The organism is Microvirga terrae, from assembly GCF_013307435.2.
GTDB lineage: Bacteria > Pseudomonadota > Alphaproteobacteria > Rhizobiales > Beijerinckiaceae > Microvirga > Microvirga terrae.
In genome coordinates this window covers 2,277,137-2,334,807 of sequence record NZ_CP102845.1, presented here as the reverse complement: position 1 = coordinate 2,334,807, position 57,671 = coordinate 2,277,137, and the positions used below count along the sequence as shown (strand labels likewise).

At 63.0% G+C, this 57,671-nt stretch carries 48 protein-coding genes and 2 pseudogenes (2 of these 50 running past the window's edge); 24 read left to right on the top strand and 26 right to left on the bottom strand.

Going from position 1 to position 57,671, the window contains the following annotated elements; genetic code table 11:
- Nucleotides 1–93 carry the 3' end of a PAS domain-containing sensor histidine kinase gene (locus tag HPT29_RS11140; protein ID WP_173947330.1) on the top strand. 1,728 nt of this gene lie to the left of the window's left edge, so 93 of the gene's 1,821 nt are visible here — the last part of the coding sequence; its start codon lies beyond the left edge, outside the window; the stop codon is at nucleotides 91–93.
- A 371-nt stretch (nucleotides 94–464) separates the two neighbouring features.
- Here HPT29_RS11140 and HPT29_RS28830 read toward each other — a convergent pair.
- Nucleotides 465–704: pseudogene (locus HPT29_RS28830) on the bottom strand (MBL fold metallo-hydrolase); the annotation flags it as partial.
- A 341-nt stretch (nucleotides 705–1,045) separates the two neighbouring features.
- Here HPT29_RS28830 and HPT29_RS11130 point away from each other — a divergent pair.
- On the top strand, nucleotides 1,046–2,440 hold the full coding sequence (locus tag HPT29_RS11130) for a selenium-binding family protein (protein ID WP_173947329.1): 1,395 nt from the start codon (nucleotides 1,046–1,048) through the stop codon (nucleotides 2,438–2,440).
- Nucleotides 2,441–2,471: 31 nt separating this feature from the next.
- Entirely contained in the window at nucleotides 2,472–3,110 is a 639-nt protein-coding gene (locus tag HPT29_RS11125) for a hypothetical protein (RefSeq protein ID WP_173947328.1), read from the top strand.
- A 51-nt stretch (nucleotides 3,111–3,161) separates the two neighbouring features.
- Here HPT29_RS11125 and HPT29_RS11120 read toward each other — a convergent pair whose 3' ends face one another.
- The gene (locus HPT29_RS11120) at nucleotides 3,162–6,278 is read right to left on the bottom strand and encodes a PAS domain S-box protein (protein WP_259060551.1); all 3,117 of its coding nucleotides are present in this window, start codon (nucleotides 6,276–6,278) and stop codon (nucleotides 3,162–3,164) included.
- Between the two features lie 692 nt (nucleotides 6,279–6,970).
- Here HPT29_RS11120 and HPT29_RS11115 point away from each other — a divergent pair.
- The 14 genes from HPT29_RS11115 (at nucleotide 6,971) to HPT29_RS11050 (ending at nucleotide 22,191) form a co-directional block, all read left to right on the top strand.
- Complete coding sequence (locus HPT29_RS11115) at nucleotides 6,971–7,678, top strand: L,D-transpeptidase (protein WP_173947326.1); 708 nt, start codon at nucleotides 6,971–6,973, stop codon at nucleotides 7,676–7,678.
- Nucleotides 7,679–8,190: 512 nt separating this feature from the next.
- A complete protein-coding gene (locus HPT29_RS11110; RefSeq protein ID WP_259060550.1) occupies nucleotides 8,191–8,952 on the top strand; it encodes a DUF72 domain-containing protein in 762 nt (253 codons plus the stop codon).
- 476 nt (nucleotides 8,953–9,428) lie between these two features.
- A complete protein-coding gene (gene aqpZ, locus HPT29_RS11105; RefSeq protein WP_173947324.1) occupies nucleotides 9,429–10,181 on the top strand; it encodes an aquaporin Z in 753 nt (250 codons plus the stop codon).
- Nucleotides 10,182–10,203: 22 nt separating this feature from the next.
- Nucleotides 10,204–11,613, top strand: coding sequence for a DUF1254 domain-containing protein (locus HPT29_RS11100; protein WP_173947323.1), 1,410 nt, complete (start codon nucleotides 10,204–10,206; stop codon nucleotides 11,611–11,613).
- A gap of 17 nt (nucleotides 11,614–11,630) precedes the next feature.
- The gene (locus tag HPT29_RS11095; RefSeq protein ID WP_173947322.1) at nucleotides 11,631–12,674 is read left to right on the top strand and encodes a DUF1254 domain-containing protein; all 1,044 of its coding nucleotides are present in this window, start codon (nucleotides 11,631–11,633) and stop codon (nucleotides 12,672–12,674) included.
- 58 nt (nucleotides 12,675–12,732) lie between these two features.
- Complete coding sequence (locus tag HPT29_RS11090) at nucleotides 12,733–13,722, top strand: formylglycine-generating enzyme family protein (protein ID WP_432807288.1); 990 nt, start codon at nucleotides 12,733–12,735, stop codon at nucleotides 13,720–13,722.
- Nucleotides 13,722–14,210 carry a hypothetical protein gene (locus HPT29_RS11085; RefSeq protein WP_173947321.1) on the top strand — a complete coding sequence of 163 codons (489 nt, stop codon included), beginning with the start codon at nucleotides 13,722–13,724 and terminating at the stop codon, nucleotides 14,208–14,210. The genes HPT29_RS11090 and HPT29_RS11085 overlap by 1 nt, the downstream gene beginning before the upstream one ends.
- Nucleotides 14,211–14,288: 78 nt before the next feature.
- On the top strand, nucleotides 14,289–16,619 hold the full coding sequence (locus HPT29_RS11080; RefSeq protein ID WP_173947320.1) for an arylsulfatase: 2,331 nt from the start codon (nucleotides 14,289–14,291) through the stop codon (nucleotides 16,617–16,619).
- Nucleotides 16,620–16,800: 181 nt separating this feature from the next.
- Entirely contained in the window at nucleotides 16,801–17,148 is a 348-nt protein-coding gene (locus tag HPT29_RS11075; RefSeq protein WP_247654483.1) for a YidH family protein, read from the top strand.
- Between the two features lie 51 nt (nucleotides 17,149–17,199).
- Nucleotides 17,200–18,756, top strand: coding sequence for an arylsulfatase (locus HPT29_RS11070; protein ID WP_173947319.1), 1,557 nt, complete (start codon nucleotides 17,200–17,202; stop codon nucleotides 18,754–18,756).
- A gap of 58 nt (nucleotides 18,757–18,814) precedes the next feature.
- Nucleotides 18,815–19,750, top strand: coding sequence for an HAD family hydrolase (locus HPT29_RS11065; RefSeq protein WP_173947318.1), 936 nt, complete (start codon nucleotides 18,815–18,817; stop codon nucleotides 19,748–19,750).
- 18 nt (nucleotides 19,751–19,768) lie between these two features.
- The gene (locus tag HPT29_RS11060) at nucleotides 19,769–20,149 is read left to right on the top strand and encodes a DUF1622 domain-containing protein (protein ID WP_173947317.1); all 381 of its coding nucleotides are present in this window, start codon (nucleotides 19,769–19,771) and stop codon (nucleotides 20,147–20,149) included.
- Nucleotide 20,150: 1 nt separating this feature from the next.
- Nucleotides 20,151–20,378: a hypothetical protein gene (locus HPT29_RS11055; RefSeq protein WP_173947316.1), complete on the top strand. Its 228-nt coding sequence runs from the start codon at nucleotides 20,151–20,153 to the stop codon at nucleotides 20,376–20,378.
- A 421-nt stretch (nucleotides 20,379–20,799) separates the two neighbouring features.
- On the top strand, nucleotides 20,800–22,191 hold the full coding sequence (locus HPT29_RS11050) for an adenylate/guanylate cyclase domain-containing protein (protein WP_173947315.1): 1,392 nt from the start codon (nucleotides 20,800–20,802) through the stop codon (nucleotides 22,189–22,191).
- Nucleotides 22,192–22,345: 154 nt separating this feature from the next.
- On the opposite strand, the gene HPT29_RS11045 is transcribed toward HPT29_RS11050, so the two are convergent.
- Together HPT29_RS11045 and HPT29_RS11040 are read right to left on the bottom strand one after the other, a co-directional pair.
- Complete coding sequence (locus HPT29_RS11045; RefSeq protein WP_173947314.1) at nucleotides 22,346–23,059, bottom strand: calcium-binding protein; 714 nt, start codon at nucleotides 23,057–23,059, stop codon at nucleotides 22,346–22,348.
- A gap of 184 nt (nucleotides 23,060–23,243) precedes the next feature.
- Complete coding sequence (locus HPT29_RS11040) at nucleotides 23,244–23,723, bottom strand: fasciclin domain-containing protein (protein WP_173947313.1); 480 nt, start codon at nucleotides 23,721–23,723, stop codon at nucleotides 23,244–23,246.
- A 321-nt stretch (nucleotides 23,724–24,044) separates the two neighbouring features.
- On the opposite strand from HPT29_RS11040, the gene HPT29_RS11035 reads away from it, so the two are divergent.
- The 4 genes from HPT29_RS11035 to HPT29_RS11020 all read left to right on the top strand — a co-directional run bounded on the left by HPT29_RS11035 (nucleotide 24,045) and on the right by HPT29_RS11020 (nucleotide 28,218).
- Complete coding sequence (locus HPT29_RS11035; RefSeq protein WP_173947312.1) at nucleotides 24,045–25,169, top strand: sensor histidine kinase; 1,125 nt, start codon at nucleotides 24,045–24,047, stop codon at nucleotides 25,167–25,169.
- Between the two features lie 9 nt (nucleotides 25,170–25,178).
- The gene (locus tag HPT29_RS11030) at nucleotides 25,179–25,826 is read left to right on the top strand and encodes a response regulator (protein ID WP_173947311.1); all 648 of its coding nucleotides are present in this window, start codon (nucleotides 25,179–25,181) and stop codon (nucleotides 25,824–25,826) included.
- A 56-nt stretch (nucleotides 25,827–25,882) separates the two neighbouring features.
- Entirely contained in the window at nucleotides 25,883–26,614 is a 732-nt protein-coding gene (locus HPT29_RS11025; protein ID WP_247654482.1) for an SDR family NAD(P)-dependent oxidoreductase, read from the top strand.
- A gap of 398 nt (nucleotides 26,615–27,012) precedes the next feature.
- On the top strand, nucleotides 27,013–28,218 hold the full coding sequence (locus tag HPT29_RS11020; protein ID WP_173947309.1) for a GAF domain-containing sensor histidine kinase: 1,206 nt from the start codon (nucleotides 27,013–27,015) through the stop codon (nucleotides 28,216–28,218).
- A 235-nt stretch (nucleotides 28,219–28,453) separates the two neighbouring features.
- Here the strand turns inward: HPT29_RS11020 and HPT29_RS11015 are convergent, their stop codons facing one another.
- The 12 genes from HPT29_RS11015 to HPT29_RS10960 all read right to left on the bottom strand — a co-directional run bounded on the left by HPT29_RS11015 (nucleotide 28,454) and on the right by HPT29_RS10960 (nucleotide 42,320).
- Nucleotides 28,454–29,389, bottom strand: coding sequence for a GGDEF domain-containing protein (locus HPT29_RS11015; RefSeq protein WP_173947349.1), 936 nt, complete (start codon nucleotides 29,387–29,389; stop codon nucleotides 28,454–28,456).
- A gap of 37 nt (nucleotides 29,390–29,426) precedes the next feature.
- Nucleotides 29,427–32,087, bottom strand: coding sequence for a PAS domain S-box protein (locus HPT29_RS11010; protein WP_173947308.1), 2,661 nt, complete (start codon nucleotides 32,085–32,087; stop codon nucleotides 29,427–29,429).
- Nucleotides 32,077–32,277, bottom strand: coding sequence for a type II toxin-antitoxin system ParD family antitoxin (locus tag HPT29_RS11005; protein ID WP_173947307.1), 201 nt, complete (start codon nucleotides 32,275–32,277; stop codon nucleotides 32,077–32,079). Before HPT29_RS11005 ends, HPT29_RS11010 begins: the two co-directional genes overlap by 11 nt.
- A gap of 212 nt (nucleotides 32,278–32,489) precedes the next feature.
- The gene (locus HPT29_RS11000; protein WP_173947306.1) at nucleotides 32,490–32,720 is read right to left on the bottom strand and encodes a hypothetical protein; all 231 of its coding nucleotides are present in this window, start codon (nucleotides 32,718–32,720) and stop codon (nucleotides 32,490–32,492) included.
- Between the two features lie 26 nt (nucleotides 32,721–32,746).
- Nucleotides 32,747–33,898, bottom strand: coding sequence for a two pore domain potassium channel family protein (locus tag HPT29_RS10995; RefSeq protein WP_173947305.1), 1,152 nt, complete (start codon nucleotides 33,896–33,898; stop codon nucleotides 32,747–32,749).
- Nucleotides 33,899–33,928: 30 nt separating this feature from the next.
- Nucleotides 33,929–35,089, bottom strand: coding sequence for an L-dopachrome tautomerase-related protein (locus HPT29_RS10990; protein WP_173947304.1), 1,161 nt, complete (start codon nucleotides 35,087–35,089; stop codon nucleotides 33,929–33,931).
- Between the two features lie 92 nt (nucleotides 35,090–35,181).
- On the bottom strand, nucleotides 35,182–35,781 hold the full coding sequence (locus HPT29_RS10985) for a hypothetical protein (protein WP_173947303.1): 600 nt from the start codon (nucleotides 35,779–35,781) through the stop codon (nucleotides 35,182–35,184).
- 18 nt (nucleotides 35,782–35,799) lie between these two features.
- A complete protein-coding gene (locus tag HPT29_RS10980; RefSeq protein ID WP_173947302.1) occupies nucleotides 35,800–36,975 on the bottom strand; it encodes a zinc-dependent alcohol dehydrogenase in 1,176 nt (391 codons plus the stop codon).
- Nucleotides 36,976–37,442: 467 nt separating this feature from the next.
- Nucleotides 37,443–37,724, bottom strand: a complete 282-nt coding sequence (locus tag HPT29_RS10975) for a zinc ribbon domain-containing protein (protein ID WP_259060700.1) — start codon at nucleotides 37,722–37,724, stop codon at nucleotides 37,443–37,445.
- A gap of 124 nt (nucleotides 37,725–37,848) precedes the next feature.
- Nucleotides 37,849–39,003, bottom strand: coding sequence for a glutathione-independent formaldehyde dehydrogenase (locus tag HPT29_RS10970; protein WP_173944999.1), 1,155 nt, complete (start codon nucleotides 39,001–39,003; stop codon nucleotides 37,849–37,851).
- Between the two features lie 331 nt (nucleotides 39,004–39,334).
- Nucleotides 39,335–39,853, bottom strand: coding sequence for a response regulator (locus HPT29_RS10965; protein ID WP_259060549.1), 519 nt, complete (start codon nucleotides 39,851–39,853; stop codon nucleotides 39,335–39,337).
- A 199-nt stretch (nucleotides 39,854–40,052) separates the two neighbouring features.
- A complete protein-coding gene (locus HPT29_RS10960; protein WP_259060548.1) occupies nucleotides 40,053–42,320 on the bottom strand; it encodes a PAS domain S-box protein in 2,268 nt (755 codons plus the stop codon).
- Nucleotides 42,321–42,940: 620 nt separating this feature from the next.
- On the opposite strand from HPT29_RS10960, the gene HPT29_RS10955 reads away from it, so the two are divergent.
- Both HPT29_RS10955 and HPT29_RS10950 read left to right on the top strand, forming a co-directional pair.
- The gene (locus tag HPT29_RS10955) at nucleotides 42,941–43,543 is read left to right on the top strand and encodes an SRPBCC family protein (RefSeq protein WP_173946286.1); all 603 of its coding nucleotides are present in this window, start codon (nucleotides 42,941–42,943) and stop codon (nucleotides 43,541–43,543) included.
- Nucleotides 43,544–43,557: 14 nt separating this feature from the next.
- On the top strand, nucleotides 43,558–44,727 hold the full coding sequence (locus tag HPT29_RS10950; protein WP_173946287.1) for a zinc-dependent alcohol dehydrogenase: 1,170 nt from the start codon (nucleotides 43,558–43,560) through the stop codon (nucleotides 44,725–44,727).
- 248 nt (nucleotides 44,728–44,975) lie between these two features.
- Here HPT29_RS10950 and uvrA read toward each other — a convergent pair whose 3' ends face one another.
- The 5 genes from uvrA to HPT29_RS10925 all read right to left on the bottom strand — a co-directional run bounded on the left by uvrA (nucleotide 44,976) and on the right by HPT29_RS10925 (nucleotide 51,996).
- On the bottom strand, nucleotides 44,976–47,522 hold the full coding sequence (uvrA, locus tag HPT29_RS10945) for an excinuclease ABC subunit UvrA (RefSeq protein ID WP_173946288.1): 2,547 nt from the start codon (nucleotides 47,520–47,522) through the stop codon (nucleotides 44,976–44,978).
- Between the two features lie 398 nt (nucleotides 47,523–47,920).
- On the bottom strand, nucleotides 47,921–48,583 hold the full coding sequence (locus HPT29_RS10940) for an NADPH-dependent F420 reductase (protein WP_173946289.1): 663 nt from the start codon (nucleotides 48,581–48,583) through the stop codon (nucleotides 47,921–47,923).
- Between the two features lie 261 nt (nucleotides 48,584–48,844).
- Nucleotides 48,845–49,852: a zinc-dependent alcohol dehydrogenase family protein gene (locus tag HPT29_RS10935; RefSeq protein ID WP_173946290.1), complete on the bottom strand. Its 1,008-nt coding sequence runs from the start codon at nucleotides 49,850–49,852 to the stop codon at nucleotides 48,845–48,847.
- 102 nt (nucleotides 49,853–49,954) lie between these two features.
- The gene (locus HPT29_RS10930; protein ID WP_173946291.1) at nucleotides 49,955–51,052 is read right to left on the bottom strand and encodes an NADH:flavin oxidoreductase; all 1,098 of its coding nucleotides are present in this window, start codon (nucleotides 51,050–51,052) and stop codon (nucleotides 49,955–49,957) included.
- 113 nt (nucleotides 51,053–51,165) lie between these two features.
- A complete protein-coding gene (locus HPT29_RS10925) occupies nucleotides 51,166–51,996 on the bottom strand; it encodes an SDR family NAD(P)-dependent oxidoreductase (RefSeq protein ID WP_173946292.1) in 831 nt (276 codons plus the stop codon).
- Nucleotides 51,997–52,254: 258 nt separating this feature from the next.
- Here HPT29_RS10925 and HPT29_RS10920 point away from each other — a divergent pair, with 258 nt between their 5' ends.
- Nucleotides 52,255–52,998 carry a hypothetical protein gene (locus tag HPT29_RS10920; protein ID WP_173946293.1) on the top strand — a complete coding sequence of 248 codons (744 nt, stop codon included), beginning with the start codon at nucleotides 52,255–52,257 and terminating at the stop codon, nucleotides 52,996–52,998.
- 191 nt (nucleotides 52,999–53,189) lie between these two features.
- Here the strand turns inward: HPT29_RS10920 and HPT29_RS10915 are convergent.
- The 5 genes and pseudogenes from HPT29_RS10915 to HPT29_RS10895 form a co-directional block, all read right to left on the bottom strand.
- A pseudogene (locus HPT29_RS10915) lies at nucleotides 53,190–54,514 on the bottom strand (alkaline phosphatase).
- 257 nt (nucleotides 54,515–54,771) lie between these two features.
- The gene (locus HPT29_RS10910) at nucleotides 54,772–55,569 is read right to left on the bottom strand and encodes an inositol monophosphatase family protein (RefSeq protein WP_247654363.1); all 798 of its coding nucleotides are present in this window, start codon (nucleotides 55,567–55,569) and stop codon (nucleotides 54,772–54,774) included.
- A 166-nt stretch (nucleotides 55,570–55,735) separates the two neighbouring features.
- Nucleotides 55,736–56,455 carry an inositol monophosphatase family protein gene (locus tag HPT29_RS10905; RefSeq protein WP_259060547.1) on the bottom strand — a complete coding sequence of 240 codons (720 nt, stop codon included), beginning with the start codon at nucleotides 56,453–56,455 and terminating at the stop codon, nucleotides 55,736–55,738.
- Nucleotides 56,456–56,581: 126 nt separating this feature from the next.
- A complete protein-coding gene (locus tag HPT29_RS10900; protein WP_173946296.1) occupies nucleotides 56,582–57,205 on the bottom strand; it encodes a dual specificity protein phosphatase family protein in 624 nt (207 codons plus the stop codon).
- Between the two features lie 112 nt (nucleotides 57,206–57,317).
- Nucleotides 57,318–57,671 carry the 3' portion of an ABC transporter ATP-binding protein gene (locus tag HPT29_RS10895; protein WP_173946297.1) on the bottom strand. 774 nt of this gene lie beyond the right edge of the window, so the window shows 354 of its 1,128 coding nt (coding positions 775–1,128); its start codon lies off the right edge, out of view; the stop codon is at nucleotides 57,318–57,320.

The following is a 57,671-nucleotide window of genomic DNA, read 5'->3' as shown; positions in this document are numbered from 1 at the left end:
GAGCGGAGCCTGTCTCAAGATCTTGGAGGCACCACCCGGATCGAATTCCCTCAGACCGGCGTCATCTGCACCGTGGATGCTCCCCTCGCCTAGCAGCAGGCTCTCTGCGGGCCCACAGGTATTGAGTACGGCAACCCGCTCCTGTTTGCCGCCTCCCGAATGGGGTTCTCCCCCACGCGCCCGATGGCATGGCATTGGGAGCAATTCGTCTGGGCAAACGTGAGCCCGCGCTGCGCTCGGCCCGATTGTGCGACGGCCATCGTCGAGGTGCAGGCAAGGGCAAGGCAGGTGAGCGTGAGGCGCCTCATCATCGACCCTCCTTCGCCCGGCGGGATTCCCCCGGCGCAACCGATACCACCTAGCGTGCCCTGCGCCTGGAGGCCTACGAAGAGAACCGTGGCTTCGTCCCGTCAGAGCCAAGCCTTGAGATGATGTCAGATACCACCGGCGCGTTGCGTAGGCAGGCCACCGAAGCCGGCCTTCACGAGCTTCGGCACAAGGCCGCTGTGGTCGATATGCGCATGGGTGAGGCAGAGAGCACCGATCCCAGCGGCGCGGAATGGGAAGTGATTGGAGTTGAGATTACTCTCCTCCTTCGAAACCTTGGAACATGCCGCGGTCGACCAGAACGCGGCCCGTCTCCGTCTCCAGCAGGAGCCGGTTACGGTGCGGGCAGCGCCATGGAAATGAGGGCGAAGCGACAAGGGACCCTCCTGGATACGAGAAAGCGTCGTGCGGTGAGGATCGCACCTTGGTACACCTGCTCGGAGCGCTTAGGTTTGATCCATGCCAAATCGGCGGAACGGCAGCGATCATGACCCCACCCGCAGCGTCATCTACCGACACCGACCCGATCATGGGCAAGCCCCATCTCTAGCGAGAATTTATCCCCATTTGATCGGTTCTAAAGGGGGCCTGACAGTCAGGATCTGATGGGACCAGCCGGTGAGACGCGACATAAGCTGGACAATCGGATATGATGCGGATGTCAGCACAAGAATAGAGACACTTACCGTGGGCCTAGGGGGCGATCAGGGAGGGTGTCGTGACGCGTTGGCAGCCCGATTCCAGTTTCTATCCATCCCCGCGCCTGGCCCAAAAAGCCCCGCCCGAGACCCTGGCCTACGTGGCCATGTTCGACCCGGACCGGCAGCAGCCCGACGGCATCGCCGTCGTCGATCTCGACCCGGCTTCACCGTCCTACGCCCGGATCGTCGGGTCGGTGGCCATGCCCAATACGGGTGACGAACTGCACCATTTCGGTTGGAATGCCTGTTCGTCCTGCCTATGCCCCAACATGCCTCACCCTCATGTAGAGCGCCGCTACCTCGTGGTGCCTGGACTGCGCTCGTCGCGCATTCATATTCTCGATACGAAGCCTGACCCGCGCAATCCCACCATTGTGAAGGTGATCGAGCCTGAGGTGCTGGCCGAACGGACCGGCTACACCCGGCCGCACACGGTGCATTGCGGGCCGGATGGCATCTATGTCACGGCCCTTGGCAATGCGGAGGGAAAGGCACCCGGCGGCATCTTCATCATGGATCACGAGAGCTTCGAACCGCTCGGGCGCTGGGAAGTCGACCGAGGGCCGCAACAGCTTGCTTACGACGGCTGGTGGCATCTGGGATACGACACGCTGGTGACCAGTGAGTGGGGCACGCCCGACACCTTCGAGAACGGCCTTGTTCCCGAGATCCTGCTCGGTTCGCGCTACGGACGCCGCCTGCATTTCTGGGACCTGCTGAAACGCAAGCACCTCCAGGCAATCGACTTTGGTGAGGAGCATCAGCTCGTGTTCGAGCTCCGCCCGGCGCACAATCCGACGAAGGCCTATGGGTTCGTCAACTGCGTGATCAGCCTCAAGGATCTCTCATCATCGATCTGGACCTGGTATCGAGAGGGCGATCACTGGGCAGTCAAAAAGATCATCACCATCCCGGCCGAGCCCGCCAACCCGGACGACCTGCCCGACATGTTGAAGGGCTTCGGCGCCGTGCCGCCGCTCGTGACCGACATCGACCTCACCATGGACGACCGATTTCTCTACGTGTCCTGCTGGGGTACGGGCGATCTCCAGCAGTATGACGTATCCGACCCGTTGAACCCCCGGCTCACCGGCAAGGTGCGGATCGGCGGGATCGTCTCGCGCGCGACTCATCCCAAGGCGGCAAACGGGCATCTGACGGGCGGACCTCAGATGGTCGAGATCAGCCGTGACGGGCGGCGGGTATATTTCACCAACTCGCTCTACGGCCCGATCGATCAGCAGTTCTATCACCGCGGCTTCGAGGGCTGGATGGTGAAGTTGAACGCGGATCTGGAGGGCGGCATCTCGTTCGACGAAGACTTCTTCATCGAATGGCCCAAGGGGCACCGGCCGCATCAGGTCCGTCTCGAAGGAGGCGATTGCTCGTCGGATTCCTACTGTTATCCATAAGAGGTGCAACGCCCCTGGCACGCGACCGGAAATGAATACGCTGTCGTCCACCCTTTGGCCCTGGCTGGCCCTTGCCGGGCTCGGCGCCTTTCACGGCCTGAACCCTGCCATGGGCTGGCTGTTTGCCGTGGCGCTTGGACTTCATCGGCAAAGCCGGTCGCTTGTGGTTCTGGCCCTTGCGCCCATCGCTCTCGGCCATGCTGCAGCGGTGGGGATCGTCCTGTTGGCGACGATCCTCTTCGGAACGGTTCTGGACGCGACACTCCTCGGCCGCTGCGCCGGGATCCTTCTGTTGGTTTGGGCGGCCACGCATATCATCGCCAGCCATCGCACCCCTGTCCGCATCGGGATGCAGACAGGATTGGCCGGCCTGACTGTGTGGTCCTTCATGATGGCCAGCGCTCACGGGGCGGGCTTCATGCTGATCCCGGCGCTCCTGTCGCTGTGCATGTCCTCCGGCGTGGACAGCGAGCTCACGACCTCTACCTCCCTCCCGATCTCCGTTGCAGCGCTCGCCGTACATACTGGAGCCATGCTGGCGGTGATCGGAGCCGTCAGCCTGATCGTCTATGACCAAGGGCTCGCCTTCCTCAGACGGGGCTGGATCAACCTGGATGTCGTCTGGAGTGCTGTCCTTGCAGGTGGCGGCATTTTTCTCCTGGCCACATGATGCCATGCCTCGAAGGGTCCCATCGACAAGCACCGACGCGGACACGGACGCTCATGACTCCTTCCGCTTCAAACAGATCTGGATGCCGACATGCGGTCTACCTCGCGGCTGAGCCAAAACCGCCGCGACAAGGTCAAGTGCGAGCACATGCAAAAGGATAGCCGGTCTGCGGCGGGTCACCCGGTGCAGCATCCGCGAGACCTCGTCGACCGCATAGGGCTTCTGCAGCAACTCGAAGCCGCGACGCCCTTCCTCGGCCAGAACATGGCTGTAGCCGGAAGTCAGCACCACTGGAAGACCAGGATAGCGCCGTCGGATTTCCCGCCCCAGCTCGATCCCGCTCATGCCGGGCATCACCACGTCCGAAAAGACCACATCGAAACGGGAAATATCCTCATCCAGCAGCTTGAGGGCCTCGCCCGCATGAGCCGCCCAGGTGGTCTCGTAGCCGAGATCCAGGAGAAGCTGCGTTGAGAACCGACCAACCTCGAGATTGTCCTCGACCAGCAGAACCCGGCAGCCCCGGCCTTCCTCCTCGTAGCGGCTCCCCCGCCGGTCACCCTCTGCGTCGGGCGCGATGCCCCTTGCGGTTCGCGGCAGATACAACGTAAACGAAGTGCCCTGCCCGACCATGCTCTCGACGGCCACATCGCCTCCGGACTGTTTGGCAAACCCATAGACTTGGCTGAGGCCCAGTCCGGTCCCCCGACCGACCTCTTTGGTGGTGAAGAAGAGCTCGAAGATATGGCCGAGCCTATTAGGAATACCCACGCCGGTATCGCCGATCGACACGGCCACGAACCGGCCGGGTCCACCCGCGTGCCTCCGGATTGCGGGCATGCTGGAGACGGAGTCAACACGCACCCTCAAGGTACCCTCGCCGTCCATGGCGTCCCGAGCATTCACTGCCATGTTCACGAGCGCGGTCTCGAACTGCGTGACGTCGGCTTCCACGAAGCAATGTTCGCAGGCGATGTCGATCACGATCCGAATGCGCGAACCCACGATGGTACGCAGCATGTCGATGACAGCGCGGATGCGCTCCGACACGTCGAACACTTCCGGCTTGAGCGCCTGCCGCCGTGCGAAGGCCAGCAGCTGCCCGGTGAGCTTGGAGGCACGGTCGACCGTGTCGGCGATCGCGTCGATGTAGCGGATCCGCCGCTCCTCCGGGAGGTTCGGCCGCCGCAGGAACTCGATGGAGGAGCGCACGATGGTGAGCAGGTTGTTGAGGTCGTGCGCCACGCCTCCAGTGAGCTGCCCCACCGCCTCCATCTTCTGCGCCTGCCGCAGCGCGTCCTCGGCCCGACGGTATTCCGTAACGTCACGGCCGATGCCGTAGAACACCCCGTCCCCCGGAACCCCCGTCCACGAGATCACCCGATAGCTACCGTCCGCGTGCCTGAGGCGGTCCTCGAAATCAACGAGGCGCTCGCCCCGAACCAGCCCCTCAAGGGCTACCGCACCCAGCACCCGCTGCCACGAGGGATTAACGGCGCGCCGCCGACCATCGAACCCGAACACGCCCATGAGTTCGTTCGAGTTTTGCCAGATACGATCGCGCTCGGCCGTGCGCTCGGCGATTTCATGCTCCAGCTCCTCACGCGAACGGGTGAGAACCTCGCGGGCCTCGACAATCTCCTGGATGTCGGTATAGGTGCCGAACCAACGCGCAATCCGGACGCTCTCCTCTCGGACCGGCTGCGCGCGGCCGAGCACCCACCGGAAGTGCCCGGAGCGGTGGCGCAGCCGGTATTCGCCCCGGTACGGTTCGCCCGTCGCCAGAGAATGGCGCCACAGAGCTCTCATAGGCTCCTGATCGTCCGGATGGAAGAGGTCCGACAATACGTCGCCGTCGGTCGAACCCTCGGGTATGCCGGTAAAGTCGTACCAGCGCTGATTGAAGAAGTCGTAGCACCCATCGGCCCGAGTGGACCAGATCATCTGGTCGATCGAATTGGCAATCGCTTGAAACCGGGCCTCGCTCTCTCGAAGGGCCGCTTCCGCGTGCCGCCGTGCCGTGAGATCAATCGTGACCACGAGCAGGCTGCCGGGCCGCTCGTCGGAGACGTTCAGGCGCGTGATGTTGCTGTTGGCCCACATGACGGCGCCGTCGGGACGAACGTAGCGCTTGTCGAACGAGGCGGGCTCCCCCGTCTCCACCGCACGCGCAACCGCAGCGAGACTCGGTGGAATGTCGTCCGGATGTGTGACATCGGCAACGCTGCGGCCGAGCACGTCCTCACGGGAGCGTCCCAAAATGCGACAGAGCTCGTCGTTAACCTGGACAAAACGCCCATCAGCGCCGACCTCCGACAGGCCGACAGGGGCCTGCGCAAAGATGGCCCAGAGCTGTGCCTCATTGGCACGCAGCCGCTCTTCCGTCTGTTTCGCCTCGGTTACATCGCTGCCTTCGGCGAAGATCCCGAAGACGTGTCCATGGCTGTCCCGGACCGGCTGATACACGAAGTTGACGAAACGCTTTTCGGGCTTCGCTTTGGGGGCCCGCTCGAGCATGATCGGGATGCCGTTCCCGACGAACGTCTCGCCGGTACGGTAGACGGTATCGAGGATCCCCTTGAACCCTTGGTCCATGACCTCCGGCAGAGCTTCCAGCGCAGGCTTGCCCACAATGTCGCGGTGGCCCACGAGCTGGTAGTAGGAGGTGTTGACCATCTCAAACGTGTGATCGGGGCCCGTGAGCATCGCCATGAAGCCGGGCGCCTGATGGAACAGCTCGCGCAACCGTTCGCGTTCACTGGCGACCCGTCGCTCGGCCCGCACCTTGTCGGTGGTTTCCGTACAGGCGCAGAACATGCCGGCAATGGTGTCGGTATCCTCCCATACAGGATTGTAGGAGAAGCTGAACCAGGCATCCTCGCGGTAGCCGTTCCGCTCCATGGGGATCAGGAGATCCTCCTGCCCGACCGCCCGGCCAGCCAGGGTGCTGTCGACCAGAGCCCGGATCTGCTCCCAGATATCGGACCAGACTTCGTTGAACGGCCGACCCAAGGCATGAGGGTGCTTGGCGCCGAAGATCGGCGCGTAATCGTCATTGTAGAGAAAGGCGAGGTCCGGTCCCCAGGCGATGAACATCGCCTGCTTGGCGTTGAGCATCAGGCGCACCAGGGCGCGCAGGGAATACGGCCAGGTGCGAGGCTCACCCAACGGCGAGGTTGACCAATCATGCGCGCGCATCCGCGCCCATTTCACCACCGCGAGAGAGAAAGTCGGGGGCTGCAGGCGCCTCGCTGGGCAACCTATCAAAGATCTCCTGGGAGAATTGCAAGCATCCCTGTTTGCGCCTGTCCAGTTCATCGAGGCGCGGCAACGCAGCCCAGGTGGGGTGACCAGCACGGCGATACCGGCCGGGGACAACCTTGCTGCCGACAGGAGGCCTGTGCGAAACGTTTCGGGCTTTGGGGATTTTCATGATCTGGACAAACCAGAAGGTAGGTGACGCTTTGTGACCCCGGCCAGCCCTCAGCTCCACCAAAGCAGCAGGCTGTTGAGGGTCTCTTCAATGCGGCAGGGCTGCGCTATCACCGCCACTCCTTCGAGAACTCGACCACCGGAAAAGGCCCTGCGGCAGGAGGTCGCCAGCTAGGCCTGAGCAAAGGCGGGCGGGAATGTAAACTGCACCCTGGGATCTCTTCGCCGAAGCACACGGGTTTCTCACTTGCATAGGTGAACCTTGGCCGTATCTTCCCTAGACAGGAGAAACCGCTCCCTTTCTCCGGCGCCGGTCGGGCTTGCCAATCTGGACGTGTGGCGGCAATGTCAGCTCAGCTTAGGCCTTCAGCGGGTGTCTGTCGGGATATTGTCCTGTCAGGCTTTAGGACATGGGGAGCGACCAAATCATGATCACGGACGGTGGGAATGCCAATGCCGGAGGGGTCGACGACGTCGCTTTACGCGGGCGGGTGACGCTTCTGAACCGCAGGTCGTTTCTGATCGGCTCGGCGGTCAGCGTGGGCGCGGTGGGGCTGGCCGGCTGCGTGACCTCCGACGGCATGAGCTTCGCCGAGGCTTCGAAGGTCTACGGACCGGTGCCCGACGAGAAATTCCCGATCCCGGCGGTCGACGTCAGCAAAGTCGATCCGAAATATTATCGCAAAACCGTACGCTACGACACCAAAGAGGCGCCCGGTACCATCATCGTCGACCCCGCTAATTACTACGTCTACCGTATCGAGGACGACGGATATGCCACCCGCTATGGCGCCAATGTCGGCCGCGACGGGTTCCGATGGAGCGGTGACGCCTATGTCGGGCGCAAGGGCGAATGGGCGACCTGGACTCCCCCAAAAGAGATGATTCGGCGCCAACCGGAGGCGGCCAAGTACGCCGGCGGCATGCCCGGCGGCCTCGACAATCCGCTCGGGGCCCGCACGCTCTATCTCTATCAGAACGGCGCATATACGCTCTATACGATCTATGCCAGCAGCGATGCCGAATCGATCGGAACAGGCATTACGAGCGGGTGCGTCGGCCTGCTCAGTCAGGACATGATCCACCTCTATTCAAGGACGCCGGTCAAGACGAAGGTGGTCGTCCTGCCGGCGTAGCAACGGCACCCGGCACGAGTCGAGAGCGGCCAGCTGCCGTTATCCTGGCCCAACGGCACTCTACAAGCGAACCGTTCCTTCAAACGGAAAAAGCCCAGGCTCCGGGGCGAACGGACAGGATGCCTTCGCATCTCCGCCTCGCGCACTACGGGCCTGGGCTGATCGGGTCCAGACGGGCGCCGGCATCGTCAGGCAAGCACAGGAACAGCTCGTGCCGGATTACATCCGTCCTGACACGGGCTCATCGACGCTGGCGGTGACGCCCGCCCCCGTCGAAGTCCACAACAATGTCCGCTGGGTCAGCCTGATATGGGGATCCAGGCGATACGACGCAAGAGCCACTGCCGCAGTCTGCACAGCTGGGTGGAACGCCCTACCGGCATCCTGCGTTGGCACAGCAACGCTTCCTGAGGACAGGGCCTCGCAGCGGGTCCCATACTGGGCGAGGCTCCAGTTCGCTTTGCACATGAAGTGGCATGCAGGATCTTTCCGGCTCAGACCGCATAACGACCGTGACCCGCCGTTCCTGCAGCGACCACAGCGCCGGCACAGTGAGGATCGGCACCGCGTCCTGGAGCATTCCGAAGGTGCATGCAGTTCTTTTCCCGGCGAAGGGATCCCACCTGGAGCGCTATGGCGCCGTCTTCAATGCGGTAGAGATCAACTCCTCGTTCTATCGCCCGCATCGGCGAGCCACCTATGAGCGCTGGGCAGCGTCGGTGCCGGAGGACTTCCGCTTCGCCGTGAAGGTCCCGAAGGCCATCACCCACGAGCGCCGCCTGAGGGGCGTGGGCGACCTGCTGGATCGGTTTCTGTCAGAGGCTGACGGCCTTGGACCCAAGCTTGGTCCGCTGCTGGTTCAGATGCCCCCGAGCCTGAGGTTCCAGCCAGATATCACAGACCATTTTTTGCGGGACTTGAGGAGCCGGACCGAGGGTGGCGTCGTCTGCGAGCCGCGACATGGCTCCTGGTTCACACGGGAGGTCGAGTCTCTGCTTGTCGAGCTTCGGATCGCCCGCGTGGCGGCCGACCCAGCACCGGTTGTCGGCGCCGACGAGCCCGGCGGATGGCGTGGGCTGTCGTACTATCGCCTCCATGGCTCGCCGCGCATCTACTACTCGGCCTACAACGCGGAGTATCGTGAAGCCCTTGCGAAGGTGCTGACGAGTGATGCCGCCGCGGGCGCTCAAACCTGGTGCATCTTCGACAACACAGCGGCCGGCGCGGCGACCGATGATGCCGTAAAGACGAGGAGGCTGGTGCAAGCCGGCTAACCGTCTCACGGATCGAAGCCTTTGGTCGACAGCCCCTATGATCCCCTTGAGTTCCGCAGCATCCGTATAATGACCGAACGAAGATCGCACCCGGGCACTTGCGGCGGAGGTCCGCCATCCTCCGCGAGAGGTCGTTGAGCGAGAAACGGACCTTTCCTCCGTCGGAGATCCGCCAGCCGCGCCCCTCGCCTGGCCGCTCGATTGTAGCGCTTCTCCCGTCTCCGCACATGACCAACATCGGCCGTCGTCTCATCCTTTTCCCGATGGAATCTCAGGTGTTCACCTGATTTCGGTTTCCCGCCGCGGAGCTAAGCTCTCCTCGAAGCAGCCAGCTCGAATTACGGGGCCGGCACAAGTCAAAGTTCGCGCCTGAGGGAGAACCTGCCATCCACTGCTCCTGGCTGGTTCTGGTACGACACGAGCCTGCGATGCGCCCCGGAACATCCGGGGCTTCGGCCCCCAATGAGGAGGATCCGATGGATCTACACAACACTCAGAACATCCACCGCTGCGTCGCCGAGGGCATCGGCACCTTCTGGCTCACCTTCGCGGGCTGCGGCAGTGCCGTCATTGCGGCCGGCTTCCCCGACGTGGGCATCGGACTGCTCGGCGTCTCCTTGGCCTTTGGTCTGTCGGTGCTGACCATGGCTTACGCCATCGGCCATATCTCCGGCTGCCACCTCAACCCGGCGGTGACCATCGGCCTGGCGGCAGGCGGGCGCTTCCCGAGGCAGGACATCCTGCCCTACGTCGTCTCGCAGGTGATCGGCGCGGTAGTCGCCGCGGCAACGCTCTACGCCATCGCCACCGGTTCCCCCACCTTCGACCTCGCCAAGGGCTTTGCCGCCAACGGCTACGGTGCCCATTCGCCCGGCCAATACAGCCTGCTCTCCGGCCTCATCGCCGAGGTGGTGCTGACGATGATGTTCCTGTTCATCATCATGGGCGCCACCCATGGCAAGGCACCCGTCGGCTTCGCGCCCATCGCCATCGGCCTGGGCCTCACCCTGATCCACCTCGTAGGCATCCCGATCACCAACACCTCAGTCAACCCGGCCCGCAGCACCGGCCCGGCTCTGTTCGTCGGCGGCTGGGCCCTGGCGCAGCTCTGGATGTTCTGGGTTGCGCCGCTGATCGGCGGAGCGCTCGGCGGGATCCTCTACCGCTGGCTCAGCGAGGAGCCGTCCGCCCAGGTCACCGGCATCACTCCCGCCGAACCGGCGGAGTAGCAGAGGCAAGATGAAAATCGCGATGAAAAGAGCACTTCTTGCGACACTTACATTCCTGGCTCTTGCGGCGCCCGCATCTGCCCAGGGTTTCTCCCCGCAGGAGCTCGAGCAGCGCGCGGTCGAACGCCGCGCTGTCGAGGCGGCAATCTGGGGAATGCCGGCGGTCAACTACGACCTGATGCTACAGGAGATGCTTACCAAAACGCCGGGCAAGGTGAACCAAGTGGTGTATTGGGGCCGTCCGCCCGATTGGCGCAACCAGACGCTCACGCCCAATCCCGACACCCTCTACTTCATGGCATTTTTCGATACGCGCGAAGGGCCCATTGTCATCGACGTGCCGCCGGCAAACGGCGGGTCGCTCAACGGGAACATCGTCACGGCCTGGCAGATGCCGCTCGAAGATGCGGGGCTGCTGGGGGTCGACAAGGGTGCAGGCGCCAAGTTCGCGGTCCTGCCGCCGGGCTATTCGGGCCCCACACCTGAAGGGTTCGTGGCGCTGCGCTCGGACACGTATTCAGGCTACGGGCTGCTGCGGGTGAATCTTCCAAGCCAGAGCATTGCCGATGTGGCCAACTCCATCGAGTACGGCAGGAGGATCAAGGTGTATCCGCTTTCGCAAGCGGCCAATCCGCCGCCTACCGTCTTCACCGACGCAAAGGATATCCTGTTCGACTCCACGATTCGCTTCGACTCCACCTTCTTCGATCACCTCAACCGTGTGGTGCAGAGCGAGCCGTGGATCGCCCGTGACAAGGCAATGATCGATCAGCTCCGCGCGCTCGGCATCGAGAAGGGCAAGCCCTTCAAGCCCAGCCCGGAGATGCGCATCATGCTCGACGCCGCCGCCGTGGAGGCGAAGGCTTATCTTGAGGCGAAGTATGAGGCGGGATGGCCATCGTTCTATGAGCAGACCTATTGGCGTCCTGCCGCCATTCCGGAGCTCGCCAGGGCCCTGTCGGCGAACTTTGCCGAGTCGGACGCCTATCCGACCGATGCGCGAGGCATGATCTACACGTTGGGCTATGTCGGCATCAAACGCCTTGGCACCGGCCAGTTCTACCTTCTCACGATCAAGGACAAGAATGGGGAGCCCTTCGACGGCGCGCAGACATACAAGCTGACCGTGCCTCCGAACGCACCAGTCGACCAGTACTGGTCCGTGACCGTCTACGACAGGCAGACCCACGGGCTGGTGAGGAACATGGACCGCGGCAGTCGGGCATCGAACGCCGCCGAGGTACGGAAGAATACCGACGGCTCTGTCGACGTGTATTTCGGGCCGAGGGCGCCGGCCGGCAAAGAGACGAACTGGGTGCCGACAGATCCGAACCGCGACTTCGAGCTGATGTTCCGCGCCTACGCGCCGAAGAAGGAGTTCTTCGACAAGGCCTGGAAGCTGCCGGACGTCGAGAAGGTCGCGATCCAATGAGCGGCAGGAGCAATGCCATGTCCAGATGCGACCACGCTTTCGGTATCCTCGGCTTCGCTCTCGCGATCGGAACGTCGCCCGCGCTCGCAGAGGCACCGGCCAACGGGACGATCCCCGTCACGGTCGACAATTTCACCCGTGCGGAGACCGACCTCTACTTCGCCACCCCGGTCAAGCAGGCCGGCGGCACAGGCAAGTTCTACCATTATCGCGAGCCGATGCGGATCGATCAACAGACGGTCGTGCGGGCAAACCGCGACACGCTCTACTCCGCGGCGCTGATCGATCTCGACGCCGGGCCCGTGACGATCACGCTGCCGGATGCAGGCCGACGCTTCATGTCTATGCAGGTCTTCAACCAGGATCACTACGTGGTCGGCGACGTCGTGTATCGCCCCGGCAGCTACAGCTTCGACAGGGAACGGGCCGGCACGCGGTATCTGATGATCGCCTTGCGCACGCTCGTGGCTCCTGAAGATCCAAAGGACATCGAGCAGGTCCATGCGCTGCAGGATGCAGCGAGGCTCAGTCAGGCAGGTTCCGGCCGTTTCGAGGTGCCGGCTTGGGATCCGGCAAGTCAGAAGAAGGTGCGCGACGCTCTGCTGGTGCTCGCCTCAACCCTTCCCGACTTCAAGCGGGCGTTCGGCAGCAAGGATCAGGTGGACCCGGTCCGGCACCTGATCGGCACGGCGGCAGCGTGGGGCGGAAATCCCGACAAGGACGCGACCTATCTCAACGTCACGCCCGCCAGGAACGACGGCACGACAGTCTACAAGCTGAACGTGAAGGATGTTCCAGTCGACGCCTTCTGGTCGATCAGCGTCTACAACGCGGACGGGTACTTCCAGCTCAATCCGCAGAAGGCCTACTCGATCAACGACCTGACCGCAAAGAAGGATGGCGATGGCGCAATCGCCGTCCAGTTCGGGGGTTGCGACGGCCAGATCCCGAACTGTCTGCCGATCGTGAAGGGCTGGAACTACACGGTCCGCCTCTACCGCCCGCGCCCCGCGGTGCTTGACGGCTCATGGACGTTTCCGGAAGCCCTGCCGCTCCCTTGAGGCATCCCGAATAGGGATATCGAAGGACAACGAAGCATTTGGGAGAGGAGTTCGAACAATGACTTCTACGGCTTTCGATCCTGCTCCTGCGGTCCGGTCTCTGCAGGATCCCGCCAATCAGGACATGACCTGGATCGCCGGCGGCACGTTCCGGATGGGATCGGACCGGCACTATCCCGAGGAGGCTCCGGCTCACCGGGTCACCGTCGACGGCTTCTGGATCGACCGGACGCCGGTCACCAACCGGCAGTTCCGGGAATTCATCCGCGCCACCGGCCATGTGACCATGGCCGAGCGCAAGCCCGATCCGCAGGACTATCCAGGCGCCCTCCCCCACATGCTCAAGGCCGGGTCGCTGGTGTTCAAGTCACCAAAGGGGCCTGTCGACCTGCGGGACTGGAGCCAGTGGTGGAAGTTCCGCTTCGGGGCCAACTGGCGCCATCCGGCTGGTCCTGGGTCATCCATCGCCGGTCTCGACGACCACCCCGTCGTGCATGTGGCCTATGAGGACGCTACGGCCTATGCGCGCTGGGCCGGCAAGGACCTGCCGACGGAGGCCGAATGGGAATTCGCCGCGCGCGGTGGTCTCGACGGAGCCGAGTTCGCTTGGGGCGACGAGTTCACACCGGCCGGCCGGCATATGGCCAATACATGGCAGGGCGCCTTCCCGGCGCAGAACCTGGCAAGCGACGGCTACGAGCGGACTTCGCCCGTCACGGCCTTCCCGCCGAACGGCTATGGACTCTACGACATGGTCGGAAATGTCTGGGAGTGGACGAGAGACTGGTACACGCCCAAGCACCCCAATGATGCACCGAAGGCCTGCTGCATCCCCGAAAACCCGCGCGGCGGCCGTGAGGACGAAAGCTACGACCCCTGCCAGCCCGAGATCCGCATTCCGCGCAAGGTGCTGAAAGGCGGATCCCACCTCTGCGCGCCCAATTACTGCCGCCGCTACCGCCCGGCAGCACGGCATGCGCAGCCCGTCGACACCTCGTCCAGCCATATCGGTTTCCGGTGCGTGGCGCGAGACAAGGGGGCGACGTGATGGCCGAGACCGTCACACGAAGGCAGCTGATGCTGGCGCGGCTCGTTGTCATCCTGGCTTCCATCCTGGTGGTGCTGGGCCTTTTCCAGTACGGCCTCTCGGCAGATGTCAGCGATCGCGTCTGGCGCGACATCGCCTCCCGCCCCGGCGGACCCATGACCTTCCGCTTCATCCTCCAGCCTTGCATGGCGGCGATCGCGGCGTTCCACGATGGGGCGAAGGACGCACGGCTCGGCCGCTCGCCCTATCTTTGGTCGCTGCTGACGAGTCCGACCGAAAGCTCGGGCCGCCTTGGCGAAGGATTGATCGCCACTGCGCGGATCATCCTGCTCGGGCTGGCGATGGACGCCGTCTATCAAGCGACCGTACTGAAAACATTCTATCCGGGCGAGATGGTTCTCATCGCGATCCTGCTCGCCTTTCTTCCCTATGTGCTGCTGCGCGGGCCATTCGCCCGCCTCGTGCGGTGGTGGTCCCGTTCGATGTGACCTGGGCTTCCCTCAGAGCTGCTGCCCGGACGGAGGCGTAGATGCGTATGACAACCGGATGCAATCAGGGAGACGATCATGACCAAGAAGCCGTTTAAAGGCGTTATGAAGCTCGATGTCCGCGACTCCACGCCGGACTGGGAGCCGTTTACGCCAAACAAGGCACCGGCGGGATCACCGAACGTACTCGTCGTCTTGTACGACGACACCGGCCTTGCGGCATGGTCGCCGTTCGGCGGCGGCATCAACATGCCGACATTGCAGAGACTCGCCGACCGAGGACTGATGTACTCGCAGTGGCATACGACGGCGCTGTGCTCGCCAACCCGCTCGACCTTCCTGACCGGCCGCAATCACCATCTCAATGGCTGCTCCTGCATCACCGAAGCAGCGCAGGGCTTCCCCGGTTGGAGCGGCCGCATCCCTGACGAATGCGCCACCATCGGGCAGGTGCTTCAGGACGCCGGCTGGAGCACCTTCTGGCTCGGCAAGAACCACAACGTTCCCGAGCAGGACGTCGCCTCGGGAGCCAGCCGCTCGCAATGGCCGCTGAGCAAGGGTTTCGACCGCTACTACGGCTTCCTCGGCGGCGAGACCAACCAATGGTTCCCCGATCTCGCCGAGGACAACAGGTTCATCGACCAGCCCTATATGCCTGAAGAAGGCTACCACCTGTCGAAGGACCTGGCCGATCAGGCCCTCCAGATGATCCGCGACCAGAAGGCCAGCAGCCCCTCGAAGCCCTGGTACATGTGGTTCTGCCCGGGCGCGAACCATGCCCCGCATCATGCGCCCAAGGAATACATCGAGAAGTATAAGGGCAAGTTCGATTCAGGATACGAAGCGTACCGCGAATGGGTGCTGCCCCGCATGATCGAAAAGGGCCTGCTGCCGAAGGACACCAAGCTCACCCCGATCAACCCGCTGCCGGAGGGCGTGGCTGACCCGGCCGATGGAGTCCGTCCCTGGGACACGCTGAACGCGGACGAGAAGCGGCTGTTCTCCCGCATGGCCGAGGTTTTCGCCGGCTTCTCCGAGTACACCGACGCTCAGGTCGGCCGCATCATCGACTACCTTGAACAGAGCGGCCAACTCGACAATACGCTGGTGCTCTACTGCGCTGACAACGGCACCTCGGGAGAGGGCAGCCCGAACGGCTCGGTGAACGAGAACAAGTTCTTCAACAACTATCCGGACGAGCTCGCTGAGAACATGAAGTATCTCGACGTCCTCGGCAGCCCGGAAACCTACGGTCACTTCCCGACCGGCTGGGCGGTGGCATTCTCGACTCCGTTCCAAATGTTCAAGCGCTATTCGGAATATTCCGGCGGCACCTGCTGCCCGCTGGTGATCTCCTGGCCGAAGGGAATCAAGGCCCGGGGCGAGGTACGCAACCAGTATCACCACTCGACCGACATCGTACCGACAATCCTCGACGTCTGCGGGCTGGAGATGCCCAAGGTCTACCGGGGCGTCGAGCAGTACCCCCTGTCCGGCGTCTCAATGCGATATACGTTCGACGCCGAACCGGACGGCAAGACGAGGAAGGAGCGGCAATACTACGCCATGTTCGGCACGCGAGGCATCTGGGAGGATGGCTGGAAGGCATCTTCGCTGCATGCTCCGTTCGCCGGCAAGGGGCGGTACGAGCAGGATCAGTGGCAGCTCTACCACGTCGACGTTGACCGCTCCGAGTCGACGGACCTTGCCCAGCAGCATCCGGACAGGCTCCAGGCGCTGATTAAGGTCTGGCACAACGAAGCCGACAAGAACTTCGTCCTGCCGCTGGAAGACAGGAGTCCGGCGGAGATCCTGGGCGTGGAGCGACCTGCCGAGGAGGCGCCGCGCGAGCGGTACATCTACTATCCCGGCACGTCACCTGTGCCCGAGGGCGTCGCGGTCAACGTGCGCGGGCGCTCTTACAAGATCCTGGCCGATGTCGAGATCACCGACCCCGACTGCTCAGGCGTGATCTTCGCCCACGGGTCACGGTTCGGCGGCCATGCGCTCTTCATCAAGGACCGCAAGCTGCACTACGTCTACAACTTCCTCGGCATCAAGCCGGAGCAAAAGCTCGTCTCGGGCGAGCTCAAGCCCGGGAAGTACACGCTGGGCATGGAGTTCATCCGGGAGAAAGCCGGCCCGCACGGTGAGTCGCTCGGCAAGGCGACCCTTTACGTGAACGAGAACATCGTCGCACAGGGCGGGATGCGCACGCAGCTCGGCAAGTTCACGCTGAGCGGCGACGGCCTGTGCATCGGGCGCGACAGCGGCGACGCCGTCAGCGAAGCGTACACGGCGCCGGGAGCCTTCACGGGCGGGACGATCCTCTTCGTCGCCGTCACGGTCGAGGCGGCACAATACCTCGATCTTGAGAAGCTGGCCGCCGCGGCCCTTGCCGTCGACTGAATGCACTCGACTCAACTGCCGGGCGGTGCCTCAGCCAGCACCGCCCGGTGCCATCGGGAGACCAGACGAGATGAAGTCCGTCACAGCAAAGTCCGACCCCGACAAGATCTCCGTCGAGCTGTCCTCGCGACGGACCGGCATGTCATTTCAACGCACGCGCATGAGCGCCGATCGAACCCTCATGTCCGTGATCCGCACCTCGCTGTCGCTGATCAGCTTCGGCTTCACGATCTATCAGGTCTTCGAGAAACTTCGAGAGGCGGGAACGATTGCGCATGCCGCCGCTCCTCGCAACTTCGGGGTTGCACTCGTGCTTCTCGGCATTGCGATGCTCGTCACTGGCATCGTCTATCATGTGCAGTTCATGGTCGGTCTCCGCCAAGAACGCAAGGTGATGACCGAGTATGGCCTTATTCACGGCGAGAGCCACTTTCCTGTTTCTCTGACGCTAATCACCGCCATCGTTCTGCTCATCATAGGCGTGGCCGCCGTCATCAGCATGCTTTTCCAGGTCGGGCCATTCGGTTGAGGAGGTGCCAGCCCGACTGATCCAATCACCTTCACATTCAGGGAGCCAGACATGGCGCAGCAACCGAAGAAGCAGAACGGCAAGCCGAACATCCTCGTCATATGGGGGGACGACATCGGCATCTCGAACCTGAGTTGCTACTCGCATGGGCTGATGGGATACAGGACGCCCAATATCGACCGTCTTGCCAAGGAAGGGATGATGTTCACCGACTCTTACGGGGAACAGTCATGCACGGCCGGCCGGTCAGCTTTCATCACCGGACAGAGCGTCTACCGTACCGGCCTGTCAAAGGTCGGTATCCCGGCCGCGCCCATCGGCATGAACGAGAAGATCGTTACCATTGCGGCCCTGCTCAAGGAACAGGGCTACGCCACGGGCCAGTTCGGCAAGAACCACCTCGGCGACCTCAACCACATGCTGCCGACCAACCACGGCTTCGACGAATTCTTCGGCAATCTCTACCACCTCAATGCCGAGGAGGAGCCGGAGATGGAGGACTACCCATCGGAGAATGACTTTCCGAACTTCCGCAAGAACTTCGGCCCGCGCGGCGTCATCCATTCCTGGGCAACGAACGAGGACGATGCAACCGAGATGCCACGCTGGGGCAAGGTCGGCAAGCAGAGGATCGAGGACACCGGTCCCCTGACGAAGAAGCGCATGGAGACCTGCGACGATGAGTTCGTGGCCGCAGCCAAGGACTTCATGAAACGCCAGAGCGATGCAGGAAAGCCTTGGTTCGTCTGGCTCAACACCACGCACATGCACCTGTTCACCCATCCCAAGCCAGAGAGCAAGGGCCAGGCCGGGCGCTGGCAGTCGGACTATCACGACACAATGGTCGACCATGACAAGCTCGTGGGTGAGGTCCTTGACTACCTCGACGAGCTCGGGATCGCCGACGACACCTTCGTGCAGTACTCGACAGACAACGGCCCGCACCGGAACACATGGCCGGACGGCGGCACGACGCCGTTTCGCAGCGAAAAGAACACCAACTGGGAAGGTGCATTCCGCGTGCCGATGCTCGTGCGCTGGCCGGGACGTGTCGAGCCGGGTTCGATCAGCAACGGCATCGTGCAGCATCACGACTGGTTGCCGACGTTCCTGGCCATGGCCGGTGCATCCGACGTGGTCGACAAGCTTAAGGCCGGATACGAGGCCATAGGGCGGACCTACAGGAACCATATCGACGGCTTCAATCTGCTGCCGTTCCTCACGGGAGAGGCAAAGGAGAGCCCGCGCAACTTCTACTTCTACTTCAGCGATGACGGCGACATGCTCGCTCTGCGCTATGACAACTGGAAGCTCGTTTTCATGGAACAGCGCATGCAGGGAACATTGGGTGTGTGGGCAGAGCCGTTTGTCCGGCTGCGGCTGCCCAAGATCTTCAATCTCCGCACCGATCCCTACGAGTTCGCTCCGGTCACCTCGAACACCTACTACGACTGGATGCTGCACAACGCCTACTTCGTTTATGCAGCCCAGGCGGCTGCGGCGAAGTTCGCCGAGACCTTCAAGGAGTTTCCGGCGGTTCAGAAGCCGAACACTTTCACCATCGATGATGCCTTGGCGAAGATGTCGGAGTCTGCGAGCGGCGACTGAATGAACCTGGCCGAGCGGCAGGACCGCCGCCCGGCCACAGCATCAGCGAGGTCTGAGCATGGCGGATCAACCGCTTCCATCCTGGAACGAGGGCCCAGCGAGGTCCGCCATTCTCGACTTTGTCGCACGCGTGACAGTGGAGGGTGGACCGGATTATGTGCCGCCCTCTGAACGTATAGCGACCTTCGACAATGACGGAACTCTCTGGTGCGAGCAGCCGCTTCAGAGCCAGTTCTTTTTCGCCTTCGACCGGCTGGAAGAGCTTGCGAGGAAGGATCCAACCCTGCGCGAGCGGCAGCCCTACAAGGCCTTCCTTGAGCGGGACATTGCCGCCATTCATTCCCTTGGCAAGCAGGCTGCGTTCGAGGTGGCCTTCGCGACTCATTCCGGGATGACGGCCGACGAGTTCGCGACCATCGCTCGAAACTGGTTGATGACGGCCCGGCATCCGAAACTCGGGGTTCCTTTCACCCAATGCGTCTACCGACCTCAGATCGAGCTCCTGTCCTATCTGCGGGCAAACGGCTTCAAGATTTTCATCGTCTCGGGCGGTGGCATCGAGTTAATCCGGGCCTTCGCCGAGGATAATTATGGTGTCCCGCCCGAGCAGGTCATCGGGTCGAGCGTTCGGCTCCGCTTCGAAGGCAGCGGAGGGCGCGCCGACCTGGTGCGACTGTCGGAACTCAACAGTTTCGACGACCGCGAGGTGAAGCCGGCCAACATCGCCCTGCACATCGGCCGGCGCCCGATCCTGGCCTTCGGCAATTCCGATGGGGATCTCGCGATGCTGCGCTACACGCTCGCCGGCAATGGACAGCGTCTCGCCCTGCTGCTGCACCATGACGATGAAGAGCGGGAGTTCGCCTACGACCGCGAGTTCAGGCTGAGCCCTCTGGTCGAAGCGCTGGATAAGGCCGCGGAGTACGGGATTACCGTGGTTGGGATGAAGCGATCCTGGAAGACCGTCTTTCCGGATGGGCCACCCCCTTCTTAATCACAGACGGAGGTGACGATGAGGGAATGGCTGATCGCCATCACGGAATACGCAGTCGCGGTGATCGATGCGATGGCCCTCGCTATCGTCTTGTTCGGCACCATCGAAGCCTTTGTCTCCGGTCTGCGCATGATGTTTGCGGGAAGCGCCACGAACATCCAGAGGCGGGAGATCTGGCTGCGCTACGCCCGCGTGCTGGTCGCCGGGCTGACCTTTCAGCTCGGGGCGGACATCATCGAGACATCGATCACAAACGACTGGGAAGCGGTTGGCCGTCTCGGCGCCATCGCGGTGATCCGCACCTTTCTCAACTACTTCCTGGAACGTGACCTGACCGAGATCCGTGAACTCCAACACGAACGGACCGCAGAGCGGGCGAAGGAATCGGGAGGAGCCTAGGATGAATCGTCGGCAAGTTCTCTCCCTGTTCGCAATGGGCCTGATTGCCTTCTGGCTGCCGCTGACGAAGCCCCAGTCGCAAGTTCCCGTGCCCGACCCGCTTCCATCCTGGAACGGCGGGGCCGCCAAACAGGCCATCATCGACTTCGTAGAGCGGGCGACCCAGGGGCGCGGGTCCGACTTCGTGCCGGTCGAAGCATCATCGCCGGGGACCTACGGGCTCTCCTGACCGCGGGCGAGAAAGATCTGCTGGAGATCATGACCGTGACCCACTCGGGAATCATCACGGTCGAATTCGACAAGGCTGTCAGGGACTGGCTTGCGAAGGCACGCCACTCGACGAAGGATCGCCTCTCTACCGACCTCGCCTAGCTGCCTCAGATCGCGCTTCTCAGACACCTGCGGTCGAATGGCTTCAAGACCTTCATCGTGTCAGGCGGCGGCATCGGTGCCAGGCAAGTTTCCGTTGCGAATCGAGCGCATTCCATAAGAACTGAGCTCCCCGCGTCTTTAGAATATCCGGTTCGATGAGGATTCCAGATTCTGGCCTCGAGCCTTCCCATTGCCGTTTCCGCTCGCACCGTGCAAAGCCCTTGTCGGAATGCTACAAGGTTTAGATCCAGAGCTTCCTGGATCCTCAGAGCGAGCATATGTCTGATTTGGCAGCCCGGAGTATCGGCTTTGCGTCCAGGACCTTGGAGGGGCTTCAATCGCTTTGGTCCCTCAGGAACTCACAAGTTCGTCTTCAGGCGAGCATCCGTCAGGCAGAGCTCGAAGGCCTCCAGTTCGCCTTCTACGCTCGCCTGACCGCGATCATCGTTGTTTCGGTCTGGCTGATCTGGCTCGTACCGTGGCCACGCGATCTCTACTACGGAGCCTACGCCTTCGGGTTCTTCTTCCTGGGCTACGTTCCGTACCGCCTGCGGCACCATCGTCATGGCGAGGCACTCAAGCTCGGCTTTATCATCCTCGATGTGGCCTTGGTGACCGCCGCGATCGTTGTCCCGCCGCCGGCCAGTCTCGGCGGCGAGTGGCCGATCCAGACCCGCCTCCGTGGGCAGGAATTCCTCTACGTTCTCCTTCTCCTCGGCGAGGCTGCTCTCACCTACTCCCCGAGAAGGGTGCTCTGGACGGGTGTATCGATCCTCGTCATCTGGTCGATTGGCGTCTTCATGATCTACTCCCTGCCGGACACTCTACGGTTCAACGATGCGGCTACGGAGGGCGCGCTCACGTCAGTCGCGGTCCTGGATCTCTCCTTCAGGCCGACCTTTGTCGGTCTGACGGCCTGGTACACCCAGCTTGTTGCGACCTCCCTGTTCACCCTGCTCATCACCCTTGCCGTCTGGCGCAGCCGAAGGACACTGTTGAACCAGGTCGAGGCCGAGGTCGTGCGCGCGGATCTCGCTCGCTACGTCTCTCCGGACGTGGCCGAAGCTCTCGCCAGCCGTGGCGGGACCGCGTTCGGAGAGCCGGCGACACGGACGGTGGCCGTCCTGTTTGCAGACATCGTCGGCTTCACCAGGCTTACTGAGACCCTCTCGCCCGAGCGTACGTTTGCCCTGCTGCGCAGTTTCCAGGAGCGGAGTAGCGCCATCGTGTTCAAGCATGGCGGGACGCTCGACAAGTACCTCGGCGATGGCTTCATGGCGACCTTCGGCTCCATCGGCCTGCAACCGGACGCGCCAGCCCGCGCGCTCGCGTGCGCCTTCGAACTCCAGCAGGAGATCGAGCGCTGGAGCCGAAAAAGGTCCGGGCGCGGCGCGGATCCGCTGCGTGTCTCGGTCGGAGTCCATTGCGGTCCGGTGACGGTAGGCAATCTCGGCGGCAGGGAACGCATCGAGTTTACCGTCGTGGGAGACGTCGTGAACGTAGCCAGCAGGCTCGAGGAGGTGACGCGCGACATTGGCGGCTCGATCATCGCGTCGGAGGATTGCATACGCGCCGCAGCAGATCTGGGATGGCTGAAGAGATTCCAATCCTCCCGCCAAGTTCACTTGCGCGGCAGGCAGCAAGGCATCCTCGTTCACATCGCCACGTGACAGATAAGGCTTACATCCTGGCGAGTTTGATACACCCACCGTGCTGAAATCGGTTGAGCAATCGGTCGATGCCGATCACCCGTCGGGTCAGCCGCGGGGCAGGTGACACATCGCGCCGCTGCCGAGCCGCCCCATTCTGGGCTTAAAGTCAGAGTTAGTAGTCTGCAAACAAAACGAACGGGTCGAGCGCCGTAAGTCCCTGCTCGTTCGGCGGAAACTGCTCGAGGAACCGCGCGACCTCGCGGAACGCAAGATCGCCCAGGAAAGTCTGGGATAGACGCTGCCCGACCTCGGGAACACCGAGCCCTTCTGCCTCGAAGGCGGCGAGCACAGGCACAAGGTCGACCTTGCCCTCCTCGACCCGTGCAACATTGGCGAGGATTTCCGGTGCAATGTCTAGCCTGTCGCGACCATTCCCGAAGTCGAGCGCGATCACGGTATCCCGCGCACCATTTCCGACGATCTCCTGGCCAATGAAGAAGGTGTCGTTCCCGGCGCCACCGAAGTGGATGCCGAGACTCTCCCCGGTATCGGTCAGGTCATTGCCCTGATTGCCGAGCGCGTAGTCCGCACCCTTGCCGGTGCGGATCACATCCTCGCGGAAGTTCCCCCACAGGGAGTCGGCCCCATCTCCGCCCAAAAGGCGGTCACGGCCGAAGCGGCCATTCACGACAATGTCGTCGCCATAGGTCCGGACGACGTCTCTGCCGAAGCCGAGATCGACCGTGACCTCGTCGGCGCGCACCCGAACGGTGTCACGACCAAAGCCTGTGAATACGACGCTGCCGTCCTCGTCGATGGTTACTCTGTCATTCCCGAAGGACCCGAAAGCCCAAGGGTCCAGCCCAAGGTCGTAATGGTAAAACATCGCTGAAATCCTCGAGCAAAGGGATGCAGTTGCCAAAGGCAAGCGACCCTAGAGTGTCGCTGTACTGCGCGTTCTACCGCACGAGTGGCGCACGCGGTCGTTGCGCCACTCGATCACGACTAGGTGATCCTGTGCCGCGAGAAGGCGGATGGTGGTGCTCCACCATCCGAGCGTTCGGCAGGTCTTACGACCTCGGCATGATTACGCTGTCAATCACATGAATGACGCCGTTCGACGCGTTCACGTCAGCCTGAGTCACAACCGCCTCATTGACCTTGACGGCATTGCCGCTGGCATCGATCCGCACGGCTGTACCCTCCACGGTCTGGGCACTGGTCGTCTTGCCCTTGAGATCACCGGATTTCACGTTCCCAGCCACGACGTGATAGGTCAGTACCTTCTGCAGCTGAGCCTTGTTCTCGGGCTTCAGGAGGTTCTCAACCGTTCCGGCTGGGAGCTTCTTGAAGGCCTCGTCCGTGGGGGCAAACACGGTGTACGGCCCCTGCCCCTTGAGCGTATCGACGAGGCCAGCGGCTTGCAGCGCGGCCGTGAGGGTCTTGAAGTTGCCGTTGGTCACCGCAGTTTCGACGATATCCGCCGCAGCAGCCGGAGACGCCGTCGCAAGCATGGCAATTACGGCATAGGCTCGATATGTTGCAGTCATTGCTTTCTCCCTGTCCTAGTGGCTGTGCCCTTGGCGTTCACCAGCACCAGCTAGGATTGGTATGAGGGGGAGCGTGCCCATTGTTCATCGGGAGTTTCCTGAGGAGACCCGGAAAATCTCCGTAGGCGGAGCGCTTTCCCTTGTACTGCCGGGAAAAGACCGCAAGCATTGAAGATCGTTCCTCTTCGTCGACCTGCAGCCAAGGTTGAGGCCAATATGGATAATCCCAAACCAAGCCCGATCCCATCGACAGTTCCCCAATCTCCCCGCGCGGCGCGGCGGACCAAGCCTCGGACGAGGCGCGCTCGCCGACTGCCGACCTTGATCGCGCCCGGTGTGGAGGCAGAGACCCTGCTGCGCTCGACGCTGGATGCCCTGTCGGCCCATATCGCCGTGCTGGATGAGGTGGGCACCATCATTGCGGTCAATCAGGCTTGGCGAACTTTTGCCCACGCCTCCGGCTATGCCGACGAGAACCATGGGGTTGGAATGAACTACCTCGCCGTCTGTGAGACGGCCGCACCCCTGTCAAAGGAGGCTGCGAGGACTGCGCAGGCCCTACGGGAGATCATGGCAGGCGTCCGCGCCGAGTTCCGTATGGAGTATCCTTGCCGCAGTCCCGAGGGACCACGTTGGTTCCAGGTCCGCGTGACGCGACCGGATCAGGCGCCAACACGCCGGATCGTGATCGCGCATGAGGACATCACCGAGGTCAAACGCACGCAGCAGGAACTGGCCCGGTTGAGCGGTCGCCTCATGCATCTGCAGGACGAGGAACGGCGAGCCATCGCGCGTGAACTGCACGATACAACGGCCCAGAACCTTCTTGCCATCACATTGAATACCTCCCGCCTGCGTGGACAACTCGACCACGTGGAGGAGCCCGTCCATCGCATTCTTGAGGAGACGTTCGACCTGGCGGAACAGAGTCTTCAGGAGGTTCGCACGTTGTCCTACCTGCTCCACCCTCCGCTCCTCGATGACGTCGGGCTCGTGGCTGCCTTGAGCTGGCTCGCGAGAGGGTTCTCCGAGCGGAGCGGCGTCCAAGTCGATATCAGCATCGATGATGGAGCCGCCCCTTCCTCACAGCCTGTCGCCACCGCCCTGTTTCGGGTCGCCCAGGAAGCACTCTCCAACGTCCACCGGCACTCCGGCAGTAAGAGGGCGCGGCTCGCGCTCTACCAAACAGACGACAACGTTCGGCTCGACATTGTTGATGCCGGCATCGGGCTCAAAGCTCCCGCGCATGCGAATGGAGAGGAGACCCGGTTGATCGGCATCGGAATCTCGGGAATGCGCTTGCGTCTGGAGCAACTCGGCGGTCAGTTGGAGATCAAGTCAGGCCCCTCGGGGACCCGGGTGAGCGCCAGCCTGCCCATTCAATCAATCAGTCCGGATGATTGCCCACCAAACGAACGACCCAGACTGCATACTAATGGGCTCTGAGGACGTGCCATGCTGCGCATTCTTCTTGCTGACGACCATGACATCGTCCGGCGCGGGCTCAAGGATCTCCTGGAGCAGCACATGACATGGCAGGTCTGCGCCGAGGCGTCCAATGGGCGAGAGGCGGTCGACCTCGCCTTTCAGCATCGACCCCATGTCGCGGTGATCGATCTGTCCATGCCAGAGCTCAATGGCCTGGAAGCGACCCGCCGTATTCGCCAGAGCCTGCCGAACACCGAGGTTTTGATCTTCACGATGCACGAGAGTGAGGAGTTGATCCGCGAGGTGCTAGAGGCTGGGGCCCGAGGTTACCTGCTCAAATCCGATGCGGTCCGGCAGTTGATCCCGGCTGTGGAAAGCCTGTCGCAAAAAAAACCTTTCTTTATCGGGCGTGTGTCGGAGGTTGTTCTGGACGGCTTTCTCAAAGGCGGACCGGCGATACCGGCTCATCCCACGACCGAGCGGCTGACCTCACGCGAACGCGAGATCGTCCAGCTTCTAGCTGAAGGCAAGAGCAACAAGCAGATTGCGCGTCTTCTGGATCTCAGCGTCAAGACGGTGGAGACCCACCGGACAGCTGCGATGCGGAAGCTGGAACTCAATTCGCTGCCTGACCTGGTCCGGTACGCGATCAGGATGCAGATCATCCAAGCCTAAATCGCGGGCGCAGTAAATTGGTGACTCTCATGCGTCCACCTTCAGGATCCTTGCATTTGCCCAGTCTCGAGCGGCCGGCTCGAGCGCTCGTGATCGGCGCGTCCGGCGGCATCGGATCGGCCGTCACAGATCTTCTTGCGTCAGACGGGTTCGAAACCGTTCATGCGCTGTCCCGATCGGGCGCTGGCCGAAGCCTGGCTGGAGTGCGGGCGGGACGGATCGACATCGACAATGAGGCGAGCATTGCCGCCGCAGCCGAGCGACTCGTCGAAGGCGCTCCGCTGCGCTTCATCCTGGTGGCAACAGGCCTGCTTCACGATGCCACCCTCCAGCCCGAGAAAACCTATCGGGCCCTCGATCCAGAGCAGCTCCTCCGCAGCTTCCGAATCAATGCGATCGGCCCTGCCCTCATCGGAAAGCATATGCTCCCGCTCCTGCCGAAAGTCGGCAAGAGCGTCTTTGCTGTCCTCTCGGCGCGTGTCGGCAGCATCGAAGACAACCGGCTTGGCGGCTGGTACGGCTACCGGGCGTCGAAGGCGGCCCTGAACCAGCTGGTGCGAACCTTTGCGATTGAACTCGGCCGCCAGACGCGGGACGCCGTCTGTGTCGCTCTCCACCCTGGAACGGTCGATACAGCTCTGAGCCATCCCTTCCAAGCCGGGCTCGCGGTCGACCAGGTGTTCTCCCCGCTGTATTCGGCCAAGCGCCTGCTTGCTGTCACAGATGCCCTGACGGCCGCGCACACTGGTCAGTTCTTTGCCTGGGATGGACAACCGATACGCTTTTAAGAAGGGAGCGTGTGTTGCACGATCGTTCCCGATGGCGCGTGCCCAACTTCTCAATCGTGTCCCGATCCCCGTTCCTTGGCCCTTTCGGAGAGATATCCGTCCCGCCCGAACGCATACAGGCGATCTCATCCGCGCGAGCCAACGAAGGAACCTCCGCACGGAGCTGAAGAGTACGGGACGGCAGATGTAACAAAGGTTCGCTCCGTGCCTCACGTTCGGACCAAAACCATTCTTCCGGGGAGTGCTAGAAGGCGTTGTTCCTTGCAATTCACTCTACGACCGGGACCAAAAGCGAAGGCATGAGGTCGGACAATGCAACTGAGTTCCGCGGCATGCATCCGTAACATGACACACCAGCCAATTCTGGTAAGGTGCCCATCCACAGGGGGCCTTGAGAAGTGACGACCAACTTTGAGGCGGATCTTGCCGCCATCGACCGGATCCAGGCTGTCCCAACCATTCTGGAAGTCATTTGCCGCACCACCGGTATGGGCTTCGCGGCGGTGGCTCGGGTGAGCGAGGACCGCTGGATTGCCTGTGCCGTGCGCGACAACATCCAGTTCGGCCTCCGGCCCGGCGGCGAGCTGAAGCTCGAGACCACGATCTGCCATGAGATCCGTCAGGCTGGGACAGAGGTGGTCATCGACCATGTGGCCGAGGATCCGACCTACTGTCGCCATCACACCCCTGCCATGTACGGCTTCCAAAGCTACATCTCGATGCCGGTTGTCCTTGCGGATGGCACCTTCTTCGGCACTCTGTGCGCCATTGATCCCCGTCCGGCACGGCTGAACAACCCTGAGACCATCGGCATGTTCAAGCTGTTCGCCGAGCTGATCGGCTTTCATCTGAGTGCCGGCGAGCGCCTGACCGCCAGTGAGGCTGACTTGGCCACGAGCGAGGCGGACCTTCTGGATGAGCGCAGGACCTCCGAGCTACGGGAGCAGTTCATCGCAGTGCTGGGCCACGACCTGCGCAATCCGCTCGCCTCGATCGATGCCGGAGCAAAGATGCTTCGACGAGAGTCTCTGAGCCCGGAGGGGAGCACCATCGTCGGCCTGATCCAGAACAGCGTCGGACGCATGGCCGAGTTGATCGACAATGTGCTCGACTTTGCCCATGGCCGCCTGGGAAGTGGCCTTACCCTGGACCGGGACGCCCACGTACCGCTGGGAGAAGTGCTGGAGCAGGTCGTCGATGAGCTGCGGGCAGCCTGGCCCGAGCGGCGGATCGACACGCATTTGAATGTGACCAAGACTGTGAGCTGCGACCGTGCTCGCATGGCGCAGTTGCTGTCGAACCTGGTGGCGAACGCCCTGACCCACGGTGCGAGTGAAAAACCCATCGTGGTTCGTGCCGCAACCCTGGATGGTAGCTTCGAGCTCTCGGTCGCCAACCAGGGCGAGCCGATTCCCCCCGCTACCTTGAAGCGCCTGTTCCAACCCTTCTTCCGCGTGGCGGCGCGCCCGAGCCAGCAGGGACTAGGGCTGGGCCTCTACATTGCCTGCGAGATTGCCCGCGCTCATGGTGGATCACTCGATGTGACCTCCGATCAGGAAGAGACACGTTTTACTTTCAAGATGCCGCTCGTCCAGGGGTTCTGAGGAACTCGTCCGGCTCGTGGGTGTGCGACAAGGGAATGTCCGCACAGGGTCACCCTCTGCCAATCCCCTGACTTCAGGAACGTCCGGTGTTCCTCGCGAGAGCAGACTTTGGGTCTACTTCCGAGAGGTGCCACGAACAGACCTTCATGCCATAGCCGATTGAACGAAGTCGGCATCTCGCACCTTCCATCGAGAGTGCCAGATCGCCGACAGAATTTGCGGTGAAGCCAGTTCCTCAGCCTTCTTCGGCAGAGCCGATCTTCGTGCGGTTCCGTCCTTCGGCCTTGGCGGTGTACAGGGCCCGATCCGCTCGGCGGAGGATCGAACTGCGGTCATCGTCCGGCAGGGCCTCTGCCACACCTGCACTGAAGGTAGAAGGCAGTTCGAGCCCATTGTGCTTCAGCGTCGCCGCAGGAAAGCCGTCCCGAATGCGCTCGATAATTCGCACGGCATGGTCAAGCCGAACCTCGGGCAGCAGCAGGAACTCCTCCCCGCCCGTCCGACCCAGGTGATCCTGCGCCCGCACCCTCGCTTGGCAGGACCGTGCAAAATGCTCGAGGACCGCATCACCCGCCTCGTGCCCATGCGTATCGTTGATGACTTTGAAGTGATCAATGTCGAGCACGGCGATGCATAACCCAGCTTCGGTTGCCTCGCTGGTGGCGAGGACTGCATCAAGCAGCCCCAGGGTATGGCGGCGGTTTGGCAATCCTGTGAGCTGATCGGTCTGGGATGCTTTGAGCGCCGCCTCATGGGCTTGGCGCAAGGACTTCTCATTGTTCTTCAAGGCCGTGATGTCAGCCCCCACGGACAGGATCCAGCCGTTCGGGAGGATCGTATGATCAATCCAAAACCAGCGGCCGTCGACCAGATCGGTCTCGAAGGACTTACGGGGCACACACCGTCGCCGGGCCAGGGTCCTGGCCAGGAAGGCCTCGACATCCCCGTCATCGATCCGCACACCAAGTCCGTTTCTGTGCGCGTGGCGGGTGATGTCGGCGAAGGTGAAAGGACCCTCATAGTTGCCCAAGAACATGCCCCAATACGTCTTGTTGGCGTAGCGCAGGTTGTCCTCGGCATCGAAGATGGACACGGCCTGCCCGCTTTCAGTGAGAGCTTCCACAAGGCAGCGAAGGGCTTCGTCGTCGCGATCGATAGAGAAGGAGGTCATTGAATCCTGCGGTTGGAACGACAGGTGCAATCGCCACTCATGACGGATCCGTTCCTGCCTTGCCGTCGGCGGCATTCAGCGGCACATTCATGGTGCACACGATGCCTGCGGGTTCATACGACAGACGAACACTGCCACCGAGATCCTGCGCCAGACCCCGTTCGATCAGGCGCGTGCCGAAGCCGCGGCGGGTCGGAGGCGCCACGGGTGGCCCATTGCTTTCCTGCCACCGGAGGGCGACGCGAGGCATGCTATCCAGGGTCACCGCCCAGACGATGGTGACAGACCCCGCCGGTATCGAGAGAGCCCCGTACTTCGCGGCATTCGTGGCAAGCTCGTGAACCGCCATGGCAATCGTCAGCGCCTGTGGTGGGCTCAGGCGCAACCGGGGTCCCTCGATCCCGAACCGCCCCGGGTTCCCGCGCGCGTAGGGCTCGACCACCTCGTCGATGATCTGCCGGATTTCCGCGCCTTCCCAGTTCTCGCGGGTCAGCACGTCGTGAGCCCGTGCCAGAGCGAACAGGCGATCCTCGAAGGATTGAAGCTTCGGCCGGCTTTCCTCCCCGAGTTGCCGCAGGCTCTGGGCTGCCATGGCTTGCACCGTGGCCAGCGTGTTCTTCACCCGGTGGTTCAGCTCGTTGATCAGCAGCCGCTGGTGTTCCTCCCAGCGCTTGCGCTCGGTGATGTCGAACGCGATCCCTGTTGCCTTGATCTGCGGGGCACCGTCAGCCGCAGCCTTGACCTCCAGCTCGGCGCGGACGAGCAACCAATGATGCGAGCCGTCGGGCCAGATGACCTCGAGTTCGCCCTCGGCATTGCGGTCCCCACGCGCGAGCGCCGCAGCCGCAGCCGCCCGGAGGCCTTCCCGCGCTCCTGGGGCGTAGCGCGACCTGATGTCCTCAGTGCTCGGGGCTGCATCCGCCGGGAAGCCCAGCAGAAGGTTCAGTTCAGGCGAGATGGTGATGGTGTTGGTGCGGGTGTCGCTCTGCCAGACAGCCATTCGCCCCGCATCCAGAGCCAATCTTAGGCGGGCCTCGCTCGCGCGCAGCGCCACTTCAGCCTCATGGCGTGCGGTAAGGTCGACCGTGACCGCGAGCAGAGTCTCGGACTGTCCCTCCGCCCGGCTCAGGCGCGTGATGCTGCTGTTGGCCCAGACAAGGGTGCCATCCGGCCGCAGGTAACGCTTGTCCAGCGACACGGGCCCTCCCGTCTCCAAGGCCTCTGCGACGGCCCTTCGGCTCGGCGGAATGTCAGCGGCAGCGGTCACGTCCAGGATCCCGAGCCCAAGCAATTCCTCGCGGGAGCGGCCAAGAAGACGGCACAACTCATCGTTCACGCGCAGGAAGTGCCCATCGAGGCTGACCTCGGACAAGCCAGCGGCGGCTTGATCAAAGATGGAGGCCAGGCGGGCCTCGCTCTCTTGCCGCGCCGCGTCGATCCGCTTCTTTCTAGTCAAGTCGATGCACACCGCAACCATGGTGCGCGGCCTGCCGGCATCGTCGTAGACCGGTGACACTGCATTCCTGACCCAGACCGTTTGGCCATCTGGACGCAGGTAGCGCTTCTCGATCTCGAACGCCTCTCCTGTTTCGGGCACCCGCTGGAATTCACGAAGATTGGCGGGCAGATCCTCGGGATGAGTGAGGTCCTGCATCCGCAGGCCACCCAGAAGTTCCTCACGCGTGTGCCCGACGATCGTGCAGAACCGGTCGTTGACCCGCAGGAAGCGGCCCGAGAGGTCGCATTCCACGAGGCCCGCCGCGGCCTGGGCGAAGACCGCCGTGAGATGAGCCTCGCTCTCGCGCAGGGCAAGCTGGGAGCGGACGTGCTCGGTGACGTCATGCCCCTGGACGAAGATGCCCATAACCCGGCCTCGGGCATCCCTGATCGGCTGAAAGACGAAGTCGACGTAGCGGGTTTCCCGGGGAGCGCCGGCCTGCCTCTGGAGGCTGACCGCCCTCTGGTGCCCGACGTAAGGCGTTCCCGTGGCGTAGACCTCATCCAGGAGTTCGACAATGCCTTGTCCCGCAAGTTCCGGCAGCGCCTCGCGTACGGTCTTCCCGATCAGGTCGCGGTGCCCGATGTGGTCGAGATGGGCGGCATTCGCCATCTCGTAAACGTGATCGGGCCCCCTGAACATCGCCATGATGCCGGGAGCCTGCTCGAACATCTCGCGCAGGCGCTCGCCTTCCTGGGCCGTCCGTTGCTCGGCCAGCACCCGCTCGGTGGTCTCGACCACGATGGCGAGCACACCTCCGGGCCGCCCGCTCTCGTCGAGCACCGGGCTGTAGTCCAGGTTCATCCAGACCTGTTCGGGAACGCTGTTGCGGTGGAGCGTCAGTTCCTGGTCGCGGTAGGACAGCGTGCCGCCGGACAAGCCCACGCGCATGACGTTGGCATTGAATTCAGCGACCTCCGGCCAGCCTTCCAGCACCCCGGCGCCGAGCACGCGCGGGTGCCGCCCGGCGGCGAAGACCGTATAGGCATCGTTGTAGATCATGACCCCGTGCGGCCCCCAGAGCAGGACCATGGGAACCGGGGAGCGAAGCATGAGGCTGACCGTGGTCCGCAGGCTCTGCGGCCAGTCGGAGATCGGTCCAAGCCGAGTCCCGATCCAATCATGGACGCGGATGAGCGCACCCATCTCGCCCCCGCCCTCAAGGAAGTCCGAGCCTAGGGTGGAACCGCTATCGAGCATGGATGTCGCGCTTTTCTTTGCCGGACCGGCTACGCTTTGTCTCGATCTCGCTCTCACGCTCATCAAGCAAACGCAGGGCCGCACGCACGACCTCGCTGGCGCTGCGGTAGCGGCCGCTCCTCACCTTGGCGGCGATGAAGGCAGTCAGTTCAGGGGTGAGCGACGCGGTGATCGTGGATTTGGAGGGCATGGCAGGGAGGTGGGGTGAGAAAGGTTCTTACCCTGTAGCAGCGAACGTTAGGCTTCGCCATTAACCTATGTTGTTGGTCCACGCGCTGCGTCGTTCCTCCCCGATCCCTGTCAGAGGGGCCGAACAGGGTTCCGAGTGCTTCAGGAGCGTCCGGTATTCGCCGTCAGAGCTGACCCTCGGTGCACTTCTGGGAAGTGCCAAAAAGAAGACGTTCATGCGATGCTACGATGGATTGCGTCGAAGCCAAGGTCCGTCAATTCGACTGTCCCGGCATCCGGCACGGTCACGTATCCAAGCTGCTTCAACTCGGAAACGGCCACGGCAACAACAGGATCTGTTCCGAAGTGTGCATCCAGCGTTGCCATTGTCATGCGTGCGCCGGGCTTTCGGTGGGTCTCACGAAAGAACCCGAAGATCTCGCAGGCCGTCTCGCTGAGCGGCATTGTCGCCTCCATCGGATCGGCTCCCGCTATTCGGCCACATGCAGGCGGACCCTCGGATCGTGCGGGCGGTCCTTCGATCCTAAACGGCTCATTGCCGTATCGATCTCCTCCATGCTGTAAGCCATCGAGGGAGCCAGGTTCGTGATGTGATGGTCCCATTGCATTCGGCAGGCGATGTAAGCCTCGGCACCGGCCTGCACATCAACCGTGATTTCGATCCCCGCCCGCTGAAGCCGAAGCAGGGCATCACGGTAACGTGCTCGCCATCGGTCTCGGGTCTGCTGATCCGGGTCGGCCTCCCGGTCCGGTGCCCCATGGGGGAGAAAGGTGTCCTCCAAGGTGGTGACCAGCATCATCGACGCTTCCCACAGCTGCGCGACGGCTCCTGCCTCCTTCAGCCAGCCATCCTTTTGATCATTCAGGGCGCTCTTGATCAGGCTCACCGTGTCCAATGCGACCAGCGTGGAACGGGACACCGAGTGGTATGGGTCGCTGAAGCGGAAATAGAACAGCACCGGGTAGAAGTGATGTGCCTCCTTGGCTTGGGTCATCTCAACGGCGAGCTCCGACAGGTTCGTGTAGCCACCACTGAACTGCCCCTGAGGTCCGAGACGTGCCAGCAGTTCGGCGGCATCGCCTGTGCACCCTGAGAGGAAATGGATGTTCATGGCCAGCACGTTCCGCCGCTGGAGCGCTGTATAGACCTGCATCAGATAGGTCAGCGTCAGCGACATCACCGACATGCCGATCAGCGAGTTGAACAGGAAGAGCAGCCGTGTCGGGCTCGTGTGTGGGGTGAAGTCACTCGCCCCGACGATGGCCATGCTGGTACCACCGGCATACATCGTGGTGACGAAGTCGGTGGGTGTCTCGCCGTTGCTGGCACGGATGGAGGTGCCGAGTTCCGGGTGCATGATCAACGCCGCCCCGAGCGTCAGCCCGAGAGCCCAAACACCAACCAGCAGCACGAGGATGACTGGACCGCAGAAGGACAGAGCCGCTCCTCGTCTGGAGCCGAAAACTGTCGAGCCTTTAACGAATGTAGTCCAGACCAGCCGCGCGATCCTGGAGCCAATGATGCTGGTGCCGATCCGGGCGTAGAGCACAGTCAGAAAGATATCGAGCAAGATGACCAGGATCAGCAGTATTCCAAGGCCCTGCTCCAGTCGCCCCATCATGGCAGACCTCCTGTTATCCCAACTGCTCCGTCAGGGTCGCTGGGGCTGCCCGGTCGACCCGGTCGCCTCCCCGTTCTGTCTGGGCTCGATCCGCCACAGCTGGGTTTCAAGGCGCGGACCACTCTCGGGCTTGAACCAGCTCATGTCCTGGATGCGGGAGCTGGTAACGTAGATCGTTCCGTCGGGTCCCTCGGAGAATGTATCGGGCCAGCGCAGCCGCTTGTCCTGGACAAGGGTGGTGATCCGATCCTCATCACGGAGCTTCACGGCATCCTGCTCAATCGCGCTCAGATAAAGCCGCCCCCGTCCATCGATCCAAAGGCCGTCCGTCGGCTCGGACTCGACGACACGCTCCACCCGAGCTTCGAGATCCTTCCCGGACAGACGTGGGTTCTCCAAGGCATCCGTCGAGACGCGATAGAGTGTCCGCCCGGTCAGGGCTTTCCAATAAAGCGTGCGACCATCGGGAGAGAGCGCGATGCTGTCGGCGGCAAATTCGACTCCGCGCCCGTCAGGCCGGCGCAACTCCTGCCCATCGGTCTTCACCACCACGTCCTTTTCCGGCTGGGTGCTCGGGTGGCCGTCAAGGACGCGTCGAGCCTTGCCGTTCTGTAGATCCGCAACAACGAGTGCACCCTTGGCCCCGGCATCGGTCAGGTAGGCATGCCGCCCATCCGGTGAAAACCGCACATCGTTCAGGTAGCTGCCCTGAGGCGCGACCGTCTCGTCGAAGCGGATCACCTGCGCAACCTTGTTCAATTTCAGGTCGATCCTGACGAGCTTGGGCCCACCCTGCACGACGGGTGCTGTAGCTGGCGCGGCAGGATCGACAACCCAGAGATTGCCGTGCGCATCGGCTACGACGCTCTGGACGCACACGAAGTGATCCCCGGCAGACATCTGGTTCTTCTTGGCATTGCGCCAGGAATTCCACTCGTCATCCGGGTAAGCTTTGATCTGGCCGTCGCGCGTTACCTCGGCCACCGAGATCGGTGCATCCTCCGTCCAACGCGGGAAGTTGACGAAGATCCGCCCATCCTTCGAAACGGTCACTCCGGTCACTTGGTGTTCAAAGCTGGCGACCTGCTGCAGTTGCGCCGGACCCTGCGATGGGGCTGCACTCTGCTGTGCCATGGATGTGGTGGCCAAGAGTGTCCCGAGAAGCAGGGTCACCGGTGAGAGCCTGAGCATGCTCGCCTCCATCGTGTGGCAATGATCGTGTGGGATACGGCCGCCCCCTCGCAGCGTGAACGCCGCTCGAACACAGCCGTATCGTCTCTAAGTCAATGGGAGCGTGCCCTCTCCTGCGGGGCACGATCGGACACTGCGGCGAGGGGTGGTGCGGCCCGCATGTCCGGAGGCACCTGGAAGTCCCTGGCGGCGCCCCGCGCCGTCTGGACACCCTGCGGGAAACCTGTCCGATTTCTGTAGGAACGTGGCCGGCCACGAGGGCGGCTGTGGCGGGCCGTGACCCCCTGCGCGCCAATGATGTCGAGCAGCGTCACTCCCAGCACCGCCGCAAGAGCAATTCCGACATTGTCGCGCTTCGGATTGTCATGCCGCATGGCTGTCATCAGGGTGGCGATGTCGAGCCCGTCTCCGGCGACGCGACTCCACAATCCCAGCTGCTTGTCTGGCGAGAGCGAGACGATGCCGTGCCCGAGTTCGCGGACGCCGTAGGCCCGCACGAGGGCCTCCTTGCCCTCCATTCCAAGCGCCCGGGTGATGCGCTCCGCCGCAATCAGCTCCACTAAGCCCAGGCCGATGCTATACCAACCCAGCGCTTTGGCCAGGCGATCAGCGGCCCCCAGCGAGCTGGGGCCGGAGCGGAGGACCTTCGGGTCGCCCTTGGACCGGGCAATGTTCGAGATGTAATAAGCCATGTCTTCTCTCTCCGGTCTTTAGGGCTTCAAAACCACCTTGATGCAGCTGTCCTGCTTGTCGCGGAACACCTTGTACATCTCGGGCCCCTCCTCGAGGCTCACGGTGTGGGTGATGACAAACGAAGGGTCGATCTGTCCTTCCTCGATGCGGCGCAGAAGGTCATCGGTCCACCGGTTGACGTGCGTCTGGCCGGTGCGAAGGGTTAGCCCCTTGTTCATCAGCTGACCCATTGGGATCTTATCGACCAATCCGCCATAGACACCGGGAATCGAAATCACTCCGGCCGGGCGGCAGACGTAGATCATCTCGCGCAACACGTGCGGCCGGTCGCTTTCGGCTCCCAGCATCTGCTTGGCGCGGTCGTAGACGGTATCCGGCATGGAGGGCGAGACATGGGCTTCCATCCCGATGCAGTCGATGCACTTTTCCGGGCCCTCGCCGCCGGTGAGCTCGTTCAGACGCTCGACTACACTCTCTTCATCGAAGTTGATCGTGATGGCGCCACCGGCTTCCGCCATTTCCAGGCGCTCCGGCAGATGATCGATGGCGATCACCTGCTTGGCGCCAAGAAGGACGGCGCTGCGGATCGCCATCTGGCCGACTGGGCCGCAGCCCCAGATCGCCACCGTGTCCGTCGGCTGGATGTCGCACTGGACGGCCGCCTGCCAGCCGGTCGGGAAGATGTCACCGAGGAAGAGAATCTTCTCGTCCGGAATTCCATCCGGCACCTTGATGTGGGTCGCATCGGCGAAGGGAACGCGCAGATATTCGGCCTGCCCTCCAGGATAGCCGCCGGTCAGATGCGTATAGCCGAACAGACCCGCGGTCGCGTGGCCGAACACCTTGTCGGCGAGATCCTTCTTGCGGTTGCTCCGCTGACAGACGGAGAAGTTGCCGCGCTTGCACTGATCGCACTCGCCACAGATGATCGTGAACGGGACAACGACGCGGTCCCCCTTCTTGAGCTTGCCCCTCGCTTCGGGCCCGACCTCGACGACCTCTCCCATCATCTCGTGCCCCATGATGTCGCCGGGCAGCATGGCTGGAATGAAATTATGGAACAGATGCAGGTCCGAGCCGCAGATGGCACAACTCGTCACCTTGATAATAGCGTCGCGCGGCTGCTCGATTTCGGGGTCAGTGACTGTGTCGCAGCGAATATCTTCCTTGCCGTGCCAAACGAGGGCTCGCATGCCTTCTTCCTCCTCTTGTCCAACGAAGATGCAGAGGGTCCTGCGTCCGGAACTCGTGACAGTACGGGGCAGATCTCTGCGGGGATGGTCGTCAGGGGTCGTGGCTCATGAACGACTGCGCCGAGGGGAAGTGCTGCGGATGATCCCTGAGGGACATCACGCTCTGTTTTGATGCAGCGCAGTTGTCTCGCTTTGCCCACCTCCAGCGAGGACAGGATCTTGAGCGTGCATTCCTGACAGATGATCAGGTTTCGGGCGCGTCTGACCCTTGAGGCACATCCAGCCCTGGGCTGGGCGACTGGAATCCCGCCGAGGTTGCGACCAGCACGGCTTGTGCCAGGGTCTGCACGCCAAGCCGCTGCATGACGTGGGCCCGATGTGTCCTACCGTCCGAGGGCCAAGGCCGATGTCCCGTCCAATTTCCTTGTTGGTCTGGCCGGCCAACAAGCCTGCTTACGCTGCACCCATCACGGCCCGCTACACCGGATTGGCCCATGTGACGTGAAGACCCGTCCGCCCGAGGACAGGGTGCCCGGCAGCGGCAATCGGCGCACGCAACAGCCACAGCCGGCTGGATGCGCCGCCGAAGAAGGCCGCAGTTCAGTCGCGCTCCGCTGGGTTGCTTCGTTGGCGATGCGACCTCCCGAGTTGATGCGGGCGATGGCTGGTGCGCTGAGAGATGCTCGTGACGCTTCAGCCCCGCATTTCGGGCATGCGCATGGGTCCTGGAACCGCGCCATGGGCCGCATCGCAGTGAACGGCCCGCACCCTTGGCACTCGTAGTCGTAGATCGGCATGGCGCCCTCACGTTCGAGCTCGTTTGGCGAGATGGCACACAGGCCGAGCGCGTGACTGCCCGCCCGGCCCGGCCCGTCACGCAGCGGGCTTGAGAACCACCTTGGTCCAGCCCTCGTCGCGTGCGTCGAAGTGCTGGTAGGCGTTCGGTGCCTCGCCCAGCGGCAGCTCATGCGAGATGATGAAGGATGGCTTCGCGCGGCCAGTCGAGATCAGGTCTCGCAGCTGCCGGTTATACGCCTTCACGTTGCACTGACCGGTGCCGATCGTCTGACCTTTGAACCAGAAGAGGCCGTAATCGAAAACGATCTCGCCCTGCTTGTAGAGCGAGTCCTGGGGAGCCGGATCCTGGGGCACATAGACGCCGACCACACCGATGCCGCCGGTGAATTTCACCGACCTTACCAAGTCGTTCATGATCATGTTGGGGTGCTCGTGGCCCTCCGGGTCGTGGGCCTGGTAGCCAACGCACTCGCAGCCACGGTCGGCGCCGATGCCGTTCGTCAAAGCAAGGACCTGGTCCACCGGGGAGCCCTTGGAATCGTCAACGGGCAAGGCCCCAATCGAGCCTGCGAGGCGCAGACGGTCGGGATGGCGGTCGACGACCATGACCATGCAGGCGCCCTTGATCATCGCGGCGTGGGCCGCCATGAGGCCGACTGGCCCAGCCCCGTAGATGACGACCGACTCGCCGGGACGCAACCCTGCAAGTTCGGTGACGTGCCAGCCGGTTGGGAAGATGTCCGCCAGCATCACATAGTCGTTTTGTCGTTCCTCCGCGTCCGGTGGCAGCTTCAGGCAGTTGTAGTCGCCATAAGGGACGCGAAGAAGGTCGGCTTGGCCGCCCCGATACGGCCCCATATCGGCGAAGCCGTACGCGGCGCCAGCCATGTTCGGCACGACGCTTCGATCCGCCGTCGTCAGACAGAACGCGCTTAAGCCGCGCTCGCAGTTCTTGCAGAACCCGCAGCCGATGTTGAAGGGGATGGCGACCCAGTCACCAACCTTCACCCGATCGACCGCGTTGCCCACTTTTTCCACCTGACCAAGGTTCTCGTGCCCGAATACGCCGCCGCGCGGAAAGTCGGTCCGGCCCTCATACATGTGCAGGTCGGAGCCGCAGATGTTGGTGCTCGTGATCCGCACCAGAACGTCGGTCGGCCTCTCGATCCGCGCATCGGGCACGTCCTGTACCGCAACATCGCGCGGCCCGTTATAGACAACTGCTCTCATCGTGTTCTCCCAACCTGAAGCTGCATGCTAGATAGGCGCGGCTCGTCATCTTGTTGATGGCGTCACGGGGATGGTCGTCAGGGCTCGTGGCTCATGAACGACCGCGCTGAGGGGAAGTGCTGCGGATGATCCCTGAGGGACATCACGCTCTGTTTTGATGCAGCGCAGTTGTCTCGCTTTGCCCACCTCCAGCGAGGACAGGATCTTGAGCGTGCATTCCTGACAGATGATCAGGTTTCGGGCGCGTCTGACCCTTGAGGCACATCCAGCCCTGGGCTGGGCGACTGGAACCCCGCAGAGGTTGCGACCAGCAGGGCTTATGACAGGGTCTCTACCGTCCGAGGGCTGAGGCCGACGGGTTCGGCAGCGTGAGCGAGGAAGACGGACATGGCCAGGAGGGCCGCCGAGCAGGGCCAACGGGGATCGCCTGGAAGAGTGCATGAGGATCTCCCAATGCGGGGCCGGAACCGGCATCTCCCGTCAGGTTCGCGAGAGCCAGTGCCAAGGCATAGGCGTCGAATGGCTTCTCCCAAGTCGCGACGTCTCGATACTCGGCCGGCAGGGAAGCTTGGCTGTAGCCGGTCGCAAAGATGAAGGGAATAACTCGCGCCCTGAGAAAATCGGCGACCGGGAACACCGGTTCGCCATGCAGGTCAATATCGAGAACGGCAATGTCGACCCTTTCAGACGTCAGCAAGGCCAGCGCTGCCTCCCGGGTCGGAGCCGGTCCGACCACCGCCGCCCCAGCTCGCTCCAGAACTTGTGCGACGTCGTCGGCAATGAAGTACTCGTCCTCGACGATCAGCACGTGGCGGTTGATCAAACTTGCTTGAGAGACTGATAAGGTCACGGGCTTTCCTCGTCCTTTTCCTGGCTGCCTCAGAGCTTCGATGCTGCATGTGGCCCGGCCGATCCGCAGCGGTCCCGGCATGGCCACATGCCCATTGGGGCAGTGTCATGGATGAGGATGAACGCGGCATCCGGTAGTCACCGGGGATTGTTCCGTATCGTGTTGCAGCGGCGTTCGGGCGATCAGGGCCTGCTGGAACTCAAGGTTTGTCGGCTCCGTCGTCACGGCTCACCTGCGGGCGGGCAGGCACGCCCGCCAAGGCGGCGATCCGCACCAGCTCCGGGATCGTCCTGGCGCCCAGGCGCTGCATGACATGAGCGCGGTGGGTTTCCACCGTGCGCGGGCTGAGGCCGATGGCCCGCCCGATCTGCTTGTTGGTCTGGCCGGCCAGCAGGCCCTCCAGGACCTCGTGTTCGCGGACCGGCATCTCGGCGAAGCGTCCCCGGGCCCGGTGGGCCTCTTGGTCGCGCTCGTCGGCCTGGGAGATGTCAGCGGCGGCCGACGCAAGGGCGGCCAGCAGCTCATCCGGAGCATAGGGGATGGACAGGACGTCCACCGCGCCGGCCTTCATCACCTGCACGGCAGACTTTACATCGCTCTGGAGCGCGCCCAGGACGATCACCGGCAGGCCGATGCGCCGGGCCTTGAGCTCCCGCGGGATGCTCAGACCGCCCGCCTCGGGCTGGCGGATGTCGAGCACCACGCAGCCGGCCGCGAGAGCCGGGGCTGCCTCCAGGAAAGCCTTGCCGGACGGGAAGGCTCTCACGTCATAGCCGGCGTCGCGCAGCCCCCGCGTCAGGATCTGACGCGCGGGCTCATCGGCATCGACCACATAGACGAAGCGCCCGTCAGGGCGGGTGATGTCCTGCGCAACGCCGCCGGCACGGCGGATCCGGCCCTGCGCGTCAGGAATGGGGAAGAAGGTGTTGCGGATCCAGCGCACCACCCCGTCAGAACGGACGATGCGGAACTCCTCGGTGCTGATGTCACCCAGTCTGACGCGTTCAAGCGCGCCTCGCGCGCGCTCTCGATCATCCGGATGGACGAAGCGGCTCCACCGGCTGGGATCGCCAAGCGTGCTTTCGACTGTTTCGCCCCAGATGGCCTCAAAGGCAGGGCTCAGGTATTCGAGGTTCATCGTCTCGAAGTTCATGATCCAAAGGGTGCTGCTGGAGTTCTCGGCGAACTGCCGGAAGCGCTCTTCGCTCTCACGCAGGGCGGCTTCGGCCCGCTTGCGCTCCGTGATGTCCAAGGCGGCTCCCATGAACGCGACGGGACGGCCATGCTCGAACGTGGTCCGGCCCTGGGTGGAGACCCAACGCTCGATCCCATCCCCGATCCCGATCACGCGGTACTCGATGGCGTAGATCCCAGGACCGGCAGGATCGCTGCACTGGGCGATAGCGGCCTCGACGCGCGGCCGATCTTCGGGATGAATGCCGGATAGCCAAACCTCGTGGTCGACATGGGCATCAGGCGCCAGTCCCCACATCGCCTTGAGCTGGGCATCCCAGTCCAGGGCTCCCGTGATCGGATTCCAGGTGTAGGGTGACAGACCGACGAGGTCGATGGCCGCCTGGAGCCGCGCTCGGCTTTCGCGCAACGCCTGCTCCGTCCGCTTCTCCCGCTCGACGACCTGCACCACGAAGACTGCGCCCAGACCCTCCTGAGCGGTGTTGCGAAAGGGCGCAGCGCTCACCCGCGTCCAGATCTCCTGGCCATTGGGGAGTGTGACGAGAAAGTCGATACCTGGAACAACCGTTTCACCCCGCAGTGCCCGCGCGCTCGGATAGTCGGAGGGGCTGAGACGCTGGCCATCCGGGGTGTAGCCCCGCCAGCGCTCGCCTTGGATCGGATCTCTGGAAGGAACTTTATCAAGGGCGTACTGCTGGAGGATACGGTTGCTCAGGGTGATGTTCCCCTCCTGGTCGACGAGGCCGACACCAACCGGCAATTGCTCCAGAATGGCTGCAAGCTTGTTCTCGCTTTCGCGCAGGGCTGCCTCGGCTCGTACGCGCTCGGTGGTCTCGTGGACAGTGCACAGCACCCCGCCAACGCCGCCTGTCTCATCCCCAATGGGGCTGTAAGAGAACGAGAACCATGTTGCCTCGGGATGGCCATGGCGCATGAGCGTCAGCGGCAGGTCCTCGAAGTAGCTGGCCTCCCCTTGCATGGCCCGATGGGTGATCGGACCGATGGTGTCCCACACCTCCGACCAGACCTCGGGGAATGGCTGCCCGAGGCCGTTCGGTTTGTCGCCCATGATCGGAATGTAGGCATCATTGTAGAAGCTGGTCAGTTCTGGCCCCCAGGCCAAGTAGGTGGGGAAGGCGGAGCTCAGCATGATGCTTAAGGCGGTGCGCAGCGACTGCGGCCAAGTCTCTGCTGCCCCGAGGGGCGTAGCAGCCCAGTCGTGAGTCCGCACGCGTTCACCCATGGTGCCGCCGTTGGGAAAAGCTTCCGCCATGCTCATTTATTCTCCTTGGAAAGACATCATGAGGGGACTTCCGATATTATTTTAGAGTTGTCAGGGCGGCTTGCCATAAGGAACTACGGCTACACGTCGTTCGCAGCTAACTCTGTCTACACTATTACATCGCGGGGTCCCGCAGTCCTCATTCACGCCATAAGTCCAGGTCTCCTAGAGCTTAGACAGCATGAAGGATGCTCCAAAAGCTTTAATGTGAGTACGGCGGTAGCGAGCATCCGGAAGACGTCTGACCACCTGCATGGGCTGCTCTGTGCTGTAAGGTAGGCTGAGGGAGGCCGGCCTACACTGTTTCGTTTGCAGCCGCGTACTTTCCCTCAGGAATCGACCGTTATCCGTAGGGGCCCTTGCAATTGTTACTCTCCACGGCTCCCGCTGAACGACGATAGTTTGCGCCAGCAATCCAATCTCATCGGGCGGGACGCTACTGAAGTCTCTCGACACCACTGAGGTGTGCCATGGCGGACCAACACGATGAACGGCCCAGACGGGTCCGAAATGACAGTCCGCCTCGCACTCAAGCAACGGGAGCCGCACAGTCCCAGCCGGGCCAGCCGCAAGGGAGACAGGATGCTCGCGGAGGCCGGAACGGCCTCGGTATGGTCGGATTTGCCATCGCGGCCGCTGCCGGCGTGGCCGCTATCGGTCTCATCGAAGCCCAAATGCGCGATACCGGGCGCCGGACCAGGACCGGTCAGAACCGACGGTCGGCCGCTGAGCACGAGCCGGAGGTCGAGCGCTCGATTACGATCGAGGACGTTCCCGCGGACGAACTTTACCGTCGCTGGCGCGATCCGGAAACCATGAGGCGGATCATGGCGCCCTTTGCCGAAGTCCAGTCCGCGGGTGACGGGCAGACACGCTGGAGCGCCGGATCCAATCTGGGCTCCTGGGACATGCGCCTGGCCGACGACCAGCCGGGCGAGTTCATGCGCTGGGAGGCACAAGGCGGGGGCGCTCTGATCCGGGAAGCGTCGGTGCGCTTCCGTTCCGCTGCCGGCAACCGTGGCACGGTGGTGGTCCTGCGTGCCAGCCTTGATCCGCCCGGTGGCATGCTCGGCCGGATTGCCGCCCAGATGCTGGGCAATACGGTACCGGCGGCGCTTGCGAGCAAGTCGCTGCACTACTTCAAGGCCCTCGTCCAGACCGGCGAGATCCCGACCACCGAGCGCCAGCCGGCGGCTCGGCCCGACCCTCGCTGACGAGGAGGCTTCTCATGCGTGCGCTCATCTGGAACGGCGTCAACGATCTGCGTGTCGAGACCGTCAAGGATCCCGAGATCGTCAATCCGCATGACTGCATCCTGCGGGTCACCATGTCGACCACCTGCGGCTCGGACCTGCACTTCATTGACGGCTACATCCCGACCATGAAGGCCGGTGACGTGATCGGCCACGAGTTCATGGGCGTGGTCGAGGACGTCGGGCCTGAGGTGAAGAAGGTCAAGAAGGGGGATCGGGTCGTGGTGCCGTCCTTCATCACCTGCGGCCAGTGCTGGTACTGCAAGAACAAACTCTATTCGTTGTGCGACAATACCCATCCCAAGCCTGAGCTGCAGGAGCCCATCCTCGGCTATCCGACGGCCGGCATCTACGGCTATACCCACGCGTTCGGCGGCTACGCCGGGGCCCACGCCCAGTATGTGCGCGTGCCATTTGCCGACAACGATTGCTTCAAGGTGCCGGATGGTCTGCCGGACGAGCAGGTGCTGTTTCTCTCCGATGCGGCGCCGACCGGCTACATGGGGGCGGATTTCTGCAATATTCAGCCCGGGGACGTGGTGGCCGTGTGGGGCTGCGGCGGCGTCGGCTTGATGGCGCAGAAGAGCGCCTTCCTGATGGGAGCCGAGCGGGTGATTGCAATCGACCGCTTGCCCGAGCGGCTGCAGATGGCCCGCGAGCATGTCGGCTCCGAGACCATCAACTATGAGGAGGTCGACAGCGTCCTGGAGGTGCTCAAGGAAATGACAGGTGGCCGGGGTCCCGACGCCTGCATCGACGCGGTCGGCATGGAGGCGCACGGCACCGGTCTGCAATACGCCTACGACCGTGCCAAGCAGCTCATGTACATGCACACGGATCGCGGCCAAGCGCTACGGGAGGCAACCCTGGCCTGCCGCAAAGGCGGAATACTTTCGATCCTCGGCGTCTACGGCGTGATGGACAAGTTTCCAATCGGAGCGATCATGAACAAGGGCCTGACGGTGCGCACGGCCCAGCAGCATGGGCAGGCCTACATGGACCGCCTGCTCGACCATGCCCAGAAGGGAGAGCTGAACCCATCGTTCCTGGCGACGCATCGTTTCTCGCTCGAAGATGCACCGCATGGCTACGCCATGTTCAAGCACAAGGATGACGGTTGCGTCCGCTCTGTGTTCATTCCCTGAAACCGGAGCGATCCCAGTAACAAAATGCAGGCCTCTGGATCTGTCGAAGGATACAGGATTCATGCTCCCGACCTTGTCATGGGCCCCGGGTACGCAATGGACGAACTTCCACTGGGCGCCAGGGCTGAGCAAGGCGGCGGGCTGTGTGCCGCGGTCGCCGCCTCCGACAGAGATTGTAGCTGCCCACTTGGAAACACATCACGCTCTGGGCAGGCCTTTGTCCAAGGCGCCTCATAGCTTGAAGTGCATCAAACGAGAGCTCGTGCCAGATAAGGCGCCGTACGGCTGCCTGACGCTTTTGTGACTTCCGCCGGCGGTCCCGATGCAACCACCTGCCCGCCCTCGTCCCCGGCTCCCGGACCGAGATCCATGACCCAGTCGCTTCTCGCGGCAACGCGCATGTTGTGCTCGACCACAATGACAGTGTTGCCGGCTTCGACCAGCCCATCGAGCTGGGCCACGAGCCTCTCGACATCGGCGGGATGCAGTCCGGTCGTAGGCTCGTCGAGGACGTAGAGCGTATCGCCACGCTGGATCCGTTGAAGCTCGGTCGCGAGCTTGATTCGCTGCGCCTCCCCTCCGGACAACTCGGTCGCGGGTTGGCCCAGTCTCAGATAACCCAGCCCCACCTCCCGCACGATCGTGAGCGAACGATGCAAAGGCGGCTCGTCGGCGAAAAACTCCCAGGCCGCATCGAGCGTCATTCCGAGCACGTCGGCGATGGATTTGTCGCGGTATCTGATCTTGAGCGTGTCGGCATTGTACCGGGCGCCATGGCAGGTCGGGCATGGAGCATAGACGCTCGGCAGGAACAGCAGCTCGACCATCACGAAGCCTTCGCCCTCGCAATGCGGGCAGCGGCCCTTGGCGACGTTGAAGGAAAAGCGTCCAGCATCGTAGCGCCGGGCGCGGGCCTGCTTGGTTGCGGCAAACAGCTTGCGGACATGATCGAAAAGGCCGGTATAGGTGGCGAGATTCGAACGCGGCGTGCGCCCGATCGGCTTCTGATCGACCCGCACCAGGCGCTTGATCCCTTCCATGCCACTGACGATCCGGCCTTCGCTGGCCATCATCGCGGCCCGCTCAAGCTCCTCGCCCTCCTCTTCCGGCTCAGCGATATCGTGCCCCAGATGCTCCGCTACCAGTTCAACTAGAGCTTGGCTGACCAGGCTCGACTTGCCTGAGCCGGATACGCCTGTCACGGTTGTGAGCACGCCTAAGGGAAATGCGACGTCGAGCTCGTGCAGGTTGTTGCGTGTTACCCGGGCGAGGCGCAGCCAGCCTTTCGGTGAGCGCACTTCCCGAGGCGGGAGGAAGCTTTCGCCGAACAGGAAACGCCGGGTCTGCGAGGCCTCGACCTGGCTAAGCCCGTCCGGCGGACCGCTGTAGATCACGAAGCCTCCCTGCTCTCCCGCTCCAGGTCCAACATCGACGATCCAGTCGGCATGACGGATGACATCGAGATTGTGCTCGACCACGAACTGCGAGTTTCCGGACGCCTTCAGTTGCCCGAGCGCATTCAGGAGCGCCTCCGTGTCTGCGGGATGAAGCCCGGCCGACGGCTCATCGAGCACATACACGACGCCGAAGAGATTGGAGCGCACCTGCGTGGCCAGCCGCAGTCGTTGGAGCTCGCCGGGTGAAAGCGTCGGGGTGCTGCGGTCGACGGCGAGATAGCCGAGCCCGAGGTCGAGCATGACGCTGAGCCGGGCGACAAGATCCTGCGCGATGCGCTGCGCGACCACCGCCTTTTCCGGATGCTCGGCCTCAATCTTGGCTAGCCGCGGAGCCCTCCCGCCTGCATAGGTATGGAAGATGTCGGCGAGGCGGGCGAGCGGCAGACTGGAGATGTCGGCGATGTCCAATCCCGCGAACGTGACCGACAGGGACTCGGGCCGAAGGCGCTTGCCGTGGCAGAGTGCGCACTCGGTGCTCACCATGTATTGTGCCGCCCGCCGCTTCATCAGCGGGCTTTGCGTGTTGGCGAAGGTGTGCAGCACGTGCCGCTTGGCGCTCGTGAAGGTGCCCTGATAGGCCGGCTCTTCCTTGCGCTTGAGCGCGCGTCGAACCTCCTGCTGCGTATACCCGGGGTAGACAGGAACGGTCGGCTGCTCATCGGTGAAAAGAAGCCAGTTGCGATCCTTCTTGGGCAGGTCCCGCCAGGGCCGATCCACGTCGAAGCCGAGCGTGGTCGCAATATCGCGCAGGTTCTGGCCATGCCAGGCGGTCGGCCAGGCGGCAATCGCTCGCTCGCGAATGGTCAGCGTGTTGTCGGGCACCATCGACTGCTCGGTGACCTCATAAACCCGGCCAAGGCCGTGGCACCGGGGACAGGCGCCTTCGGGCGTATTGGGCGAGAACGCCTCGGCATAGAGGATCGCTTGGCCGCGTGGATAGTCGCCAGCGCGGGAGTAAAGCATGCGCAGCAGGTTGGACAAGGTCGTGACGCTGCCGACCGAGGAGCGTGTGGTCGGTGAACCGCGCTGCTGCTGAAGCGCAACGGCGGGCGGCAGACCGTCGATGTCATCGACATCCGGAACGGGCATCTGGTGGAACAGTCGCCTGGCATAAGGCGACACTGACTCGAGATATCGCCGTTGTGCCTCGGCATAAAGGGTTCCGAAGGCCAGCGAAGACTTTCCGGAGCCGGACACGCCTGTAAAAACAACCAGAGCATCGCGCGGAATCTCAAGATCGATATTCTTAAGATTGTGCTCGCGGGCCCCGCGGACGCGCACGAAGCCCATTCGTTCCTGCGCAGTCGTGGGTGAAGTGGGCTCAAGATCTTTCTGCATCGCACGGTCCGGTGAAATGTCGGATCCGCAAACATCTAGGGTAATCCAACGCTCTAACTAGAGGAATAACTTCCACTTCTGCGCGTGGAGCCTCGCGCTTGATAGTCACTGGAAGTGCGCTGTCCACTCAGGCATATCCTGCCGGGGCTACAGGTTCGGAATGCGGCGCTCATGGGCTGCATTGGCGCCATCTGCTTCGCTTGATCGATGCCCTAGAACGTGCGTAGCAGGCCGAGCACGAGATATCGGGCTTTACTGCCCGTGATCCCTACGTGGCACGATTGCTCGACCTTATCGATCTTCTGGGCAGCGCCAATCGGCTCGCGAAAGCACAAGGTGCCGGGATCGAACGACATAGCGGCGCCCTCTCATGAAAACAGACAGCGGACTTTGCAGTCTTACTTGGCGAGCCATTCCGGCTTGCGCTCCCGGCTGGCTTCGGACAGGGCGCGACGGACCCCCTCAGCATCATGGTCTGTCCCGTACGCAGGCGTTCCCGGCTGCTGCCGCCAGGACTCGTCCAGGCCTCCGGCGTCAATGCCATCAAACCCGAGTTCGTCGACGAGCTGAAGCACGATGTCCTTGGCCTTCGGATCATCCCCTGCAACCGGCAGGGCAATGCGGCCAGGAGTTCCCCGCGGCTGACCACGCTCGAGCAGGTGCCGGGCATAGATGTTATTGAACGCCTTGATCACCGGCCGGCCTAATTGCCCCTCGACCCAGCGGCTCTCCGGCGTGCCATTCTCGATCTCCTCGATGCGATCATCACGCTGCTGCGGATAGTAGTTGCCGGTGTCAATGACGACGACATCAGGGCCGACGCCGTCGAACAATCCTGCTGGGAGGTTGGGGATGCTCTTTTGCGGGATCGTGACAATGATGAGATCCTTGTCGCGGACCGCTTCAGCGACCGAAACGGCCTTGGCGCCGGTCTCCTGCGACAAGGAGGCGAGCGTTTCAGGCCCGCGGGAGTTGGCCACCGAGACCTCGTGCCCGAGCGCGGTGAAGCGGCGGGTCAGGTTGCCGCCAATGTTGCCTGCGCCGATAATGCCGATCTTCATGTCTGCCTCCCTTGGACTGCGGTTCTCCGACCTGTGCGGGTTCGCGTGAAGGCAAACTCGAAGCGTCTGGCAGAAGTCACAGACCCAACTTAGAGCGAGATCCTACACTGAACATCGTTCTGGACGATAAAACCAACGCTCTGACCCACGTCCAGGAAACCACCACCCTTCGGAAGGTGCGCTTATGAGACGTGAACGGCGCCACGGCTTTGGTTCCCGCATTCAGCTTGCTTTCCGGAAGTGCTTCGACATCCGAAATCCTCAGAACTCCAGGCAGATCTTGCCAAAGTGGGCTCCCGATTCCTCACACCGGAATGCTTCGGCCATGGCGGCAAGGGCAAAGCTGCGATCAATGACAGGCCGGATCCCGGTCGCCTCGATCGCGCGCACGAAGTCCATCTGCTGGCTTCGGTTGCCGACAATCAACCCGTGAAGCCGGGCCTGCTTGGCCATCAGGGCTCCGGTCGGGACCTCGCCAGAGCGACCGGTCAGGACGCCGATCAGCGAAATGTGTCCGCCAACCCGCACAGCGGCAATTGATTGCCCCAGCGTGCCCGGCCCGCCGACTTCGATGACGTGATCCACACCACGTCCGCCGGTCCAATCCCGCGCGCGGACGCCCCAATCCTCATGCTGGCGGTAGTTGATCGTGTGATCGGACCCAAGAGCCCGGACCCGCTCCAGCTTCTCGTCCGACGAGGAGGTGGCGATGACGGTCGCACCCATCAGCCTCGCGAGCTGAAGCGCGAAGATCGAGACCCCACCGGTGCCCAGCACCAGCACGACATCTCCAGCCTTGAGGCCACCGTTGACGACCAAGGCCCTCCAGGCGGTCAACCCCGCCGTGGTGAGCGTGGCCGCTTCGGCATGGCTGAAGCCCTCAGGTGCCCGGGTGAACCAGGTCGCCGGGCGCACCACAGCCTCCCGGGCATAGCCATCGACCCCGTCGCCTGGCGTCGTCGAGAAATCACTCACCGCCGGCGGTCCCTCAAGCCAGCCCGGAAAGAAGCAGGACACGACATGGTCGCCGACGGCAAACTCCGTTACCGCCTCGCCCACGGCTTCGATTACGCCGGCGCCGTCCGACATCGGAATTCGTCCGTCTCGCGTCGGCATCCGTCCGCTCACGACGCCATAATCGTGGTAGTTGAGCGAGCTCGCGTGAAGCCTGACCCGGATCTCGCCGGGCCCGGGAGAACCGGGATCGGGCATCTCGGTCAGCTCTAGCCGATCCAATCCGCCCGGTGCGTGCAGTGTGATCCCCTTCATGCCTGTCTCCATTTCGCTCTGCCGTTTGAGCCCTTTGGGCGAGCAGAGCCGCTGCCTCATGCCCGCAGACGCGCGGTCGTGGATATGTTCAACCGCCAACGCTCAGTAAAGAGTCGCAAGAGCCTCGCGGGTGAAGTCGCGCAACTGCTCGCTGCGGTTCTCGCGGATCTTCGTCGGCCATTGCGGATCGGATAGGATCGCGCGGCCGACCGCTACCAGATCGAAGTCGCCTCGCCCGAACCGGCGCAGCAGTTCATCCAAGGAGCTGGGATGGGAACTCTCGCCCTGGAAGGCCGCGATGAACTCGCCTGACAGGCCCACTGATCCGACCGTGATCGTCGCCTTTCCGGTCAGCTTCTTGGCCCAGCCGGCAAAGTTGAGGTCCGAGCCCTCGAACTCCGGCTGCCAGAAGCGCCGCTGCGAGCAATGAAAGATGTCCACCCCGGCCTCTGCGAGTGGGGTGAGCCAGGCCTCCATCTCGTCCGGTGTCTTGGCGAGCTTGACAGCGAAGTCCTGCTGCTTCCACTGCGACAGGCGCAGGATCACGACGAAATCCTCGCCAACAGCCTCACGAACCGCCTTCACCACCGCGACGGCAAAGCGGCTGCGCTCGGGCAGGGTTGCCCCGCCCCATGCATCGGTGCGCTTGTTCAGGCCGGCCCACAGGAACTGATCGATCAGGTACCCGTGGGCGCCGTGGATCTCGACGGCATCGAAGCCCAACCGCTTGGCATCCCGTGCGGCGCGGCCGAAGGCGGCAATGGTCTCGGTGATATCGGCCTCGCTCATTTCCACACCGATTCGCTCACCGGGCATCACGAGCCCGGACGGGCCCTCGAATGGCCCCGGAGGCTGCCAGCCCGAGGCGTGAGGGTGCATGACGCCCATGTGCCAGATCTGCGGCGCCATGGCGCCGCCGGCCGCATGCACCTCGCCGATAACCTGCCTCCAGGCCTCCAGCGCCTGTTCACCGTAGAAATGAGGCACATCGGCGTCGTTTGACGAGGCTGGTCTGTCGATCACCGTGCCCTCGGACACGATCAGCCCGACCTCCCCGGCCCGTCGGCCGTAATAGGTCGCAACGTCCGATGTCGGGATGCCATTCGGGGAGAACGACCGCGTCATGGGCGCCATGACGATGCGGTTCTTCAGCGTGAGGGATTTGAGGCTGAACGGCTGGAAGAGGGTTTGCACATCCATGGTGATTGTCCAGTTTGTTGGGACAACGGGAACGCATCCGACACCGGGTGCTCCCGTTTAGGCGGCGTCTTTCGGGTCGGCACCGCAGCGCACTCTGCCAGATGAGAGCCTGCCTATCGTAGCCCCCATCCGGCCTCCTCCATGGCGCCCTCGGCGGCCGCGGTCTCGTCGAGATCGGAACGCCATCGGTTGGCGACTAGGCGTCGGCCGGTCACTCCGTCAGCCTCGGTCGAGGCGAGCCACAGCAGTGGCGGAATGACAATGTCGGGATCCAGCAGCTGCGCACGCACAGCGCTGGAGACGCCTGGCGGGATCATGCCGGTCAGCGTGGCGCCCCCTGGCAACAGGGCATTCACGGTCACGCCCGTTCCGGCAAGATCCTGAGCCCAGATGACGGTCTCGGATTCGAGCGCGGCTTTCGACGGGCCGTAGGGCGAGAAGCCGCGGCGGCGCATGGTGTCGTGGTTCATCGAGATGTTGATGATCCGGCCCCAGCCCGCCTGGAGCATGCTCGGCACGGTGGCCCGGGCCATCAGGAACGGTCCGTTCACATTCGTATCGATCACCATCTGCCAGGTTTCAGGCGCAACCTCCCAGAACCGGGCCGGCTCGGTGAGGAACGCCTCGCTGACATACTTCATGCCCCGCCCGGCGTTGTTCACGAGAACATCCAGACGACCAAACCGCGAATGAGCAGCCTCGACCGCTCGGACACAGTCCTCCTCCCGCGTGACATCAGCCGTCAGGGGAAGGACGCGGTCCGCATGGCCCAGCTCCCGGGCCTCGCGTGCCACCTGCTCGACCTCCGCTGTCTCACGCGCGGCGGTCGCGACAACGCTTGCGCCGGCACGCACGAAGCCGAGGACCATGGAGCGGCCGAGGCCACGTCCGCCGCCGGTCACGATCGCGACCTTGCCGGTCAGCCGCTCGGAGCCTGTGGTCATCAGGCGGAGTCCAGCTGCGAGCGTTCTGATGCACGTTGAGCCGAGGCTCGGATCATTAGTTCCCTCTCCCCATTCACCGTTTGGTCGGCCGTTGGCCGCCAACTAGCGCCAGCCGGGATTTGTTCCCGAAGGGCTGTCTGTCACCAGCGTGCTCCTGCTGCTCAACGAATGCGGCTGCAACTGCGTTGAGTAGCGGATCGAAAGCTCGAGCTTTTCATCAGTCGGCGAACTCGATGTTGCATAACGGGGAGGTGACCGATGAACCCAATCCAAAATGACCTTTTCCAGGCTTCCCCTGCCCTGCCTGAGGGATTCAGATATCAGCCTGACTTCCTCTCGGCACACGAGGAGCGGGATCTTGTGGAGCGGCTTGCAACTTTGCCCTTCAAGGAGGCTCAGGCAGCTCACAGGCGCCGCCCGATCTGGCGAGCCGGTCAGATCCGCGATGGTCTGATGATAGCCATGCTCGCTTATTGCCCGATTCGGCTGAAGAACTTCTCGGAGCTCAGGTTGGGTCACAGCTTTGTGCGCGAGCAGGATCGCTGGGCAATCAAGCTGCCGGGCCTGAAGGTCAAGAATAGACGGCCGGATCTCCACCTCATCCGACAGGGCCTCAACGCAGCTATTGGCCTGTACCTCACCTGGGCGAGACCACGGCTTCTTCGGCAAACCGGTGAGTTTATGATCGGGGATGAGTCGAACCAATTGCTGATGGGTCCACTCTGGATTGGGCAGTATGGTGAGGGACTCAGCTATGGAGGTGTCGAACGGAGGACCACCGAGACCACTCGGTCAACTCTTGGCGCGGCTCTCAGCCCACATGACTTCCGCGGATGCGGGGCCTTCACCGCTCGGTATCGAGCAGGAGCCGAGCCGCACCTGGCGAGCGGCTTGTTACAGCACCAGGACAAGGAACTCGTCGACGAGAATTACAATCTTGCAAGCAGCCTGGAGGTTGCTGACCTGTTTGGCGGATGGATCGATGACATTGCAGGATCCTGATGTTGGAGAAGGCAAGGGAGTTCTCTGGCCTTGTTAATGTCCGATTCACACCTCTAAGCTGACCAGAGCCGTACGTCTTGGATGTGCCATTAACGGTTGTTCCTGCATTCGTTCTAAGGCATATCGGATGGCCCAAGGGCATATAAATTTGCGGGACGGGTGGGCCGGGTCCAGCCCACCCGCTAGAGTTCCTACTGAGCGGCTGCACGCAGGCCTGAGCGTTCACCCAACTTCGTGGCATGATCGATCACGTGGTAGATGTAGTTCTGTTCCACCACGCCCGCGAAGAGGTGAGCCCAGGGGCCGCCAGCAAAGATCGCAACGTCCTCGCCGCCGTGGGTCTCGCTGTCGAGCGGGACCAGGGACTGCTGCTTGTAATCCGGCGCGGTGGTATTAGCTGGCGTCGGACGTGGTTCATTCTCTTTCACGGCGCCGGGCCCGTTCGCATAGCCGAGTGTCGTGAACGGCTTGCCATCCTTGCCAAGTTTTGGCTTGCCGTCCGGCTCGACGATGGTCTCCAGGATCGGGTTGCCGCGCTTCGGATATCCACTGATAGTCAGCGTATGGCTGTGGTCTGCCGTCACGATCACGAGCGTCTCATCGAGGTTTACCTTTTGCAGCGCCGCCTTGATGGCATTGTCGAAGGCTACCATGTCTTCGAGTGAGCGATACGCATTGCCGTCGTGATGGGCGTGGTCGATGCGCCCGCCCTCGACCATGAGGAAGAAGCCGTTCGGGCCCTGGCTCAGGATGTCGATGCTCTTCACCGTCATCTCCGCCAGGGACGGCTCGCCCCCGTTGTCCTTGAGGCGGTCAGCCTCGTAGCGCATGTGCGAGCGCTCAAAGAGGCCCATGACGTGCGGGGTCTTCGTATCGAGCTTGTCGAATTGCTCCTGGTTCCACAGGAACACGCCGCTGTTGGAGTAGCGGTTCTGCCATTCCTGGACGAGGTTCCGCCCATCCTTGCGCGAGCCCTTCTTGTCTGTATCCTCGGGGTCGTTCACGGTTTCCGGAAGGAAGCGGTCGCGTCCGCCGCCGAAAATGACCTCAAAGCCGTCCCCGTGAGACCATGCGGCGAGTTGCTGGGCGATGTCCTTGCATCCGGCCGCGATGGCCTCCCGCGTCATATTAGCGTCGCCTTCCCAGTCTCGATGGGGCGTATGGGCGTACATGGAAGCAGGCGTGGCATGGGTGATGCGTGCGGTGGAGACGACGCCGGTGGCCTGCCCGGCCCGCTCGGCCATGGCCGCTAGGCTCAGCACCTCCTTGCCCTTGGACCCAGCACAGTCGCCGACCTCGACCTCGCTATTGACGCCGATGACGTCATTGCGCGTCTTGACGCCAGTCACCATCGCCACGGCGGTCGGGGCGGAATCGGCGACCTGCGCGTCATGGGTGTAGGTCTTCGACAGGGCCGCAAAAGGCAGCTTTTCCATGGTCAGCGAGTTCGACTCGCCGTCAACGCCGCGCTTCTGCCGTCGTAGATGCGGCCCGCTGTGACTGTGGAGATGCCCATGCCGTCGCCGACGAACAGGATCACGTTCTTGGCGCGGTTGATGTTCGGCGTCACCCGCAGGCGCTCCTGGAGCGCGGACTGAGCCGCGCGGAAGTAGGCGTCATTGGTTTGAGGCAGGGTGTTCTGAGCGTACGCAATGCTACTTGTAGCGGCCAGCAAGGCCGCGACACTGACGAGTCGTCTCATGATTTTCCTCCCGTGCTACTGACTGCCCGCGTGCGAGCAGTGGCGCAGAGGAGTAAATAGCTCACACGCGCTTACTGCCCAGCCCCGACAGAACTCGCGAGCGACATTGCAGTGAGACCGAACAGTCTCTCATGGATCGTCCGCCAGCTCTCTGCGTCGGGGGCGCATATGATGCCTCCTTCATGGAAGGTCGGACGATAGGGCGCTCCGTCAAACCGTGCGGAGTAGCCGCCGGCTTCCCGATGGAGCAGCCAGCCTGCCGCATGGTCCCAAGGCATAAGCTTCGAGTGGACAAGGAAGTGGCAATGTCCGGCGGCGGCCATCCGATACTCGTGCGCCGCGCAGCGATAGCAGGCAACAGCCCCGAAACCTGTGAGGTTAGCCGCGACGGTGGACCGCACGGGCTCCGGCATATGATGCCAGGACGCGCATCCCGACATGGCTCGGACCGCGACCGAAGGCGCAACCCGGAGATCGGTTCGTCTGCCGTCGGGGTACTCGATCCAAGCCCCCTCCCCGCGGACGGCCATCGCCGTGTCGTTCCCAACCGGGTCATGGATCCAACCGGCAACGACCTCCCCTCGCACAACGGCCGCCACCATCACCCCGAACAATGGGAGACCCGAAGCAAAATTCTTGGTGCCGTCCACCGGATCGATTAGGAAGGCGAGGTCCGCGTCCGCCAGCCTGTTCAGCAGCGACGGGTCACGCGCCGTGGCCTCCTCGCCAATCAGGACAGCATGCGGAAACGCCCGCCCCAGCTCTCTGGCTATCATCCGCTCGGCAGCCTCATCGGCATCCGTCACAAGATCCATGGCCGACGATTTCTGCCGAACCTCATGGCTCGACAGGTTCCGAAAGCGGAGCATGATCTCCGACCTCGCCGCTTTGCGAAGCATTTGATCCACAATGCTGGCATCATGGATTGAGAACAACATGGGCAATCGCTTTCAAAGCTCGTGGGAGCGCGAGCCCCTGCCGCGCCAACCCAGGCACAGGAGCTGTCGCGTCCCACGATCAACCATTCGGGTGCAGTCAGACCATTCCCATCAGTCGGGTGAGAGGGCTCTTCAGACCGGATGTGCAGCCGAGCACGATGTTGCCGTCGCGCAGTCCAGAACCGGCGAGGAAATCGTTCACCCAGCCGCCCGCCTCCTCGATCAACAGCATCCCGGCCAGGGCATCCCACGAGTTCATGTGCAACTCGCAATAGCCGTCGATCCGGCCCGCCGCCACGTAGGCCAGGGCCAGGGCGCCTGACCCTCCGCGACGGACGCCCGCACCATCCGCCAGGATCCGGCCGACGAGATCAACGTACTGGCTGAGCGGAAGCCGGGTCGACCAGCCAGCTTCGATGGTGGCGGATTGCATATCGCCCAGACCGCTGACCCGGATTGGCTCGCCGTTCAGGGTCGCGCCCCGGCCGCGCTCGGCTGCGAACAGTTCATCGTGCATCGGATCGTAAATAATCCCGATCCGGGTCCGACCGTCGCGCACATACGCAATGGAGATGCAGAACTGTGAGATCCCGCGCACGAAGTTCGCCGTGCCATCAACCGGATCCACCACCCACACATTGTCGTCGAACGATCCCCCACCCTCTTCGCCGAAGAAGGAATCCTCGGGAAAGCTCTCCAGCAGCCGGCTGCGCACCAAGCTCTCGACCTCGGCATCGACGGCCGAGAGATAGTCCTGATGTCCCTTGAGGTTGATGCCAGTCGTGCCGGGGCGTCCGTTGAACCGGCGGCGGGCCAAGCCCCCCGCCTCACGTGCCACCGCGGATGCGACAGCCAGTCTGAGGTCGGATTTCTCTAGTGCGGACAAAGAGACGGGCTCTGCGGCCCTGGCTATGTTGGAGACGGGCATGAAGGTTTGTCCTGGTTACTGGCTGGAGGAAACGCGCTGTGTCGCCGGATGCTTCTCGCGCTCGATCCGCCGGATCCACGCAGCGGCATGGCGGGCGGCTTCGATCAGCATCGGCTTTGGTGTCTCCATCCATTCATCAGGATGAAGCTCACGCGTGGCGCGCAGGTGATCAATGGCGGCCTCAAGGGTCGGGAACCGGTTGGGCATCTGGATGTGGATGTACAGGGCCGCCAGGATCACGGACCTGCTGCGCCCGCCGCGGCAGTGCAGCAGCACGTTGCCACGGCGACGGTGAGGGTACGTGTGGCGGTCGGGCAGCTGCTGATGCAGGGCGCCATCAAGCAGGTAGTAGCCGGCCAGAAGCATCGTGTCGGGATTGCCCGCATCGTCGATGAGACCCAGCTTGTAGTTCCGGACTGGGCCGTGCGGCGACGCGATATCGGAGGCTCCGACCCCGGCCGTGTAGTCGATGTCGAGATTGACGGCGCAGTTCACCACGATGGCGATGTCGTTGCTCTCAAGCAAAGCCTTGTCCGACGCCGCATTGGCGTCCCCAACGAAAAGCTTCACCCCGAACGGCGGGAGATCGTCCACGATGAGGCTCATCGGGGGACGTGGAAAATTGAACTGGGTCACCATCAAAACTTTGATCCTGATCTTCGTGGTATGGCTGTTGCGGCACACTCATCGGGAAGGGGTGTGCCACAGGGTTGTCCGTTCTGCCTGTTCGGCCTCCAGCCGAACGTCGGATTCAGGCCGCGTGAGAGGCTCCGACAACGGGTGGCGCCAATGGGAGCCGGTTCCCGCTACCTTTGTCGAAGAGGGTGATCTGGTCGGGCGGGAACTCGATCCAGATGGTCTTCTTCGGCAGAGAGGTCTCGAAGCGGGGAATGAGCGCCGTGACCCGGTGCCCTCGGACCGTAAGTGAAATGATCGTCTGCGATCCGGTGGGCTGGACGATGTCGACCTCGGCCTGCAGGCTGAACGGGCCCTGCCGCTCGACAATCGTGATGTTCTCCGGGCGGATCGCGAACGTCACCGGGCCATCCGGGACCTGCAGGCCTGCCAGAACGGGAATGACAGCATCCTCGAAGCGCACGATCCG

What these genes read in the sequence shown, in the direction of transcription:
- HPT29_RS11125 (WP_173947328.1), top strand. Translation starts at nt 2,472, where the DNA reads ATGAATACGCTGTCGTCCACCCTTTGGCCCTGGCTGGCCCTTGCCGGG.
- HPT29_RS11115 (WP_173947326.1), top strand. Translation starts at nt 6,971, where the DNA reads ATGATCACGGACGGTGGGAATGCCAATGCCGGAGGGGTCGACGACGTC.
- aqpZ (WP_173947324.1), top strand. Translation starts at nt 9,429, where the DNA reads ATGGATCTACACAACACTCAGAACATCCACCGCTGCGTCGCCGAGGGC.
- HPT29_RS11100 (WP_173947323.1), top strand. Translation starts at nt 10,204, where the DNA reads ATGAAAAGAGCACTTCTTGCGACACTTACATTCCTGGCTCTTGCGGCG.
- HPT29_RS11095 (WP_173947322.1), top strand. Translation starts at nt 11,631, where the DNA reads ATGTCCAGATGCGACCACGCTTTCGGTATCCTCGGCTTCGCTCTCGCG.
- HPT29_RS11090 (WP_432807288.1), top strand. Translation starts at nt 12,733, where the DNA reads ATGACTTCTACGGCTTTCGATCCTGCTCCTGCGGTCCGGTCTCTGCAG.
- HPT29_RS11085 (WP_173947321.1), top strand. Translation starts at nt 13,722, where the DNA reads ATGGCCGAGACCGTCACACGAAGGCAGCTGATGCTGGCGCGGCTCGTT.
- HPT29_RS11080 (WP_173947320.1), top strand. Translation starts at nt 14,289, where the DNA reads ATGACCAAGAAGCCGTTTAAAGGCGTTATGAAGCTCGATGTCCGCGAC.
- HPT29_RS11075 (WP_247654483.1), top strand. Translation starts at nt 16,801, where the DNA reads ATGTCCGTGATCCGCACCTCGCTGTCGCTGATCAGCTTCGGCTTCACG.
- HPT29_RS11070 (WP_173947319.1), top strand. Translation starts at nt 17,200, where the DNA reads ATGGCGCAGCAACCGAAGAAGCAGAACGGCAAGCCGAACATCCTCGTC.
- HPT29_RS11065 (WP_173947318.1), top strand. Translation starts at nt 18,815, where the DNA reads ATGGCGGATCAACCGCTTCCATCCTGGAACGAGGGCCCAGCGAGGTCC.
- HPT29_RS11060 (WP_173947317.1), top strand. Translation starts at nt 19,769, where the DNA reads ATGAGGGAATGGCTGATCGCCATCACGGAATACGCAGTCGCGGTGATC.
- HPT29_RS11055 (WP_173947316.1), top strand. Translation starts at nt 20,151, where the DNA reads ATGAATCGTCGGCAAGTTCTCTCCCTGTTCGCAATGGGCCTGATTGCC.
- HPT29_RS11050 (WP_173947315.1), top strand. Translation starts at nt 20,800, where the DNA reads ATGTCTGATTTGGCAGCCCGGAGTATCGGCTTTGCGTCCAGGACCTTG.
- HPT29_RS11045 (WP_173947314.1), bottom strand. Translation starts at nt 23,059, where the DNA reads ATGTTTTACCATTACGACCTTGGGCTGGACCCTTGGGCTTTCGGGTCC.
- HPT29_RS11040 (WP_173947313.1), bottom strand. Translation starts at nt 23,723, where the DNA reads ATGACTGCAACATATCGAGCCTATGCCGTAATTGCCATGCTTGCGACG.
- HPT29_RS11030 (WP_173947311.1), top strand. Translation starts at nt 25,179, where the DNA reads ATGCTGCGCATTCTTCTTGCTGACGACCATGACATCGTCCGGCGCGGG.
- HPT29_RS11015 (WP_173947349.1), bottom strand. Translation starts at nt 29,389, where the DNA reads ATGACCTCCTTCTCTATCGATCGCGACGACGAAGCCCTTCGCTGCCTT.
- HPT29_RS11010 (WP_173947308.1), bottom strand. Translation starts at nt 32,087, where the DNA reads ATGCTCGATAGCGGTTCCACCCTAGGCTCGGACTTCCTTGAGGGCGGG.
- HPT29_RS11005 (WP_173947307.1), bottom strand. Translation starts at nt 32,277, where the DNA reads ATGCCCTCCAAATCCACGATCACCGCGTCGCTCACCCCTGAACTGACT.
- HPT29_RS11000 (WP_173947306.1), bottom strand. Translation starts at nt 32,720, where the DNA reads ATGCCGCTCAGCGAGACGGCCTGCGAGATCTTCGGGTTCTTTCGTGAG.
- HPT29_RS10995 (WP_173947305.1), bottom strand. Translation starts at nt 33,898, where the DNA reads ATGATGGGGCGACTGGAGCAGGGCCTTGGAATACTGCTGATCCTGGTC.
- HPT29_RS10990 (WP_173947304.1), bottom strand. Translation starts at nt 35,089, where the DNA reads ATGCTCAGGCTCTCACCGGTGACCCTGCTTCTCGGGACACTCTTGGCC.
- HPT29_RS10985 (WP_173947303.1), bottom strand. Translation starts at nt 35,781, where the DNA reads ATGGCTTATTACATCTCGAACATTGCCCGGTCCAAGGGCGACCCGAAG.
- HPT29_RS10980 (WP_173947302.1), bottom strand. Translation starts at nt 36,975, where the DNA reads ATGCGAGCCCTCGTTTGGCACGGCAAGGAAGATATTCGCTGCGACACA.
- HPT29_RS10975 (WP_259060700.1), bottom strand. Translation starts at nt 37,724, where the DNA reads ATGCGGCCCATGGCGCGGTTCCAGGACCCATGCGCATGCCCGAAATGC.
- HPT29_RS10970 (WP_173944999.1), bottom strand. Translation starts at nt 39,003, where the DNA reads ATGAGAGCAGTTGTCTATAACGGGCCGCGCGATGTTGCGGTACAGGAC.
- HPT29_RS10960 (WP_259060548.1), bottom strand. Translation starts at nt 42,320, where the DNA reads ATGGCGGAAGCTTTTCCCAACGGCGGCACCATGGGTGAACGCGTGCGG.
- HPT29_RS10955 (WP_173946286.1), top strand. Translation starts at nt 42,941, where the DNA reads ATGGTCGGATTTGCCATCGCGGCCGCTGCCGGCGTGGCCGCTATCGGT.
- HPT29_RS10950 (WP_173946287.1), top strand. Translation starts at nt 43,558, where the DNA reads ATGCGTGCGCTCATCTGGAACGGCGTCAACGATCTGCGTGTCGAGACC.
- uvrA (WP_173946288.1), bottom strand. Translation starts at nt 47,522, where the DNA reads ATGCAGAAAGATCTTGAGCCCACTTCACCCACGACTGCGCAGGAACGA.
- HPT29_RS10940 (WP_173946289.1), bottom strand. Translation starts at nt 48,583, where the DNA reads ATGAAGATCGGCATTATCGGCGCAGGCAACATTGGCGGCAACCTGACC.
- HPT29_RS10935 (WP_173946290.1), bottom strand. Translation starts at nt 49,852, where the DNA reads ATGAAGGGGATCACACTGCACGCACCGGGCGGATTGGATCGGCTAGAG.
- HPT29_RS10930 (WP_173946291.1), bottom strand. Translation starts at nt 51,052, where the DNA reads ATGGATGTGCAAACCCTCTTCCAGCCGTTCAGCCTCAAATCCCTCACG.
- HPT29_RS10925 (WP_173946292.1), bottom strand. Translation starts at nt 51,996, where the DNA reads ATGACCACAGGCTCCGAGCGGCTGACCGGCAAGGTCGCGATCGTGACC.
- HPT29_RS10920 (WP_173946293.1), top strand. Translation starts at nt 52,255, where the DNA reads ATGAACCCAATCCAAAATGACCTTTTCCAGGCTTCCCCTGCCCTGCCT.
- HPT29_RS10910 (WP_247654363.1), bottom strand. Translation starts at nt 55,569, where the DNA reads ATGCTCCGCTTTCGGAACCTGTCGAGCCATGAGGTTCGGCAGAAATCG.
- HPT29_RS10900 (WP_173946296.1), bottom strand. Translation starts at nt 57,205, where the DNA reads ATGGTGACCCAGTTCAATTTTCCACGTCCCCCGATGAGCCTCATCGTG.